This is a genomic window from Plesiomonas sp. ZOR0011 (assembly GCF_000800945.1).
Taxonomy (GTDB): Bacteria; Pseudomonadota; Gammaproteobacteria; order Enterobacterales; family CAMTGL01; genus Plesiomonas; species Plesiomonas shigelloides.
In genome coordinates, this window is sequence record NZ_JRKB01000052.1 from 1 (window position 1) to 57,671 (window position 57,671).

Here is a 57,671-nt window from a genome sequence, read left to right on the forward strand (position 1 = left end):
TGTCTTCTGTCTTCTGTCTTCTGTCTTCTGTCTTCTGTCTTCTGTCTTCTGTCTTCTGTCTTCTGTCTTCTGTCTTATCCGGTATGGCGAACCAACAACAGATTGGCTTGGTTGCGCTGAGTGGTGTGTTCCGCAGGATGATGCCAATCGGGTGCCGGCAGGCGAGCCCAGCTAAGGCCTTGTTGCAAGGCGGAAAGTTGGGTGAGGCGAAAATAAAATGCGGTGGTATTGGGTTTGATGACCGCCTGCGGTAAACGGATCGCTTCCCCCAGTTCAAATAGCCAATATTGTTGTTCGCCCAGTGCGGGTGGCGTTTGGCTCCCGGTTTGTTCGCGGCTTAACTTTTCCCGCGCCGTGAGGCGAATACTGAGTACCGGATAGACGAAAAAAGCTTTTTGCACGGTGGGATCGTTGACCGGAACGGCCACGGCGCAGTAGCGAATTTGAGCCATTTGGCGAGTGAACATTCCTTGGCGGCGGCTAGTGCTGACCGGCATGTGATACCAACGCGCGCGCCCTTCACGAAAGGCCGTGGCATAGCGCGGATCACGCTTGTGCACGGAGCTAACGATCAAGGTCAGCTCTGGATTGACCGAGCTGCTGCGCTGCGCGTGGCGGTAGCAGGTATGCTCGTGGCGAGACGCTCGCTCGGTAATCGGGGTGACGGATGCAACACTCGTGGGCTCGGTTGTGGGCGTGGCGGCAATGGGCATGATCGTTTCCTTCTGACCTCAAGCTGACAACAGTGTTCGCTGCTACCGCGGCAGAATATCCGGTTTCCGTACCGGCTTGCCGTGGCCCACCTCGGGCGGTAATCGCACCGGAGCGTGCAGCTTGGCGCGTGAAACGGTGCTGGCAGCGATGAAATTTTCGCACAGTTAAAATAAGTGTAGCCGTGGCTGCTGCTGGTGAGGGCGTAGAGCACGAAATAAACGCCGAAACAGCGATCTGTTTCGCTTTTTACTGGATAAAAAATGGGCTGCATCGGCAGCCCAGAGTGTGAGAGAGCATGTTAAAACGTAGGGAACCCTTATGGATTGACCCATTTAGCTTGTCGGAGCTTCGCTGGATGCCTGTTGACCTGCCGGTAATACGCGCGGATCAAAATCATCCACATTGATACTGCGTAGGCGCCCATGTTCGGCGCGGATCAGCAATTGTGCCTCTTCCGCGTGGATCACGCCTGCCTCCAAAGCGCGAGCTGCCAGTTTATCCAGCCCTGTGAATGGATACGCGGTATTAAAATGCTGACAAATCTTACGGAATAGCGGTTCGGCGTGCAGAATATCGCGCAGCGCTTCTTCCAACTGTCCTGCTGGGTTGCCTTTGGTCGGCGCGAGATATTGACCGCGGCCTAAGCGATCACGGGTCGGTGATGGGGTTTGCAGTAACCGCGCCAACTGGTGATCCAAGGCATCATCAGGTCGACGAGCACGCGCCCCCAGCGGCAGCAGGATCAAACGCAGCAGCCCAGCGATCGGACGTTGCGGCAGATTAGCCAGAATATCTAACAAGGCCTGCTCGGCTTGCCACAGGCAATCTTGTACCCCCCAATGCAGTAGCGGCAGATCGGCTTCCAGTCGGCCTTCGTCTTCAAAGCGCTTTAGCGCGGCTGAGGCTAAGAACAGTTGGCTCAGAATATCGCCCAAGCGCGCAGAAATACGCTCGCGCCGTTTTAGGCTGCCGCCAAACAATCCCATGCTGACATCCGATAGCAGTGCCAGATTGGCCGACAGGCGATTGATGCGCTGATAGTAACGCGCCGTATCATCGTGCACTGGGGCGGCGCTGGTGTGGCCATTGGTCAGGCCGAGCCACAGTGAGCGGGCTAAATTGGTGCACACAAACCCGATATGGCCGAACAGGGCGTTGTCGAAATGTTCAGTAGCGTACGGCTCTTCTTCCATCACTGCCTGCATTTCACGTAATACATACGGATGGCAGCGAATCGCGCCTTGGCCATAGATAATCATGCTGCGGGTGAGGATGTTGGCACCTTCTACCGTGATGGCGATCGGTGCGCCTTGATAGGCTCGAGCCAAGAAGTTGGACGGCCCCATGCAAATCCCCTTGCCGCCGACGATGTCCATGGCATCTATCAGGCAGCGCTGGCCGCGGTGAGTACAGTGATATTTGACGATCGCCGAGACCACCGCGGGCTTTTCGCCCAGATCGATAGCCGTGGTAGCTAAGGTGGCGGCGGCGTCCATCACATACACGTTACCGGCCAGCCGCGCCAACGGCTCTTCGATCCCTTCCATATGGCCAATCGGCATTTTAAATTGGCGACGAATGCGAGCATAAGCACCGGTAGCCAGCGCGGCGCTTTTGCTGCCGCCGGTGGCGTTAGAGGGCAAAGTGATCCCGCGTCCGACCGATAAGCACTCCATCAGCATGCGCCAACCTTGTCCGGCCATTACCTGACCGCCAATGATGTAATCCAACGGCACAAAGACGTTGTCACCACGTGTCGGCCCGTTTTGGAATGGCACGTTGAGAGGGAAGTGGCGGCGACCAATTTGCACGCCTGGGGTGTGGGTTGGGATCAGGGCGCAGGTGATCCCTAAGTCCTCCTCCATCCCCAATAAATGCTCGGGATCGTGCAGTTTGAACGCCAGCCCCAGCACGGTCGCAATCGGTGCGAGGGTGATGTAGCGCTTATTCCACGTCAGGTAAATACCGACAATCTCTTCGCCTTGCCACTGGCCTCGGCCAATAATGCCGGTATCAGGGATTGCACCAGCATCGGAGCCCGCTTCTGGGCTGGTCAGCGCAAAACAGGGGATCTCTTCGCCACGGGCTAAACGCGGCAGGTAATAATTTTTTTGCGCTTCAGTGCCGTAGTGTTGCAGCAGCTCACCGGGGCCGAGTGAGTTTGGCACGCCAACGGTGGAAGAGAGCACGCCAGATACGCCGGCCAATTTTTGCAGCACCCGCGCTTGTGCGTAGGCGGAAAACTCCAGCCCGCCATACTCTTTGCGGATGATCATGGCAAAAAAGCGCTGCTCTTTCAGGTATTGCCAAATCGGGGCGGGCAGGTCAGCCAATTCATGGGTGATTTCAAAATCACGCGTCATGCTGCACAGGGTTTCGACGGGGCCATCTAAGAAGGCTTGTTCTTCCGGACTTAGCTGCGGCTTTGGGTAGTTTTGCAGCAGTTGCCACTGCGGCTCGCCGCGGAACAGTTCTCCTTCCCACCAGGTGGTTCCCGCTTCAATGGCTTCTTTTTCGGTGCGAGACATGGCCGGCATGATATGGCGGAAGGTTCGTAGGATCGGGGCACTGATCCATTTTTTACGCAGGGACAGGAAGTTCAGTGGTAGCACCACAATAAGTACAGGGATCCACAGCCACAAGGTTTCAGGGGCGAGCAGTGCGCACAGCAAAGCCGAGCCAAGACAGACGCGACTGCTCAGAAGCAGAGGGATCCGGTGATAAGCCAAGGCACCGAGCAGGATCAGGCTCAGTACAATAAGAATCAGGGTCATGGTGCCGCACTCCTTAATTTAGGTCAGAGGTCTGACCTGATAACAGGAATGTTTTAGTTCAAAATCAAATTAGCAGCAAGTTGTTTACAGTGGAATTACAACAAACTGCTGCTGATTCGTTATCAGCCGTGTAACTGCCTGTATGCTTCTCGCCGTTGCAGCAATTGGTTACACTGCCAAGGATTCCGATAATAACTGACCTGAGGTTTTACCCATGTACCATGATCTGATCCGTGCGGAGCTGTGTGAAGCGTCTGAGGTGCTGAATAATTTTCTGGCCGATGAAAAGAACATTGCCAGCATTGAAGATGCTGCGCGTCTGATTGCCGATTCTTTCAAAGCCGGTGGCAAAGTCTTGTCATGTGGTAATGGCGGCTCGCACTGTGACGCAATGCATTTTGCCGAAGAGCTGACCGGTCGTTACCGTGAAAATCGCCCGGGTTATCCGGCGATTGCTATCTCTGACCCGAGCCATCTGTCTTGCGTGAGCAACGATTTTGGTTATGACTATGTATTCTCGCGCTATGTTGAAGCGGTAGGCCGTGAGGGCGATGTGCTGCTGGGCATTTCTACGTCCGGTAATTCGGGCAACATCATCAAGGCGATTGAAGCGGCGCGCGCCAAGGGCATGAAAGTGCTGACTCTGACCGGTAAAGACGGCGGCAAGATGGCCGGTAGTGCCGATGTTGAAATCCGTGTGCCACACTTTGGTTATGCGGATCGTATTCAGGAAGTGCATATTAAAGCCATCCATATCATGATCCAGCTGATTGAAAAGGAAATGGCTGGCGCGTAATAGCGTAGTTGGGTGTGCGGGGCCGGCGTGGCGGCGTAGCTGTCGTGGTGCCGGTTCACAGATATATCCAGTAGAGCGCAAAGATACCGCCGCCAAGAGTCAAGGGCAGGAAAGGAGACCGCGTATGTGCGAATTACTCGGCATGAGTGCCAATGTCCCGACGGACATCTGCTTTAGTTTTACCGGACTGGCGCGGCGCGGTGGGCAAACGGGCCCGCATAAAGACGGTTGGGGAATTACGTTCTACGAAGGGCGCGGTTTTCGCACCTTTAAAGATCCGCTCCCCAGTGCCAATTCGCGTATTGCGCAGCTGGTGCAAGACTACCCAATCAAATCTTGCGCGGTGGTCGCGCATATTCGTCAAGCTAATAGTGGTCCAGTGTCACTGGAAAATACCCATCCCTTTACGCGCGAGCTATGGGGGCGTTATTGGACCTATGCCCACAATGGCCAGCTTACTGACTTACCGGCGTTGGCTGATGGCCGTCAGCGCCCTGTCGGGCAAACTGACAGTGAACATGCCTTTTGCTGGTTACTCAATTGCCTTGAGCAACGTTATCCTGCGCCGCCGCAAGATTGGCCGGCCATGTTTGCCTACGTGGCGACCTTAGCCGCGCAGCTGCAACTGCGCGGTGTGTTCAATATGTTGTTGTCGGACGGTGAGTTTGTGATGGCTTATTGCGGCACTAAGCTGCATTGGCTGACCCGCCGAGCACCATTTGGCAAAGCCACCTTGCTGGATGAAGACGTGATGATTGATTTTCAGCAGCAGACCACGCCGCAAGATGTGGTGACGATCATCGCCACGCAGCCATTGACCCAAGATGAAGTGTGGCATCCGATGCAGCCGGGCGAGTATGGCCTGTTCCGCTATGGTGAGTGGTTAAATCGCTAACTGAATATAGGTGGTTACCGTTTGGGTGGTGATGCCTTGTCATGGGGCATAGGTCTGACCCATCTGACATCGTTTGTGATGAGGCATAGTCAGCCATCAAGCGCAGAAAAAAACGCTTATCCCAAGGGATAAGCGTTTTTCATTAGGTCAGTTTACACAGCTCTTGGGCTGCTTAGCGATTACAGATCGCCAGAGTTTTCTGCCAGGAAGCGAGCTACGCCGTCCGGAGAGGCTTCCATCGCTTTCTTGCCTTTTTCCCACTGAGCTGGGCACACATCGCCGTGCTCTTCGTGGAATTGCAGCGCATCAACCATACGCAGCATTTCATCAATGTTACGGCCCAGTGGCAGGTCGTTTACTACCTGATGACGCACAACGCCGTGCTTGTCGATCAGGAAAGAACCACGCAGAGCAACACCCGCTTCTTCCAGCTCAACACCGTAAGCGCGGCAGATGTCGTGTTTAACGTCAGCAACCAGTGGGTAACGAACTTCGCCGATACCGCCCTTGTCTACTGGGGTCTTACGCCATGCGTTGTGGGTGAATTCGGAGTCGATAGAAACACCAATCACCTCAACACCGCGTTTTTGGAACTCTTCGATGCGGTGATCAAAAGCGATCAGCTCAGAAGGGCACACAAAAGTGAAGTCCAGCGGATAGAAGAACAGAACGGCCGCTTTACCTGCGATGTGCTGCTTCAGGTTGAAATTATCAACGATTTCACCGTTACCCAGTACTGCTGCTGCAGTAAAGTCTGGGGCTTGACGTGCTACCAGAACCATAGCAACTCCCGTATTGATTCAGTTAGAGGTGATGAGAATATTCTCAGACAACGAGAATTAGTGTAGGGAAGATGGTACATTGAGGAAAGCGAAAAAAAACGATTGTTGTAATCGGATTTTACGATGAATAATAAATGGCCTTCCCTGAAACAACTGCATTATCTTGTTACCCTGCACGACGTGCGCCACTTCAACCGCGCTGCCCGAGCCTGTTACGTTAGCCAGTCTACGCTAAGCAGCGGCATTCAGAGCCTAGAAGAACGGCTGGGATGTACATTAATTGAACGAGATCACAAATCCTTTATCTTCACCCCCAGTGGCGAAGAGGTGGTTAAACGCGCCCGTGAACTGTTGGCGCGGACATTAGATTTGACCGATTTTGCCGCTAGCCAAACGGCTGAAATGGAAGGACAGTTGCGGGTCGGCTGCATTCCAACCATTGCCCCGTTCTTGTTGTGCGATTTAGTCAAACAGGTGCAACAGCGCTATCCCAAACTGGAGTTGGTATTGCGTGAAGATACCACCTCGGTGCTGATTGATGCGCTCAAAGGCGGTCAGCTGGATGTCTTGCTGTTGGCGCTGCCGGTGGATATTCATGGCTTGCACAGCCGGATCGTGGGTCGTGATAAGTTCAAAATGGTGCTGCCTAAAGCGCTGGCTAGCCAATTGCACATGCCATTGGATTTCAATCAGCTGCCGGATGGCTCGGTGTACTTGCTGGAGCGCGAGCACTGCTTGACCGAGCATGCCTTAACTGCCTGTCATCTGGCTTACAGCGATAAAATCAATCCGTTTACCGCCACCAGTTTGCATACCTTGGTACAAATGGTGGCCAATGGCTTGGGCACCACCTTTGTGCCGCAAATGGCCATTCGCCAGGGGCTGGTACAAAATCTGGATCTGGTGATCACTGATCCACCCCATGCGCCGGCTTACCGTGATATCGGTTTGGTCTGGCGACCGAGCTCCAGCCGCGTTAATACCTTCAGCAAGCTCGGCGAGATAGTCGGTGAGCTGCTAAACGAATAAAAATCCTGTTGTTTGCCTTTACGGCGCAGCAATCCTCTATGCTGGCCGTTGGGCATTTTATTGTTCGATGTGCTCGCCGCCGGTATTTACTTTCAGTCAGCCGGTTTCAGGTTTTTATAGCCTGAAATCGGTGTTGTTCACATTGGTTCGATTTTTTCTCTATAACCCCGCGTTTCGTTGGCTTTTTTTCTTTTCCTGTCCGAGTCTTTTTGTATTACGCCGTCGTGTACGCGACTGGTGTGTTAGTGTTTTGTAATAAAATAACTGAAAGGCTTTCATTTTTGGTGGTGGGATACGAGAAGCAAAAACGGAAGTCTCTCCCTTTTTAGAGCAATGACTTTATAGGGATATTCAGCATATTCATTTTTTTATCTCGCTGAGCTGAAACCATTTTTCAGCAAATTCAAACGATAACTTAAAACGCAATGTTGATTTTTTGTTATCAATTGGTCATTTTGTTGCCATAGGGACACGTCATAATCAGCAGCACTGGCTCAGTAATTCGAGCGGTGTATCAGCCTAAGTAATACCGAGTGAGTGGTTGCTAATTTACAAATGATAAGGAAAGGGTATGAGCGGACAACACAATACTTCGGCGCAGCATCCGCTGCTGACCTGTACTGAGCCTCTGATCGCAGAGCAGCAGGCCATTCTTACCCCACAGGCATTGGATTTTCTGGCTGAGCTGGTGACCCGTTTCGCCCCGCAGGTACCACAATTGCTGGCGGCCCGTGAAGCGTTCCAAGCGCAGATTGATGCCGGTGCATTGCCTGATTTTCTGCCTGAAACCGAGCACATTCGCGAAAAAGCCTGGACTATCCGTGGCGTGCCTGCCGATTTGCGCGATCGCCGCGTAGAGATCACCGGTCCTGTTGAACGCAAGATGATCATCAATGCCTTAAATGCCAACGTTAAAGTCTTCATGGCGGATTTCGAAGACTCCTTGGCTCCGGCGTGGGATAAAGTGATCCAAGGGCAAATCAACCTGCGCGATGCAGTGGATGGCACCATTGAATATCGCAGCGAAGAAGGTAAATCCTACCGACTCAATGCCCATCCGGCGGTGCTGATTTGTCGGGTGCGGGGCTTCCATCTGCAAGAAAAACATATGCGCTATCAAGGCGAGCCTATTCCCGGCAACCTGTTTGATTTTGCGCTCTACTTTTACCATAACCATCAGCGTTTGCTGGCCAAAGGCAGCGGCCCGTATTTCTACTTGCCGAAGATGCAGTCATACCACGAAGCGGCATGGTGGAGTGAGGTGTTCAGTTTCGCCGAAGATCATGTCGGCTTGGCGCGCGGCACCATCAAAGCGACGGCCTTGATCGAGACTCTGCCTGCCGTATTCCAGATGGATGAGATCCTGTATCACCTGCGAGACCACATTGTTGGGCTGAACTGTGGTCGTTGGGACTACATCTTTAGCTATATCAAAACACTGAAAAATCACCCCGATAAAGTCCTGCCAGATCGCCAAGTGGTGACCATGGACAAACCGTTCTTGAGTGCCTATTCGCGCCTGCTGATCCGTACCTGTCATCGCCGTGGCGCATTTGCCATGGGCGGTATGGCGGCCTTTATTCCAAGCAAAGATCCCGCGCGCAATGAGTGGGTGCTGAATAAAGTGCGCGCAGATAAAGAGCTGGAAGCCGGTAATGGACATGACGGCACGTGGGTAGCCCACCCTGGCTTGGCCGATGTGGCGATGGCGGTGTTCGATCGTGTACTCGATGGCCGCGCCAATCAACTGGATGTGCGACGCGAGCATGATGAGCCGGTCACTGCGGCGGATTTGCTGCAACCTTGTGAGGGCGAGCGCACCGAAGAGGGCATGCGCGCCAATATTCGAGTGGCGGTGCAGTACATCGAGGCGTGGATCTCCGGTAATGGTTGTGTGCCCATTTACGGTCTGATGGAAGATGCGGCCACCGCTGAGATTTCGCGGACCTCGATTTGGCAGTGGATTCGGCACCAAAAACGCTTAAGTAACGGCAAGTTGGTAACTAAAGCCTTGTTCAGCGCCATGTTGCGCGAAGAGCTGGCGACCTTACGTGATGAGTTAGGCGCCGAGAAATACGATACAGGTCGCTATGAGGAAGCGGCGGCCTTGATGGAGCAAATCACGGTATCGGATGAGCTGGTCAACTTCCTGACTTTGCCTGGCTACCGTTATCTGAACTGAGTAATGGATTGTAAAGATCCGATAAACGCCTGACATGAGAACGAAATAAGAGGGAGTTTGACCATGAGCATGACACGCGAACAGCAGATCGCTGCACTGGAAAAAGACTGGAAAGAAAACCCGCGCTGGCAAGGGATCCGTCGTCCTTACACTGCGGCGGAAGTGGTGAACCTGCGTGGCTCGTTTGTGCCGGAGCATTCACTGGCGCAGCGTGGAGCGGAGAAACTGTGGCGTCTGGTCAACGGCGAAGCTAAGAAAGGCTATGTCAACAGTCTGGGCGCGCTGACCGGCGGTCAGGCGGTGCAACAAGCCAAAGCGGGCATCGAGGCGGTGTACTTGTCTGGCTGGCAGGTGGCGGCGGATGCCAACTTAGCCTCATCCATGTACCCAGATCAGTCACTGTATCCGGCTAACTCCGTGCCGGCAGTGGTGCAGCGTATCAATAACTCCTTCCGCCGCGCCGATCAAATTCAGTGGGCGAACGGCATTGGCCCAGGGGATGCCGGTTATACCGATTATTTCCTGCCCATTGTCGCGGATGCGGAGGCCGGTTTCGGCGGCGTGCTGAACGCCTTTGAACTGATGAAATCGATGATCGAAGCGGGCGCCGGTGCGGTGCACTTTGAAGATCAGTTAGCGTCGGTGAAAAAATGCGGCCATATGGGCGGTAAGGTGCTGGTGCCAACCCAAGAAGCGATCCAAAAGCTGGTGGCTGCGCGTTTGGCGGCGGACACCTGCGGTGTGCCGACTCTGCTGGTGGCGCGTACCGATGCCGATGCGGCGGATCTGCTGACCTCGGATTGCGATCCGTATGACAGCGATTTTATTACCGGTGAGCGTACCAGTGAAGGCTTCTACCGTACTCGCGCCGGTATCGATCAAGCAATCAGCCGTGCTCTGGCTTATGCGCCGTATGCAGATATGGTGTGGTGTGAAACCTCTAAACCGGATCTGGAGCAAGCGCGTAAGTTTGCCGATGCGGTGCATGCTAAGTTCCCGGGTAAATTGCTGGCGTATAACTGCTCGCCATCGTTTAACTGGAAAAAGAATTTGGACGACGCCACTATCGCGCGCTTCCAACAAGCGCTGTCAGACATGGGCTATAAATACCAGTTCATCACGCTGGCGGGGATCCACAGCATGTGGTTCAACATGTTCGATCTGGCCCATGCTTACGCACAGGGCGAGGGCATGCGTCACTACGTGGAAAAAGTGCAGCAGCCGGAGTTTGCCTGTGCCGACAAGGGCTATACCTTCGTGGCGCACCAGCAAGAGGTGGGCACCGGTTACTTTGATAAGGTGACCAACGTGATCCAAGGCGGTCAGTCATCAGTGACTGCGCTGACGGGCTCAACCGAAGAAGATCAGTTCTAAGGTGAGGCCTCCTCTCTGCGGGTAATGCGGCAGTTGGGATACGGAAAAACAGGCTATACCGAAAATCAAACCTAAAACGAAAAGGAGAAGCATAGGCTTCTCCTTTTTTGTGTATTTTCTTTGTGTGCTTTCGCTGGAACAGTCGTTTGAATTGAGGCGTCGATAATCCTGCAACGCCGGACTTACTCGTCGCCGTTATTGGTACGCACCTGTGGAGTAAGATCGGCGGATAAGCCATTGAGGCTGTCGTCATCCAACTCATCTTGCTCTGGCGGATCGGTTTCCTCTTCTAGCTCCAGCAGATGAATCGCCACCGCCACGAAATCGGAATCGGTAATGATCCCCACCAGTTTGCTTTGTTCGGTAACCGGCAGACAGCCGATCCGGTGTTTAAACAGGATCTGCGCTGCGGCGCGAATACCGGCATGCAGATCGATAGTCAGCACTCGGGTTCGCATCAGCTCGCCAAGCTGGATCTCATTTTCTTGCTCAATGCGCCGATTCTCGCTTAACGACAGTAGGCAGGATGTCTGCGCCGCCAGAATGTCGCGCTGGGTGATCAGCCCGATTAATTGCATCTCGTCATCCACGATTGGGATGTGCCGGATCCTGTGCTGAGCCATCAGCACGCGGGCATCGGTGAGACTGTTATCAGCCCGCAAAGTGTACGGATTAGATGTCATGATATCGCCGATAAGCAGCATGATAGCCCTCCTCCGGATTTAACTGCGCATACCGCAACCGTAACGCAACACAGGAAAAATGCCTGCGAAGTGAATCAAATATCCTTGAACAATCTCGCCCAAGCCGAGAAAGATTGCATAAACTCGCGGTGAGTGTTTTTTAACCGTATCGCAGAGTGCTGGATAAGTACAGGCAGGGACGAAGGATGGGGTGTCAACATACACGGGCAATCAACAACGGGTGCATCAGCATGTTGGCAATGCTGATGTTAGGCATGACGCCAGCGCAGACGTTCGCACAAACAGTTACTCCAGAAGCGCCGAGCGTACGGGTGATTGGCGGGCAGGATGTTGCTTCAGTACATACCTACCCGTGGATGGGCTTGCTGCAGGTACGTAAAACCACTGCGGATCAAACCAGCCAATTGCTGTGTGGTGCCTCGTTTATCAATTCCGGTTGGGTACTGACCGCTGCCCACTGTGTGGCGGATAAAACGTGGCTGGCCGGAGCCAGCGATGTCAGCGTATTTGCCGGTCAGGTGGATAAAGACCGTTTTACGCCTGCCGATGAGCATCCTGCAGCGCAAGTATATGTGCACCGTGACTACAATCCTGATAGCCAGCTGAATGACATTGCGCTGATCCGGTTATCGGTCAGCTATACCGGTGGCACATTGGCGTTAGCCAATGAAGCGCAATCTCAGCATGCGTTGGTTACACCACAAGGTTTGCGGATTCTCGGCTGGGGCAAAACGTCGAACAGCGCGACCCAAGGCAGTACCGTCTTGCAAACGGCACTGTTAAATCCTATCGATGCGCAAGACTGCCAAACGGCATGGCCGGGATTACCCGATAGCGCGTTTTGTGCGAAAGGGGATGAGGTCAGTGCGGGTTCAGGGCAATATGTGGATAGCTGTTTTGGTGATAGTGGTGGCCCACTGATCAATACCTCTGGCCCAGCGGCGCAGATCGGGATTGTCAGCTTCGGCACGCAAAATTGCGGCACTAACGTCCCCTCGGTGTATACCCGCATCACCTCGTATTTGAGTTGGATCAGCGGAATTCAAGATGGCAGCATTACCGAGGTGTATGCACCCAGTGGCGGTAGCGGCGGTGGTACCGTTACGCCGCCAACCACCGATAATTGCCAGATTGGTGGCGGGATCGAGTGTGGTCCCGGTGAAGGTGGTGGCAGTTTCCCGCTGTGGATCGCCCTATTTTTGCCACTGATTTATGTTTTACGGCGAAGAAAGCACGCATAACAACTTGAAGACACCGGCAGGCGGCTCTAGACTAGCCGCCTGTTTATCTCTGCCCGGTGTTGGTTATGCGAGTTGCTGATTTTTCCTTTTCCCTGCCTGAAACGCTGATTGCGCGCTATCCGCAACCTGAGCGTACCTCTAGCCGCCTGCTGTCATTAGACGGTAATAGTGGCGCGTTAACCCACGGCACCTTTGCCGATGTGGTCGACAAAATTCAGCCTGGCGATCTGGTGGTCTTCAACAATACCCGGGTAATTCCGGCGCGGATGTTTGGCCGTAAAGTCTCTGGCGGTAAGCTGGAAGTGTTGGTTGAACGCGTACTGGATGACAAACGTATTCTGGCGCATGTGCGCGCCTCGAAAGCACCAAAACCAGGTACTGAGCTGCTGCTGGGCGAAGATGAAAGTGTGCGCGCTACCATGCTGGCCCGTCACGATGCGCTGTTTGAAATCGGTTTTGATGACGAGCGCAATGTATTTGCTATTTTAGATGCGATCGGTCACATGCCGCTGCCGCCGTATATCGACCGTCCAGATGAGGACAGCGATAAAGAGCGCTATCAAACCGTATACAACAAAAAGCCCGGTGCGGTGGCTGCACCGACCGCCGGTCTGCACTTCGATGAGCCGCTGCTGGAAAAACTGCGCGCCAAAGGCGTGGAGTTTGCTTTTGTCACCTTGCATGTGGGGGCGGGCACTTTCCAACCGGTGCGCGTTGATACCATTGAAGAGCACCACATGCACTCTGAGTACGCCGAAGTGCCACAAGAGGTGGTGGATGCGGTACTGGCCTGTAAAGCGCGCGGTAACCGCGTGATTGCTGTCGGCACTACCTCGGTGCGTTCACTGGAAAGTGCGGCACGCGCCGCTGGCGAGAGCGCCATCATTGCGCCGTTCCATCGTGATACCGATATCTTTATCTATCCTGGTTATCAATTCAAAGTGGTGGATGCACTGATCACCAACTTCCACCTGCCAGAATCTACCTTGATTATGTTGGTGTCTGCCTTTGCTGGTTATGAGCATGTCATGCATGCTTATCAAGAAGCTGTGGCGAACCAATATCGCTTTTTCAGTTATGGTGATGCGATGTTTATCACGCGTCAGGCATAATTGAGCAATAAGGCCGACGTGGGCGCTACTGCATACCGTCAGCGGGCGCTACGTCTGGCCGGATAATATGAACCTTTCCACAATCCTGTGGTCATTGTCACCGGACGTTATCAGACTGTTTCTCTGATGCGGGGAGAAAAAATGAAATACGAATTAATCACCACCCAAGGTAATGCCCGTCGTGGCCGCTTGGTTTTTGAACGCGGAACCGTGGAAACCCCGGCTTTCATGCCGGTGGGAACTTACGGCACAGTGAAGGGGATGACCCCTGAAGAAGTGCAGGAAACCGGTGCCCAAATTTTGCTGGGTAACACCTTCCACCTGTGGCTGCGTCCAGGTCAGGACATTATGCGTAAGCATGGCGACCTGCATGACTTTATGAAGTGGCCAGGCCCAATCCTGACTGACTCGGGTGGTTTCCAAGTATTCAGTTTGGGTGATATTCGCAAGATCACCGAGGAAGGCGTGCATTTTCGCAATCCAGTAAATGGTGACAAGATATTCCTAAGCCCTGAAAAATCAATGGAAATCCAGTATGATCTGGGTTCCGACATCGTCATGATTTTTGACGAATGTACGCCATACCCGGCGGATTGGGATTACGCCAAGCGCTCGATGGAGATGTCTTTGCGTTGGGCCGATCGTTGCCGTAAGCACTTTGACCAACTGGGCAATAAAAATGCGCTGTTTGGTATTGTGCAGGGTAGCGTGTATGAAGATCTGCGCGACATCTCCGTGAAAGGCCTGACTGAAATCGGCTTTGACGGCTATGCCGTAGGTGGTCTGGCGGTGGGCGAGCCAAAAGAGGATATGCACCGCATTCTGGAGCATACTTGTCCTCAGCTGCCGCAAGACAAACCACGCTATCTGATGGGTGTGGGTAAGCCTGAAGATCTGGTAGAAGGGGTTCGCCGCGGTATCGATATGTTCGACTGTGTGATGCCGACCCGAAATGCGCGTAACGGTCACTTGTTTGTTACGGATGGCGTGGTAAAAATCCGTAATGCCAAGTATCGTGATGACTTGTCGCCATTAGATGCCGAGTGTGATTGCTACACATGTCGCAATTATACACGCGCCTACTTGCATCATCTGGACCGTTGCAACGAAATTCTCGGTGCTCGTTTGAATACCATTCACAATTTGCGTTATTACCAGCGCTTAATGGCCGGCATCCGTCAGGCAATTGAAAACGGTAATTTCGATACGTTTGTGACTGAGTTTTATACGCGTATCGGAAAACCTGTTCCACCTTTGAACCACAAATAAATAGAGGAATATTCACCGATGAGTCTGTTCATTTCTGACGCTTATGCGGCCGCCGGTGCCCCGGCACAAGGAAGCAGCCTGCAGCTGATTTTTATGCTGGTAATTTTTGGCCTGATTTTCTATTTCATGATTTACCGCCCACAGGCAAAACGCACCAAAGAACACCGCAACCTGATGGAATCCATCAGCAAAGGTGATGAAGTGCTGACTAACGGTGGCCTGATCGGTCGTGTGACTAAAACCAGCGCAGAATCCGGTTATCTGGTGATCGCTCTGAATGACACCACCGAAGTAACCATCAAGAAAGACTTCGTGACTGCGGTACTGCCAAAAGGCACGATGAAGTCCCTGTAATTTCCATACTTCCCTAAGGGGACCGTCGTGTTAAACCGTTATCCTTTGTGGAAGTATCTGATGGTGGCCTTCGTGGTCACCATCGGTGCGTTATACGCACTTCCAAATATTTATGGCGAAGACCCGGCAATCCAAATTTCGGGTGTTCGTGGCGCGTCAACCGACATGCAAACGCTGGACAAGGTGAAAGACCTGCTGGCGGAGAAAAAACTTCCGGTTAAAGCCATTGCTCTGGAAAACGGCACCGTTCTGGTACGCTTCAAAGATACCGATGAACAGCTGGCAGCCCGTGATCTGGTGGCGGACGCGCTGGGAGACAAATTCACTGTAGCCCTGAACCTGGCACCTTCCACCCCGCGTTGGTTGGAAGATATCGGCGCTAACCCGATGAAACTGGGTCTGGACCTGCGTGGTGGTGTGCACTTCCTGATGGAAGTGGATATGGATGCCGCCATGGGCAAACTGCAGGAGCAAACTGCAGACAGCTTCCGTTCTGAACTGCGTGAAAAACGCATCCGCTATTCTTCCGTGCGTAAACTGGACTCCGGTACTGCCGTGGGCGCTGTTGAAGTGCGCTTTCGCTCCCCTGAAGAGCTGACAGCGGCACTGGACTACCTGCAACCGTTGCACCGTGATCTGACCTTCACCGCGATGGGGGATACCGCCTTTATCGCGCAGCTGAGCGAAGCGCGCCTGAAAGAAGCCCGTGAATACGCGGTACAGCAAAACATCACTATTTTGCGTAACCGTGTGAACGAGCTGGGTGTTGCCGAGCCAATTGTGCAGCGTCAAGGCGCGAGCCGGATTGTGGTGGAGCTGCCAGGTATTCAAGATACGGCGCGCGCCAAAGAGATCTTGGGTGCTACCGCGACGCTGGAATTCCGTTTGGTGAACAACCAAGCCGATCTGCAAGCGGCAGTCAGTGGCCGTGTGCCTGGTGACTCCGAGCTGCAGTACATGCGTGATGGTCGCCCGGTGCTGTTGTACAAGAAAGTGGTACTGACCGGTGACCATATCACCGATTCCAGCTCCAGCTCTGACGAGTACAACCGTCCGCAGGTGAACATTTCTCTGGACAGCGAAGGCGGCACTAAGATGGCCAACTTCACCAAGGATAACATCGGTAAACCGATGGCGACCTTGTTCAGTGAATACAAAGACAGCGGCAAGCGTGACGCTAACGGTAAAGTGATTTTGGTCAAGCATGATGAAGTCATCAACATGGCGACCATTCAGTCCCGTTTGGGCCGTAGCTTCCGTATCACCGGTATTGATAGCCAAGCCGAAGCGCATAATCTGTCGCTGCTGCTGCGTGCAGGTGCCTTGATTGCGCCAATCCAGATCGTTGAAGAACGTACCATCGGCCCATCTTTGGGTGCGCAGAACATTCAGCAAGGTCTGGATGCCTGTATGTGGGGTCTGGCCGCGGTTGTGATCTTCATGGGTATCTACTATCGCAAGTTTGGTCTGATTGCGATCAGTGCGCTGTTGGCTAACCTGGTGCTGATTGTCGGTATCATGTCTATGCTGCCGGGGGCGACGCTGACCATGCCGGGGATTGCCGGTATTGTGTTGACCGTGGGGATGGCGGTAGACGCCAACGTACTGATCTTTGAGCGGATCCGCGAAGAGATGCGTAATGGTCGTTCGGTGCAGCAGGCGATTAACGAAGGTTACAGCAATGCGTTCTCCAGTATTGCCGATGCCAACGTGACCACCCTGATCACCGCGCTGATCTTGTACGCAGTCGGTACGGGTCCAGTGAAAGGCTTTGCCATCACCTTGAGTATTGGTATTGCGACCTCAATGTTCACGGCGATCATCGGTACCCGTGCGATCGTGAACTTCCTGTACGGCGGCAAGCGCATTACTAAGCTGTCTATCTAAGGAGTACAGACGTGGTCACTGAAAAACGTAATAACCCGGATAGCCAGCCGAAGGTGCTTGATTTCATGCGTCTTGGCCCGGCGGCGTTCGTGTTCTCTTTGATCCTGATGATTGCCTCAATTGGTATCATCGTCAAAAACGGCTTTAACTGGGGTTTGGACTTCACCGGCGGTACGCTGATTGAAGTGACTTTCTCCAAGTCGGCCGATTTGGGTCAAGTGCGCGATGAACTGCAAAAAGCCGGTTTCGACAACGCCATTGTGCAGAACTTCGGTACTTCCCGTGATGTTATGGTGCGTATGCCACCGAAAGATGACATCAAAGGCGAAGAGCTGGGTCGCCGCGTACTGACTGCTATCCAGCAAGGGGTAGATGCGCAGGCGCAGGTACACCGTATCGAGTTCGTGGGTCCAAACGTGGGTAGCGAGCTGGCACAAGCCGGTGGTATGGCCATTTTGGTTTCCCTGCTCAGCATCCTGATTTACGTTGGGATCCGCTTTGAGTGGCGTCTGGCAGCGGGTGCGGTATTGTCACTGGCACACGACGTGTTGCTGACTCTGGGCGTGCTGTCGCTGTTCCACATTGAGCTGGACCTGACTATCGTGGCATCGCTGCTGTCGGTGGTGGGTTACTCACTGAACGATACCATCGTGGTATTTGACCGGATCCGGGAGAACTTCCGTAAGGTGCGTCGTGGTACGCCACGCGATATCCTGAACCTCTCCCTGACGCAAACCCTGAGCCGGACGTTGATGACCTCCGCCACTACGCTGGTGGTGGTTCTGTCACTGTTCGTGTTCGGTGGTGCGCTGATCCACGGTTTTGCGACCGTAATGCTGATCGGGATCCTGATTGGTACTTACTCTTCTATCTACGTAGCGTCCGCGCTGGCCCTGAAACTGGGCGTCAAACGCGAGCACATGCTGCAGCCAGTAGTGGAAAAAGAAGGTGCCGATATGGAGCGCATGCGCTGAGTTAACACCTCGTATTGAAAAGGCCGCATCCTTGGATGCGGCTTTTTTTATGCCTGAATCTGTGGCTCCAGCTGTAAAGCGGTGGGGGATGCGAGTGGATAGCTGCATGTCCTGCGTAGCTTATGTCTGGGTAGCCGATTCGATGGGCAGCAACAAAAAAGGCCGCTCATGAGAGCGGCCTTTTGTCGTTATGTTCGCGTATGTTAGACGATAAGTACGGGAAAACCGTACAGGCGATTAGCGCTTCAGCGCTTCGCTCAGTTCGTCACGCATGCAAGACAGCATCGCGCGAACAACACGTGGGTTACCGGCCACGGTGTTACCGGTCAGCAGGTGGTTGTGGCCACCAACGAAGTCACAAACCAGACCACCGGCTTCACGTACCATCAGCTCACCGGCAGCGGTGTCCCATGGCTTCAGACCGATTTCGAAGAAACCGTCTACACGGCCAGCAGCAACGTAAGCCAGATCCAGCGCCGCAGAGCCGGTACGACGCATATCAGCGCACTGTGCGAACAGCGCTTTCATGATATCCATGTAGGCATTGGTGTGTTGCTTAGCTTTGAATGGGAAGCCTGTGGCCAGTACGGTGCCAGTTAAGTCTTTGGCATCGCCCGCACGCAGACGGTAGCCGTTCAGCTGAGCGCCGCTACCGCGAGTGGCGGTAAACAGTTCGTTGCGGATTGGGTCATAAACCACTGCCACTTCAGTACGGCCTTTGATGCGCACTGCAATGGAAACAGAGAAATGAGGAATACGTTTGATGAAGTTGGTGGTGCCATCCAGCGGATCGATAACCCATTGAACGTCTTGATCTTCACCAAGTTGCTCGCCGCACTCTTCACCATAAATGGTGTGCTTTGGATAGGATTTCTTGATGGTATCAATGATGACTTTTTCAGCTGCTTTGTCGACGTTGGTGACAAAGTCATTCGCACCCTTCTGGGTTGCCTCAACAGATTCTGGTTGTTCGTAAGCTTTGGCAATAACGTTACCAGCCTTGCGCGCAGCACGCACGGCAATGTTCAGCATCGGATGCATAGGTCTCTTCCGGTGGATGTTGTTAAAGAACGGGAAAACGGTGGCGGAGTATAGCAAAGGCGTAAGCAAAAGGGAAAGGTTGTTTTTTATCCAGTCGGTTTTGTGGATCTGTTTATTGGCTGGTATAGCTGCGCCCCTTTGACGTGCTACTCGCGTGGCAAACTGCAAAGGGTATAGGCGAAAACCGGCGAGATGATAAATCCATGTAAAAGGTAAGGCTATTGCCTATTCAGCCATTTTGGCGCTGCTCCGGCATTCCACGCTAAAGCGAAGATCCGCGTGCTTGTTATAAACTCGCGGCGCTATCCCGCGCCGGCTAAGCGCTACAGCCTGTAATAAGTGACCGACGATCTGTAGCACGAGGAAAGCAAACGTGCCGAACCGCACAGTTTCTGTATGCCGAATCCCTGCGCAAGCAGTTTTAAATATGTTAATATAATGCCCCTTTTCAGACCGCTGGTTTCGGCCGGCGGCGGTAACCCGATCAGAGCGATTCATGTTAGAAAATGTGCGGATTGTTTTGGTAGAAACCTCCCATACCGGCAATATGGGTTCTACCGCGCGAGCAATGAAAACCATGGGCTTAACCAACTTGTATCTGGTTAACCCGAAAGTTGAGCCCGATTCCCAGGCGATCGCCTTGGCTGCGGGTGCCAGTGACGTCATTGGCCAAGCCAAAATCGTCAGCTCGCTGGATGAAGCGATTGCCGGCTGTGCGCTGGTGATCGGTACCAGTGCTCGCTCGCGCAGTCTGCAGTGGCCACTGATTGAGCCGCGTGAATGTGGTCAGCGTATTGCAACTGAGTGTGCGCAGCATCCGGTTGCCTTGGTATTTGGCCGCGAACGTGTCGGGTTGACTAACGAAGAGCTGCAACAGTGCCACTTCCACGTCACCATTCCGGCCAATCCGGAGTACAGCTCGCTCAATCTGGCGATGGCGGTACAGCTGCTGTCGTATGAGATCCGCATGAACTGGCTGGAGCAGCAGCGTGCAGCAGCGCCTGATTACTCGGGTCAAGTTACCGAATACCCGCTGATGGAAGATTTGAACCGCTTCTATCAACATCTGGAGCAAGTGCTGACAGACGTGCACTTCATCCGCAAAGCCAACCCTGGTTTGGTGATGAGCAAATTACGCCGGATGTATACCCGTGCGCGCCCTGAAGCGGCGGAGCTCAATATCCTGCGCGGTATGCTGAGCGGGATCCAGAAAGCGCTCAGTGATAAGTCACATAAATCCGACTAAAACAGTCAGGATAATACTTGACCAAAATAGTAGGAAATGGCACACTGCCAACATCTGAATATAAAGGATGAAGTGCCATGAGACTGACATCAAAAGGACGTTACGCAGTGACCGCTATGTTGGACGTGGCACTGCATTCCGAGCAAGGACCGGTATCACTGGCGGATATCTCTGAACGACAAGGGATATCGCTGTCATATCTGGAGCAGCTTTTTGCCAGACTGCGCAAACAAGGGCTGGTTAACAGCGTGCGTGGTCCGGGTGGTGGTTATCTGCTGGGTAAACCGTCTGACCAAATTGCGGTTGGTATGGTGATCTCCGCCGTGGATGAATCGGTAGATGCCACCAAGTGTTTAGGGAAAGGTGACTGTCAGGGCGGTGCCCGCTGCCTGACCCATGCGTTATGGCGTGATCTTAGCGATAGGATCAGTGGATTTTTAAATAACATTACGTTAGCCGAATTAATGGCCAATCAGGAAGTGTTGCAAGTTGCTGATCGTCAGGAACACGCACACCGTCCGGTAACCGTAGCCGCTGCCTCGCACCGTGATGCACATAGCATCAATCTGGGTGTGTGATTGGGATCCTGACCTCTGACGTAATGTGACGGAGCAATGAAATGAAATTGCCTATTTATCTTGATTATTCGGCCACCTGCCCGATGGATCCGCGTGTTGCGGAAAAAATGATGCAGTTCATGACCATGGACGGCACCTTTGGTAACCCAGCATCTCGCTCCCACCGTTTTGGTTGGCAGGCGGAAGAGGCGGTGGATATCGCCCGTAACCAGATTGCTGAGCTGGTGAATGCTGATCCGCGTGAAATCGTGTTTACCTCCGGGGCAACCGAAGCGGATAACCTGGCTATCAAAGGGGTGGCGAACTTCTACGGTAAAAAGGGTAAGCACATCATTACCTGTACCACCGAGCACAAAGCGGTGCTGGATACCTGCCGCCAGATGGAGCGTGAAGGCTTCGAAGTGACGTATTTGGATCCTGAATCCAACGGTCTGGTGGATCTGGCTAAGCTGGAAGCGGCCATGCGTCCGGATACCATTTTGGTTTCCATCATGCATGTGAACAACGAAATCGGTGTGATTCAGGATATCGCCACTATCGGTGAAATGTGCCGTAGCCGTGGCATCCTGTTCCATGTCGATGCCACTCAGAGCGTGGGCAAGCTGCCTATCGATCTGGCTGAGCTGAAAGTGGATTTGATGTCTTTCTCCGCCCACAAAGTGTACGGCCCGAAAGGTATCGGCGCGCTGTATGTTCGCCGTAAGCCACGGGTGCGTCTGGAAGCGCAAATGCACGGTGGTGGCCATGAGCGCGGCATGCGTTCTGGTACTTTGCCGGTCCACCAAATTGTGGGGATGGGCGAAGCGTACCGCATTGCTAAAGAAGAGATGGCCGAAGAGATGGCCCGTATCCGCACCCTGCGTGACCGTTTGTGGAATGGTCTGAAAGACATGGAAGCGGTGTACGTGAACGGCGATCTGGAACAGCGTATGGCCGGTAACCTGAACGTCAGCTTTGCTTTCGTGGAAGGGGAATCCCTGATCATGGCGCTGAAAGACTTGGCGGTGTCCTCCGGTTCTGCCTGTACTTCCGCCAGTTTAGAGCCGTCTTATGTATTGCGTGCGCTGGGTCTGAACGATGAGCTGGCACACAGTTCTATCCGCTTCTCCATTGGTCGTTATACCACGGAAGAAGAGGTCGATTACGCCATTGAGCTCTGCCGCTCTGCGGTAACCCGCCTGCGTGAGTTATCTCCGCTGTGGGACATGTACAAAGAAGGTATCGATCTGAATACCGTTGAGTGGGCGCATCATTAATTTCGGTTTATGAGGAGTTAGGCTATGGCATACAGTGATAAAGTTATCGACCACTATGAAAACCCGCGTAACGTTGGTGCGTTTGATAAGAATGACGCTAACGTCGGTAGCGGTATGGTCGGGGCGCCTGCCTGTGGCGACGTGATGAAGCTGCAGATCAAGGTTAACGACGCTGGCATCATCGAAGATGCTCGCTTTAAAACTTACGGTTGTGGCTCTGCCATTGCATCCAGCTCACTGGTCACCGAATGGGTGAAAGGTAAGTCTCTGGATGAAGCAGCGGCCATCAAAAACACCGATATCGCCGAAGAACTGGCGCTGCCACCGGTGAAGATTCACTGCTCGATCCTAGCGGAAGATGCGATTAAAGCCGCAATTGCCGATTATAAGAGCAAGCACGACGCCGCAGAATAATACGAAGAACGATACAAAGAGGTTGTAGAGCAAATGGCAATCACCATGACTGAAAGTGCAGAAAGCCGTGTCCGCACGTTTTTACAAAACCGCGGCAAAGGTATCGGACTGCGTCTGGGGGTAAAAACCTCCGGTTGTTCCGGTATGGCTTATGTACTGGAGTTTGTTGATGTACTGAACGACGATGACGTAGTGTTTGACAACAACGGCGTCAAGGTGATTGTCGATACCAAGAGCCTGCAATTTCTGGACGGAACTGAACTGGACTTCGTCCGTGAAGGCCTGAACGAAGGCTTCAAGTTCAACAATCCGAATGTTACCGGTGAGTGCGGTTGCGGCGAAAGTTTCAACGTCTGACCGGTCACTGACATCAGGTTGTGACCGATGAACTATTTTGACTTATTCGGGCTGCCCGTTGACTTTCAGGTTGACGGCAGCCTTTTAACCGTCCGGTACCGTGAACTGCAAAAACAGTGTCATCCGGATAATTTTGCCACGGCGTCCGAGCGTGATCGTCTGCTGGCAGTCCAGCAAGCCGCACGTATCAATGACGGCTATCAAACGCTGAAAGACCCGTTGCGACGCGCCGAATATTTGCTGGCGCAGCAAGGGCTGGATCTGGCTGGCGAGCAGCACACCATGCACGACACCGAGTTCTTGATGCAGCAAATGATGCTGCGTGAAGAGCTGGAAGAGATTGCCGAGCAAGGGGATGCGGCCGAAGACGCGCTGTCAGCCTTTGAACAGCGCGTGGCACAAATGCATGCCCAACGTATGCAGCAACTGAGCGATGCACTGGCACAACAGCAGTGGTATGTCGCGGCTGACACGGTACGCAAACTGAAGTTTCTAGCCAAACTCCGGCAGGAAGTTGAGCGACTGGAAGACAACTTGCTGGGGTAATAACGGAAAAGACAATGGCGTTATTACAAATTGCTGAACCCGGCCAGATGGCTGCTCCGCATCAGCATCGTCTGGCGGCGGGAATTGATTTGGGGACCACCAACTCACTGGTGGCCTCGGTACGCAGCGGGCAAGCACAAACGCTGCCAGATGCCGAAGGGCGTCATTTGCTGCCTTCGGTGGTTCACTACGGTGCGGGCGAACAAGGCCTGTCCGTGGGTTGGGATGCACGTGCCAATGCTGCGCGCGATCCGGCTAACACCATCATTTCGGTAAAACGCCTGATGGGGCGTTCGCTGGCCGATATCCAAGCGCGTTATCCAAGCTTACCTTACCTGTTTGAGGCTTCAGCCAATGGCCTGCCACAGATCCGCACTGTACAGGGCGAGGTCAATCCGGTGCAGGTATCGGCTGAGATCTTAAAAGCGCTGAGCGCGCGCGCCGAAGCCACACTGGGTGGCCCGTTAAGTGGCGTGGTGATCACTGTGCCGGCTTACTTTGATGATGCGCAGCGCCAAGGCACCAAAGATGCCGCCCGTTTAGCTGGTCTGCATGTCTTGCGTCTACTCAACGAACCGACTGCCGCGGCGATTGCCTATGGCCTGGACTCCGGCCAAGAAGGGGTGATCGCGGTTTATGACTTAGGCGGCGGTACCTTCGATATTTCGGTGTTGCGTTTGTCACGCGGCGTGTTTGAAGTGTTGGCGACCGGCGGTGACTCTGCGCTTGGTGGTGACGACTTTGACCATCTGCTGGCTGACTGGTTGGCCGAACAAGCGGGGATCTGCGCGCCGGACTCGCAGTTGCAACGTCAACTGCTGGACGAAGCTATCCGCGCCAAAATTGCTTTGAGCGATGCTGAGAGCGTCAGCGTGCAGATTGCTCACTGGCAGGGCCAAGTGAGCCGAGAGCAGTTTGCTAGCTTGATCCGTCCGCTGGTGAAGAAAACCTTACTGGCTTGTCGCCGCGCATTGAAAGATGCCGGTATCAGCGCCGAAGAGGTGCTGGAAGTGGTGATGGTGGGCGGCTCGACCCGTACCCCGCTGGTCCGCGAGATGGTGGGCGAGTTCTTTCATCGTCAGCCACTGACCTCGATTGACCCTGACAAAGTGGTAGCGATTGGCGCCGGTATTCAGGCCGATATTTTGGCCGGTAATAAGCCTGATGCCGAAATGCTGCTGCTGGATGTGATCCCGCTGTCGCTGGGGATCGAAACCATGGGCGGATTGGTCGAGAAAATTATTCCGCGTAACACCACGATTCCGGTGGCACGCGCGCAAGAATTTACCACCTTCAAAGATGGGCAAAGCGCCATGATGGTGCACGTGGTGCAAGGCGAGCGTGAGCTGGTGGATGATTGCCGCTCGCTGGCGCGCTTTACCCTGCGTGGCATTCCAGCCATGCCTGCCGGTGGCGCGCACATTCGCGTGACCTATCAGGTGGATGCTGATGGTTTGCTGAGCGTGACCGCGATGGAGAAGTCCACCGGTGTGCAATCCTCGATTCAGGTTAAACCGTCTTACGGCCTGACCGACGATGAAATTGTCGGCATGCTGCGCGACTCAATGGCCAACGCCGAGCAGGATATGCAAGCGCGTATGCTGGCAGAGCAGCAAGTGGAAGCTGATCGGGTAGCTGAGAGCTTGAGCGTGGCGTTGGAAAAAGACGCCGCGCTGTTGAGCGCCGCTGAGCTAGCCACGATCGAGCAGGCGCTGGGCGCCCTGCGCACCGCTCGTCAAGGCGATCGCGCTGCCGATATTGAAGCGGCCATCAAAGCCGTGGATGCTGCAACCCAAGAGTTTGCGGCACGTCGTATGGATGAATCAATCCGCCGGGCACTGACCGGCCACTCTGTGGATGAGATGTAATTATGCCTAAAATTGTCTTTTTACCGCATCAGAGCCTGTGTCCGGATGGCATGGTGGTCGACGCTGCCGAAGGCGAAACCATATTGGATGCGGCGCTGCGTAACGGCATCGAAATTGAGCACGCGTGTGAAAAGTCCTGTGCTTGCACCACGTGTCACTGCATCGTGCGCGAAGGTTTTGACTCGCTCAATGAGAGTGATGAGCTGGAAGATGACATGCTGGATAAAGCCTGGGGGCTGGAGCCGGAAAGTCGTCTGAGCTGTCAGGCGCGTGTCAGCGATGAAGATTTGGTGGTGGAGATCCCACGCTACACCGTCAACCACGCACGCGAACATCATTAATACCGTCCGGTAGTCGAAGACTGCCGGATACAGGGAGGATGGAGAAGATGAGCTTACGCTGGCAAGACAGTCGTGACATTGCTCTGGCGCTGCTGGAGCAGTTTCCGGATACCGATCCGAAAACAGTTCGCTTTACCGATCTGCATCGCTGGATCTGTGAGTTGGATGAGTTTGACGATCAACCGGATCGTTCGAACGAAAAAATTCTCGAAGCGATCATCCTGTGTTGGATGGATGAAGCAGATTAAGACCGGGGCCTAAGGGTTCCGGCGCTGTAATCACTGAACGGCTGCCGTATTTCGGCGGCCGTTTTTTTATTCTGATCGCCTGTCACGTCCCTTTACATCCCCCGTTGCAAAATCACCCGCAAAAAACTGCCGCATTGCGCCTAAGATATGTTAACAATGTGCGGTTATCCTTTTAAAAACACTCACACGAACAAGAGATCACAAGGAGTGGTTTATGTCTGAACTGATGTCCGTTTTTCTATCAACCGAGCCGGCCGATAGCCGCTGGGGGGATAAAGCGCTACTGAGCATGAGCGATTTAGGTGTGTGCATTCACCTGCAAGGCAATAGCACCGAGTGTGTACAAAAAGCGGCGCGTAAATTAGATGGCCAAGGGATCCGCCGCGTGCGTCTGGCTGGTGATGGCTGGGATCTGGAAACCTGTTGGGCATTCCATCAAGGTTTTCGCGCCAGTAAAGGTGAGCGTTTCGCCGAGCTGCCAACCTTGCCCGATGAGCAGCAACGTGAGCTGAATGCTCGTATTCGCTGCGGTGACTGGGTGCGCGATACCATTAACTTGTCGGCTGAAGAGTTAGGCCCGCAACAATTGTCGGTACGCGCTGCGGCATTTATCAAAGAGCTGGCGGGCGATAAGGTGAGCTTTAAAGTGATCACCGGCTCTGAGCTGCGTGAGCAGCAATACAACGGCATTTATACCGTGGGCCGCGGCTCCGATCGCGTGCCTGCGATGTTACAGCTGGATTTCAACCCTAGCGGTCAGGCTGATGCCCCAGTGTTGGCGTGTCTGGTGGGTAAAGGCATCACCTTTGACTCCGGTGGTTACAGCATCAAGCCGAGCGGCACCATGGACTCCATGAAATCTGACATGGGCGGTGCGGCCTTGGTCACCGGTGCGCTGGGGCTGGCGATTGCCCGTGGTTTGAACCAGCGGGTGAAACTGTATCTGTGCTGCGCCGAGAACATGGTCAGCGGTAATGCCTATAAGCTGGGCGATATCATTCGTTACCGTAACGGCAAAACTGTTGAGATCCTCAATACTGATGCCGAAGGCCGTCTGGTATTGGCCGATGGTCTGCTGGATGCCGATCAGCAAAATGCCGGTTTGATTATCGACTGCGCGACGCTGACGGGCGCAGCGAAAACTGCGCTGGGCAACGATTACCACGCACTGTTCAGCTTCGATGAAGCGCTGAGCGCGCAGATGCTGACAGCGGCGCAAGAAGAGCAAGAAGCGTTCTGGCGTTTGCCGTTGGCCGAACTGCACCGCCAGCAGTTGCCATCTAACTTTGCCGACCTGTGCAATATCGCGACCTCGCCATATACCGCGGGCGCCAGCACGGCTGCCGCGTTCCTGTCTTACTTTGTGCGTGATTATCGTCGTAACTGGCTGCACATCGACTGCGCGGCCACTTACCGCAAAGGCGCCAGCGATCTGTGGTCCGTCGGGGCGACCGGCATTGGTGTTCGCTCTCTGGCGAACTTGCTGCTCAAGCGTGCGGCAGACGCTGCGCACGCGTAATGGTGCACGCATTAACGGTTCACAGCAGTCATCCGAGTCCGCGCGCTTGCGCGGTACTCGATGAGGCGGGGCTGTTGTGCGCTTCGGTGCAAACATTCAGATAATCGAACACCTTGGAGGTGATCATGACGATCGCAGTCTATTTAACCACCAAGACGCCTGAAGCGCCTTGGTCGGCGCAGGCGCCAGTATCTTTGCATGACAATCAGGTCTGGTTGCATGTGGATCCGCAGTACTCGCTGCGCCGAATTCAAAAAGCCGCGCGTGCGTTACAGTCAATGGGTATCAATGCCGTTGAGCTGTGCGGTGAGCAATGGAGCGAAGCGGCGCAGTGGGCCTTTGCTAATGGTTTTACCACAGCCAAAGGCGGCCAACAGATCACTTGGCATCAAGGCGATCAGACGGTGCAAACCCGTTTGCAGCAGCGCATGAAAGCGGTCAGTTGGCTGCGTGAGGTGACCAATGCGGCGCCGCAAGATATGACGCCGTCAGTTCTGGCACAGAGAGCGGAAACCTTTATTCGCAGCTGTACCGAGCAGTTTATCAATACCCGCTGGATAGATGATGGCGATCTGCTCGCTCAAGGTTATGTTGGCGTGCACAGTGTCGGGCGTGGCAGCAGCAATACGCCGGTATTTTTGGAGATCGATGTTAATGCGGGCGCAGGTCCGGTCGCCGCTTGTCTAGTGGGGAAGGGTATCACCTTTGACTCCGGCGGCTACAGCATCAAGTCCAGCGAAGGCATGCTGCACATGAAATGCGACATGGGCGGCGCAGCGACTGTTACCGCCGCTTTAGGCTTGGCGTTGATGCAAGGTCTTAACCGTCACGTTAAGTTGTTCTTGTGCTGTGCGGAAAACCTGATTGCCGGTAATGCTTATAAGCTGGGTGATATTTTGCATTATCGCAATGGGGTGAGCGTCGAGGTGGTCAATACCGATGCTGAAGGGCGTCTGGTGCTGGCTGATGGCTTGATTGATGCTACGGCGACTGGCGCGCCACTGATCATTGATGCGGCGACCTTAACCGGCGCTGCGGTGACCGCGCTGGGGGATAACTACAATGCCCTGTTCGCGCTGGATCATGACTTGCTGCAACAGGCGCAAGCTGTGGCGGCTGAGGTCAGTGAGCCGGTGTGGCCATTGCCATTGGAGCTTTGGCATCAAGAGATGTGCCCGTCCGCCTATGCCGATACCGCCAACAGTCGGGCGGTGAAAGGGGGCGGCGCTGGTGGTGCGTCCAACGCGGCCGGCTTTTTGTCGCGCTTTGCTCCAGAAAACGGCAAGGGATGGTTGCATATCGATTTGGCCGCCAGCTTTGCTGATAGCAGCAATAGCCTGTGGGCTGCGGGTGCCACAGGTCAAGGGGTGGCGACCATCGCACGCTTGTTGTTAACGCGCACCTGATAGTTTTCGTAACTTACCTATTCGCGACGCCTACAACGAAGACGTGAATCTCCGGTCTGTTCATCTTTGCGATGAACAGACCGATAATCGTGGTGTGAAACGTGGGCGTCACGGATTATGGCCGACGGAACGTTCGCTTCAGCCGATACGGTTAAGTAAACGTGTGACCTGACCCCTCATAGGGGGCGTAATCACATCAATAACACCGCTCGCAGGCATTTTGTTATGTTGTTTTGGTTAACGAAATGTTTATATAATGTGCGTGTTTAACGGGGGCAATATGCGCATGGCTTACCCCGTAGGACGGAACCCAACACTGGCGGCGCATGTCGCTAACAAAACGTAAAACAGCCCTAAAATAACAACGATAGGACATATCATGGCTCTCGAACGTACATTCTCGATTATCAAACCGGATGCGGTTGCCAAAAATCTGATTGGTGCCATCTATTCCCGCTTTGAAGCGGCCGGTTTACGCATTGTGGCGGCCAAAATGCTGCATCTGAGCTCTGAGCAAGCGGCCGGTTTTTACGCGGAGCATCAGGGCAAACCATTTTATGATGATTTGGTCTCCTTTATGACTTCAGGCCCTATCATGGTGCAAGTGCTGGAAGGGGAAGACGCTATCCGCCGTCACCGTGAGATCATGGGCTCAACCAATCCCGCTCAGGCGCAAGCCGGAACACTGCGCGCGAACTATGCCGAAAGCATGAGCCGTAACGCCGTGCATGGCTCTGACGCCCCAGCATCTGCTGAGCGTGAGATTGCCTATTTCTTCGCGCCAGCGGAAGTTTTTCCACGCGCCTAATCGCCTTTGCTGTGCGCTAATGTGCGCCGCCTAGGTGAACCTATTTCCTAAGGGAGCTACGGCTCCCTTTTCTGTTTCCAGATTGTTTCTGCTCTTTGCCGTCTGTGAGTGGAAAGCCTATCTTAAAGTTTGTACAATGCCGCGCCCTTGTCTGCACAGTTTGCATATTGCGCCAGTGTATTAAGGGGCGACTTATTTCCTTTCACGCCATAACGTGTAATAACGAGGCAAGCATGTCCAACACCAAAATTAACCTTCTTGATCTGAACCGTGAAGCGATGCGCGCGTTTTTTGCCGATTTGGGCGAAAAGCCTTTCCGCGCCGATCAGGTCATGAAATGGATTTACCACTTTGGCTGCGATGATTTCGACGCCATGACCAATATCAACAAGGTGTTGCGCGGTAAACTCAAGGAAGTCGCCGAAATCCGGGCGCCGGAGATTGTTGCAGAGCAGCGCTCCAGTGACGGTACGATTAAATGGGCACTGGCGGTGGGCGATCAGCGCGTAGAAACCGTGTATATCCCAGAAGATGACCGCGCGACCTTGTGCGTTTCTTCTCAGGTCGGTTGTGCGCTGGAATGTACGTTCTGCTCCACCGCGCAGCAAGGTTTTAACCGTAACCTGCGAGTTTCCGAAATTATCGGTCAGGTATGGCGCGCCGCGAAAACCATCGGTCCGGTGGCGACGAACAGCGGTCAGCGTCCTATCACCAACGTCGTGATGATGGGGATGGGCGAGCCATTACTGAACGTCAGTAACGTGATTCCTGCGATGGAGATCATGTTAGATGATTTCGGATTTGGCCTGTCGAAACGCCGTGTTACCCTGTCTACATCTGGGGTGGTTCCGGCACTGGATAAGCTGGGCGACATGATTGATGTGGCACTGGCGATCTCTTTGCACGCGCCGACCGATGCCATCCGTGACGAAATTGTACCGATTAACCGCAAGTACAATATCGAGTCATTCTTGGCTTCTGTGCGTCGTTATCTGGAGAAATCCAATGCCAATCAGGGCCGCGTCACGGTAGAGTATGTGATGCTGGATCACATCAACGATGGCATCGAGCACGCGCATCAGTTGGCCGAGTGCCTGAAAGATACCCCGTGCAAAGTTAACCTGATCCCATGGAACCCGTTCCCGGGCGCGCCGTATGGCCGCAGCTCGAACAGCCGGATTGACCGTTTCTCCAAAACATTGATGGAATACGGCATTACCGTGATTGTGCGTAAAACCCGTGGTGACGACATCGATGCCGCCTGTGGTCAGTTGGCCGGTGAAGTGGTCGACCGGACTAAGCGCGTGTTGAAGAAACAGGCTCTCGGGGAACCTATCAGCGTTAAAACGGTCTGATTGTCAGAGATTTATTTCTGTTTGTTATAACAGCAGGGTAGCGATAGGAAAGCATGAGGCTAAAACCAGTATTACAAGCAGCGTTCATTTCTGTGTTGCTGTCGGGATGTGTCAGTAGTGTTCCCGAGCGGGCAGCCATTAACTTCGAAGATGCCGCGCAAGCACGCATCAATCTGGGGCTGGGCTATCTGCAACAGGGCGAAATGGTACTGGCACGCCAAAATCTTGAACGGGCGCAGGCCTTTGCGCCCGATGATTATCGCGTTCACATGGCAATGGCGTATTATCACCAGCGGGTCGGCGAATTTAGCAAGGCCGAAACCGATTACACCAAAGCCATGCGCTTAGCACCGAAAAACGGTGACATTCTGAATAACTACGGTGCATTTTTGTGCTCACAAGGCAAATATGCGCAGGCTGAGACACAATTCAAGGCCGCATTAACGATTCCGGACTATTATCGGACAGCAGATAGCCTCGAAAATATGGGGCTGTGTGCCATGCGAGCCGGTAAAACCCAAGAGGCTGAAGGCTACCTGATCCGGGCGCTTAAACATGAACCGGCAAAGGGATCTCGTCTCATGTTACTGGCTGACAATGAACTAAAATCAGGTAATCGTGCGCAGGCGCAGTTTATGCTTGCCACTTATGATCGCGTGTTACCACCCAGTGCTGACAGCCTGTGGATGCATATCCGTCTGGCGAAAATCAATAATCAGTACAGTGCGCTGAACCAATACGGTCAGCAACTGGCGCGCGAATATCCTCAATCTCAACGCTATCAGCAGTTTTTAGCCAATGAATACTGAAGCCCAACATACAGAAAGTCCGATGACGCCGGGACAGCGTCTGCGTCAGGCACGTGAACAACTTGGCTACTCACAGGCTCAGGTTGCCGAACGTTTGTGTTTAAAAAATTCTGTCGTGCGGGCGTTAGAGGAGGATACCCTGACCTCTGAGCTGGCACCGACCTTTATCCGTGGTTATGTCCGCTCCTATGCCCGACTGGTGAACCTGCCGGAGCAGGAGATGGTCGCGGCCATCAACGCTGTGCTGCCGGCAGAACCTGCACCACAACTCAACATGCAAAGCTTCTCCAGTAAAAAAGAGCGCCGCAGCCATGATAATCGGCTGATGCTGTTCACTTGGGTGTTGCTGTTTGTGGTCATCAGTTTGACCGGGCTGTGGTGGTGGCAAAACCATCAGGCGCAGCAAGCCGAGCTGGAGAAAATGACCAGCACCCTGCCGCCAGCTGAACAATCACAAACCATTAGCGAAACGCCGGCAGTGCCGGTGCCGGAAGATGCCACCACCAACGCCAATAACGTAAGTGGTACGGCGACCGCGCCAGCGACCGATGCCAATGGCGCACCACTGGCGGCTACCGCTGGCGTAGCTAGCGCGGCGACGCCAGCTACAGCGCAAGGCTCCACCGCACCGCTGGCCGCCAATGCGGCGCAGCCAGCCGTTGCTGAGATCAACGGGCAGCCAGTGGCGCTCAATGCCGATGGTAATCCGGTTGCCCCAGTGACAACGCCAGCCGAGGAAGCGGCGGCCGAAGTGGCAACCGCGGGTGCGTTGAATCTGGAGTTTACCGGTGATTGCTGGTTAGAAATTAAAGATGCAACTGGCCAGAAACTGACGAGCGGGTTGCAAAAACAAGGGGCGAAACTGAGCTTGTCCGGTACGCCGCCTTACCGTCTGACCATTGGGGCGCCGGGCGCCGTTAACCTGAGTTTCGAAGGGAAACCGGTTGACCTGAGCCGCTACGCCGCCAGCGGCCGGGTGGCCCGCTTTACGCTGCCCCTGACAGAGTGATAGTAAGTTATGCATAAGGAATCGCCAATTCAACGGCGTAAATCACGCCAGATTTTCGTGGGTAATGTACCGGTTGGTGGTAATGCGCCGATCTCCGTGCAGTCGATGACCAACACCCGTACCACCGATGTGGATGCGACGGTGGCACAGATCCGCGCGCTGGAGCGCGTCGGGGCGGATATCGTACGGGTTTCGGTACCGACCATGGATGCGGCGGAAGCCTTTAAACTGATCAAGCAGCAGGTGACGGTACCGCTGGTGGCCGATATCCACTTCGATTACCGCATCGCGCTGAAAGTGGCTGAGTACGGGGTTGACTGTTTGCGCATCAATCCGGGCAATATTGGCCGTGAAGATCGTATTCGTGCCGTTGTGGATTGCGCGCGCGATAACAATATCCCGATTCGGATCGGCGTGAACGCCGGCTCGCTGGAGAAGGATATCCAAGAAAAATACGGTGAGCCGACGCCGCAAGCGTTGGTGGAATCTGCGCTGCGCCATGTCGAAATCCTCGACCGTCTGAACTTCCCTGATTTCAAAGTCAGTGTTAAAGCTTCGGATGTATTCTTGGCGGTGCAAGCGTATCGTCTGCTGGCACAACAGATTGAACAGCCTTTGCATCTGGGGATCACCGAAGCCGGCGGCGCACGTAGCGGCTCGGTCAAATCGGCGATCGGTCTGGGCATGTTGCTGGCCGAAGGTATCGGTGACACGCTGCGCGTTTCTCTGGCCGCCGATCCGGTTGAAGAGATCAAAGTGGGCTTTGATATCCTCAAAGCGCTGCGTATTCGCTCGCGTGGCATCAACTTCATCGCTTGCCCGACGTGCTCACGCCAAGAGTTTGATGTGATCAGCACCGTGAATGCGCTGGAGCAACGCTTGGAAGACCTGATCACGCCAATGGATGTATCCATTATTGGTTGCGTGGTCAACGGCCCTGGTGAAGCGCTGGTGTCCGATTTGGGCGTTACCGGTGGCAGCAACAAGAGCGGTTTTTACGAGGATGGCGTGCGTCAAAAGACCCGTTTTGACAACGATAATCTGGTCGACGAGCTGGAAGCCAAAATCCGCGCCAAAGCGGCGATGATGGATGAGCGCAACCGGATCGGCATCAATCAGATTGATGAGTGATCTGAACGCCGACAGCCTGTAACAACTGTAGCGGCGGCCTTGATTGAATCGGCGCTAACAAACTATTTATAATCCGCAAGGATCCTCCGGCAGTCGGCACCGATGCGACTGCCGGAGCAGTTTCGGATTCTGCGAAGAATACAGACAAATTACAAAAGAGAAGTGACGTGGCCAAACAAATCCAAGCCATCCGCGGGATGAATGACTGTCTGCCAAATGAAACCCCGGTCTGGCAAAAAATCGAAGGTACCATCAAGCGCGTTGTCGCGAGCTATGGGTACAGTGAAATCCGTATGCCTCTGGTGGAGATGACTCCGCTGTTCTGTCGTGCGATCGGTGAAGTGACCGACGTGGTAGAAAAAGAGATGTACACCTTTGAAGATCGCAACGGCGACAGCCTGACCCTGCGACCTGAAGGCACAGCAAGCTGTGTTCGCGCCGGTATCGAGCATGGCCTGCTGTACAATCAGGAACAGCGCCTGTGGTACATCGGCCCGATGTTCCGTCACGAGCGTCCGCAAAAAGGTCGTTATCGCCAGTTCCATCAGGTTGGGGTTGAAGTGTTCGGTCTGCAAGGCCCGGATATCGATGCTGAACTGATTATGATGACCGCCCGTCTGTGGCGCGAGCTGGGGATTGCCGATCACGTACGTCTGGAGCTGAACTCGATCGGCTCTCTGGAAGCACGTGCTAACTACCGTACCGCGCTGATTGCGTTCTTAGAGCAGCATATCGATGTGCTGGACGAAGATTGCAAGCGCCGCATGTACACCAACCCACTGCGCGTGCTGGATACCAAAAATGCCGATATCCAAGCGCTGCTGAACGATGCGCCGAAGCTGGCCGATTATCTGGATGACGAGTCGCGCGATCACTTCAACGGTCTGTGTGCGCTGCTGGATGCTGCCGGTATTGCTTACACCCTGAATAACCGTCTGGTGCGTGGTCTGGATTACTACAACCGTACCGTGTTCGAGTGGGTCACTGAAAGCTTGGGCTCTCAAGGCACCGTGTGTGGCGGTGGCCGCTACGATGGTCTGGTTGAGCAGCTGGGTGGTCACGCGACCACATCGGTGGGTTTTGCCATGGGCTTGGAGCGTCTGGTTCTGCTGGTGCAAACCGTTAACCAGAGCATTGAAATTAAAAATCCGGTTGATATTTATGTGGTTTCCGCCGGAGAAGGTACACTGACTGCGGCAATGTGTCTGGCCGAAAATCTGCGTGATTTGCTGCCAGAGCTGAACATCATGACTCACTGCGGTGGCGGTAACTTTAAAAAGCAATTCAAACGCGCAGATAAAGTGGGCGCACAGTATGCGCTGGTGCTGGGCGAGAGTGAAATCGCGACCGGTCAGGTAGTACTGAAAAACCTGCATACCTCAGATCAGGAAACCCTGAGTCAGGATGCAGCGGTGGCACGATTGGCGACACTGTTTTAATTAATGAGGATGGAATCGGTGGACATCTATACCACAGAAGAGCAGCAACTTGACGCGTTTCGTCAATGGTGGAAGGACAACGGCCGCGCCGTCATTATCGGTGCGGTACTGGGGTTAGGTGGATTGTATGGCTGGCGTTACTGGCAGTCTCATCAGCACAATAACTACACCGCAATGTCGACACAATACGAGCAAGTATTGACCGGTCTGAACACTGTGGCTGACGGCAGCAAAGCAGCCGACAGCACACAAGCTCAGGCGGTGGATAAGCAGGCTCAGGCGTTTATTGATGCCCATCCAGATACCTCCTATGGTGTGTTTACCGCGCTCGAGCTGAGCAAAGCGCAGATTGAACAAGGTAATTACGCCGCGGCAGCCAAGCAGCTGGAGTGGGCGCTGGCCAATACTCAAGATGCCACGCTGACTCCAGTTATCACTCTGCGTCTGGCGCGCGTTCAGCAGCAGCTGGGGCAGTCGGATAACGCACTGGCGACTTTGGATAAAATCACCTCTGCGGCTTGGAAACCACAAGCTCTGGCACTGCGTGGCGATATCCTGCTGAGCAAACATGATCTGGCTGGCGCGAAAGCGGCCTACACCCAGGCCATGACCGACGGTGCAAACCCGACGCTGCAAGGCATGTTGCAGATGAAGCTGAACGACTTATCCAACTAAGACGGCTCTCAGCGCGCATCACGTAAGTGGGGCGCGCTGCATCTTAGTGTGGCCATACGATTAAAGAGAGGTTGGCATGGCAAAGCGCCATCATCTGCTGGCAACCAGCTTGCTGGCAGCAACATTACTGAGCGGCTGCTCTTTGTTTAGCGGCGAAGAAGATGTGGTGAAAATGTCACCACTGCCGGTAGTGGAAAACCAGTTTAAAGTAGAAAAATTGTGGGATACCTCCGTTGGCAACGGCGTCGGTGATTTCTTCTCCCGTCTGCGTCCAGCTTATATGGATGGCAAGGTTTACGCTGCGTCCCGCAACGGCGAAGTCGCCGCACTGGATGCCGAAAAAGGCAACGTGCTGTGGAAAACCAGCGTGGCGGAAAAATCCGGCTTCTTCTCTAGCAGCACTTCACCGATGTTAGCCGGTGGCGTGACTGCTGCTGATGGCACAGTGTATGTGGCCAGCGAAAAGGCCGAGCTGTATGCCCTGAATGCTGACGATGGCAGCGTGAAGTGGACGGCGCGTGTTGGCGGCGAAGTGCTGTCACGTCCTGCGGTAGAAGACAATATAGTGCTGGTGCATACCACAAATGGTATGCTACAGGCCCTGAATGCCGATGATGGCCAGATCCGTTGGACGGCTAACCTAGATACCCCAACTCTGTCGATTCGTGGCGAGTCTAGCCCAGTGACAGCGTACGGTGCCGTGCTGGTGGGCGGCGACAGTGGTCGCGTGACCGCCATCATGATGGATCAAGGTCAGCTGATTTGGCAGCAACGTATTGCCAAGCCGGGCGGGGCGACTGAGATTGATCGCCTGTCCGATGTGGATGCCACGCCGATTGTGGTGAATAATGTGGTATATGCACTGGCGTATAACGGCGAGCTGTCTGCGCTGGATCTGCGCTCCGGTCAACCACTGTGGCGTCGCTCCTTTGGCTCCGTGAATGACTTTGTCATTGATGGCAACACCCTGTATCTGGTCGACAGCACCGGTCGCATTGTGGCGGTGGATATTCGCGGTGGCACTGAGCTGTGGAGCCAAAATGCTCTGCAGTACCGTGGTGTGACTGCGCCTGTGGTGTATGAAGGTTATCTGGTGGTTGGTGATGCCGAAGGCTACCTGCACTGGATGGATCTGGGTGATGGCCGTTTTGTCGCCCAGAGCAAAGTCGACAGCAGCGGTTTGTATGCCGAGCCAGTTGTGGCCGATGACACCTTGTTGGTGCAGGCCCGTAACGGTGATGTGATTGCACTGAAAAAATAAGTGCAAGCGTAGTAATTGGTGAGGTACGGCTCCTGATCTTGGGATCAGGAGCCGTTTTCTCTATAAGAAATAAGAGGTTTTTATGGTTCCTGTCGTCGCTCTAGTAGGACGTCCGAATGTGGGTAAATCCACGCTGTTCAATCGTCTTACCCGCACGCGGGATGCGTTGGTTGCTGATTTTCCCGGCCTGACCCGAGATCGCAAATATGGACGTGCGGTTCTATCCGGCCATGAGTTCATCGTGATTGATACCGGTGGTATTGACGGTACCGAAGACGGTGTGGAAACCAAAATGGCAGAGCAATCGCTGATGGCGATTGAAGAAGCCGATGTGGTGCTGTTTTTAGTCGATGCCCGTGCAGGCATGACCACCGCCGATCAGGCGATTGCCCAGCATCTGCGGATGCGTGAAAAACCAACCCTGGTGGTCGCGAACAAAGTCGACGGTATCGATGCTGATGCGCATTGCGCCGATTTTTACGCTCTGGGTTTGGGTGAGATTTATCAAATTGCTGCGGCGCATGGCCGTGGTGTGTCGGCACTGATCGATCAGGCACTGGCTCCGCTGGTGTCTGAGATGGAAGAAGAAGAGCACGACGAGCTGGCCGATGAAGGCGATGATGGCTGGAATGAGCCAGAAGATCTGCAGTTTGATGAAAACGGCGATCTGATCGATTCTGAAGAGCTGGAAGACGAAGCGGAACAGGCTCCGGATGATCGTCCAATCAAGATTGCTTTGGTCGGTCGTCCAAACGTGGGTAAATCCACGCTGACCAACCGTATTCTGGGGGAAGATCGCGTTGTGGTTTACGATATGCCGGGTACTACCCGTGACAGTATCTATATCCCGATGGAGCGTGATGGCCAAGACTACGTGGTGATCGATACCGCTGGGGTGCGTCGTCGCGGTAAAGTGACCGAGACGGTGGAGAAGTTCTCCGTTATTAAAACCCTGCAAGCAATCGAAGATGCTAACGTCGTTCTGCTGGTGCTGGATGCGCGCATGGGCATTTCCGATCAGGATTTGTCATTGCTCGGTTTCGTGCTGAATGCCGGTCGTTCGCTGGTCGTGGTGGTGAACAAGTGGGATGGTCTGGATCAATCGGTGAAAGATCGCGTCAAAGAAGAGCTGGATCGTCGTCTGGACTTCGTGGACTTTGCCCGTATTCACTTCATCTCGGCCCTGCACGGCAGTGGCGTGGGTAACCTGTTTGAGTCGATCCAAGAAGCGTATTCGTCGGCGACCAAGCGTGTGAGCACGGCGATGCTGACCCGGATCATGCAGATGGCGACCCAAGATCACCAGCCACCAATGGTGAATGGTCGTCGTATTAAGCTCAAATATGCGCACACCGGTGGTCACAACCCACCGATCATCGTGATCCACGGTAACCAGCTCAAAGACTTGCCGGAGTCTTACAAGCGTTACCTGATGAACTACTATCGTCGTTCCTTGAAGATCATGGGGACGCCGATCCGCATTCAATTCCAAGAGACGTCGAACCCGTTTGGTCAGAAGCGTAACTTGCTGAGTGTGAGCCAGATGCACAAGCGTAAGCGTCTGCTGAAATTCATCAAAAAAGCGAAGAACTGATTTTCGTCTAGCGAAAGTTGGATCTTGCTTGTTGCACTATCACGGGAGCCTTTGGGCTCCCGTGTTGCATTTTGGGTATACTGAACTCACGATGCGGCAAAGGCGCACTGGCATCGAGTGCCGCTTTACCAGCACAGCACCCGTACAGAAAGTACCGTAATCGAAATGGAAATATCAGGAGTCAGCGATGAGTGATACGCAAAGCGATATGCCAAATGGCGGTGAAAACAGCTGTCCACACTGTGCGGGCGAGTTAGTGTGGAGCAAAGGGCATTATCACTGCCCAGAATGCGGCGAGAGTTTTATCCGGTTGGCTGATTGCCCTGAGTGCGGACAACCGCTGCAGCGTTTAGCGGCGTGTGGCGCTGAGAGTTATTTTTGTAATCACTGCAATGTGCCACGCTCACGGCAGACATTGCAGTTTTATTTTCAAGCCGCTGAATAAGCGTATACCGCAGATTACTCGCGGGTACGCTCGACGCGGCTGTGCACCACGCCGTCGCTAAGACGAATTTGCAGGCTATCTCCGGCCTGCACTTGCTGCACCGAGGTGATGAGCTGGCGCTGTTCGTCTTGCACCACTGCATAGCCACGAGCCAGCGTCGCCAGTGGGCTGACGGCCTGCAGACGCGCACCGAGTAGGCCCAAGGCCTGCCCACGCTGGCGCAGCAGGTGTTGCGTTTGCTGTGACAGGCGAGCCGTGAGCTGATCGAGCTGTTGCTGGCTGCGATCGATACGCTGGCGCGGCGTTTGGGTATGCAGCCGATGTAACAGGCTATCGGTACGCTGCTGCTGACGTTGCAACAGTCGCTCTGTGGCCTGCTGTAGGCGATGCTGTAAATCATCCAGCTGCATCTGCTGGCGCTGTAGACGCGCTTGTGGGTGTTGGCGTAGTAAACGGTGCTGTAAGCGCTCCAGATGCTGCTGCTGGCGCTGTAGCTGGCGTATCGCAGCTTGTTGTAAGCGATGCTGGCTCTGGCTTAGGCGCGTGAGCAGCGCTTGCTGGTCGCGACTGACCAATTCAGCGGCGGCGGACGGCGTTGGCGCGCGCAGGTCGGCAACAAAATCGGCAATCGTAACATCGGTTTCATGGCCGACGGCGCTGATCACCGGTAGTTGGCTGGCAAAAATTGCCCGTGCAACCGCTTCGTTGTTAAACGCCAGCAAATCTTCCAGTGCACCACCGCCGCGCCCAACAATCAGCACATCACTCTCCCGTCGGGCATTCGCTAGCGTAAGCGCTCGGATAATTTGTGCCGGCGCCTCGTTACCTTGCACCATCACCGGATAAATCACTACTGGCAGCATCGGATCGCGGCGCTGCAAGATTTGCAACATATCTTGTAAGGCGGCACCACTGGCGGAGGTGATGATCCCTACTTGCTTGGGATGCTCGGGCAGCGGCTTTTTAGCGCTTTGGGCAAATAATCCTTCAGCCGCCAGCTGCATCTTCAACTGCTCAAACTGCTGCTGTAAATCACCGGCCCCATCGGCCTGCATGCCTTCCACGACCAGCTGATAATCGCCACGTGGCTCATACAGGGTGACATTCGCCCGAACCAACACTTGCTGACCGTTTTGCGGCCGAAAGGTCACTTTGCGATTGCTGGTACGGAACATGGCGCAGCGGACTTGTGCTTGCAGGTCTTTGAGCGTGAAGTACCAATGGCCAGAAACGGGCATCGAAAGGTTGGAGATTTCCCCGCTGATCCAGATTTGTGTCAGTTGGCTTTCGAGGAGTAAACGTACCGCCTGATTGAGGCGAGAGACAGTGAAGATAGGACGGTTTTCTTGCAAAACAGCTCCGCGCAGATTACCGGCTGAAGAATGATGGTGATCAATCGATAGTACGTTACCTAGACAAAAACGCAAGCAGCAAAGCGAAAAAACGTTTGGCTAATCGTTTACGTCATGTATAATGCGACGGCAATATTTTATCGAACTTTGAACTTCCACTTTCCCTGGTGAGATATTGCAATGTTAAGAATCGCAAAAGAAGCTTTGACCTTTGACGACGTTCTGCTCGTTCCTGCCCATTCTACTGTCTTACCAAACACTGCGAACTTGAGCACTCAGCTCACTAAAACCATTCGCCTGAACATTCCGATGCTGTCTGCTGCTATGGATACCGTGACCGAAGCGGATCTGGCTATTGCGCTGGCACAGGAAGGCGGTCTGGGCTTTATTCACAAGAATATGCCTATCGAGCGTCAGGCTGAAGAAGTCCGCAAAGTGAAAAAATATGAAAGTGGGGTGGTGAGCGATCCGGTGACCGTGAAGCCGACCACCACTATTCGCGAAGTGCTGGCGCTGACCGAGAAGAACGGCTTTGCCGGTTACCCAGTCGTGACCGATGAGCTGGAGCTGGTGGGGATCATCACTGGGCGTGATGTGCGCTTTGTGACTGACTTGGATCAGCCTGTAACCAAGGTGATGACACCAAAACCACGTATGGTGACTGTGCTGGAAGGCGCGCCACGTACCGACGTACTGGCGCTGATGCACGAGCGTCGCGTGGAAAAAGTGCTGGTGGTGGATCGCAGCTTCCGCCTCAAAGGCATGATCACAGTAAAAGACTTCCAAAAAGCCGAGCGTAAGCCGAATGCTTGTAAAGACGAACTGGGCCGCCTGCGTGTAGGCGCAGCCGTAGGTGCGGGCGCGGGCAATGAAGAGCGTATCGATGCGCTGGTGGAAGCCGGTATCGATGTGCTGCTGATTGACTCCTCGCACGGTCACTCTGAAGGCGTATTGCAACGTATCCGTGAAACCCGCGCTAAATATCCTGATCTGCAAATCATCGGCGGTAACGTCGCTACCGCAGCCGGTGCATTGGCACTGGCCGAAGCCGGTTGCAGCGCCGTGAAAGTGGGCATCGGCCCAGGCTCTATCTGTACCACTCGTATCGTAACTGGCGTGGGCGTACCGCAAATTACCGCAGTATCTGATGCTGCTGCCGCGCTGGCACCGCTGGGCATTCCTGTGATTGCCGATGGTGGTATTCGTTTCTCTGGTGATATCGCTAAAGCCATTGCGGCAGGCGCTTCTTGCGTGATGGTTGGCTCGATGCTGGCCGGTACCGAAGAATCTCCAGGTGAAATCGAGCTGTATCAAGGCCGCGCATTCAAATCCTACCGCGGTATGGGTTCATTGGGTGCGATGTCAAAAGGCTCGTCTGACCGTTACTTCCAAAGCGACAACGCTGCCGACAAGCTGGTACCAGAAGGTATCGAAGGCCGTATCGCTTACAAAGGCAAACTCAAAGAGATCGTGCACCAGCAAATGGGCGGTCTGCGCTCTTGCATGGGCTTGACCGGTAGCGCCACCATCGAAGATCTGCGCACCAAGGCCGAGTTTGTGCGCATCACCGGTGCGGGCATGAAAGAAAGCCACGTACACGATGTCACCATCACTAAAGAGTCGCCGAACTACCGTATGGGCTGATTAGCCGCCTGTATGCTTGCAGCGGCGGCGTATGAATCCCGCCGCTGCAGTAACCTTTTTCGCCGTTAATTCAAAACAGAGTGACCGATGAGCAAAAATATTCACGACCACCGTATTCTGATCCTCGATTTTGGTTCTCAGTACACCCAACTGATTGCCCGCCGTATCCGTGAGATTGGCGTATATTGTGAATTGTGGGCCTGGGATGTCACTGAAGAGCAGATCCGCAGCTTTAACCCGAACGGTATTATCCTCTCTGGTGGCCCAGAAAGTACTACCGAGCAAGGCAGTCCACGTGCGCCAGAATATGTGTTCAACGCCGGTGTACCGGTACTGGGCGTGTGCTATGGCATGCAGACCATGGCGATGCAGTTAGGCGGCATGGTGCACTCTTCTGACGAGCGCGAATTTGGCTATGCTAGCGTGGAAGTGCTGGGTAACAGCCGTCTGTTTGCTGGCGCACAAGACAGCGTGAATGCCGAAGGCAAACCACTGCTGGATGTGTGGATGAGTCACGGCGATAAAGTGACAGCGATTCCTTCTGATTTCAGCACTATTGCGGTAACGGATACCTGTCCGTTTGCGGCGATGGCTAACGAAGAAAAACGTTTTTACGGTGTTCAGTTCCACCCAGAAGTGACCCATACCCATCAGGGTAAGCGCATGCTGGAGAACTTTGTACTGGAGATCTGTGGCTGTGAAGCGCTGTGGACGCCAGCTACTATCATCGATGACGCGGTGGCTCGGATCCGCGAGCAAGTGGGCGATGATGAGGTGATCTTAGGTCTGTCCGGTGGTGTGGATTCTTCCGTAACCGCTATGCTGCTGCACCGCGCGATCGGTAAGCGTCTGACTTGTGTGTTCGTCGACAACGGTCTGCTGCGTTTGAACGAAGCGGATCAAGTGATGAACATGTTCGGCGATCAGTTTGGCCTGAACATTATTCGTGTGGAAGCCGAAGAGCGCTTCTTGACCGCACTGGCCGGTATTCAAGATCCAGAGCAAAAGCGTAAGACTATCGGTCGCGTGTTCGTGGAAGTGTTCGACGAGGAAGCCGGTAAGCTCAGCAACGTGAAGTGGCTGGCGCAAGGCACTATCTACCCTGATGTGATTGAGTCCGCTGCCTCCGCGACCGGTAAGGCGCACGTGATCAAATCTCACCACAACGTAGGTGGGTTGCCAGAAGAGATGGCGCTGGGTCTGGTTGAGCCGCTCAAAGAGCTGTTCAAAGACGAAGTTCGTCGTATTGGTCTGGAGCTGGGTCTTCCGTACAACATGCTGTACCGTCATCCGTTCCCAGGTCCAGGTTTGGGGGTTCGCGTACTGGGTGAAGTGAAGAAAGAGTACTGCGATATCCTGCGCCGTGCCGATGCAATCTTTATCGAAGAGCTGCATAAAGCCAACTGGTACGACAAAGTTAGCCAAGCCTTCGTGGTCTTCCTGCCTGTGCGTTCGGTTGGGGTGATGGGCGATGGCCGCAAGTATGACTGGGTGGTCTCCCTGCGCGCGGTAGAAACCATCGACTTTATGACCGCCCATTGGGCGCACCTGCCGTATGAGCTGTTGGGCAAAGTGTCTAACCGAATCATCAACGAAATCAACGGTATTTCCCGCGTTGTTTACGATGTTTCTGGTAAGCCGCCGGCAACTATCGAGTGGGAATAATCCTTCCTCACTGACCGCTTTAGCTGTATCGGCGGTCAGCGTATATCGATTTATCTTGCTTCGTCATGTTAGCCCCGCACTGCGGGGCTTTTTTGTACTGAGAAAAGTTGGCGGGAGGTTTAATGATCTGGATGTTTTATCCGCCTGATGATGGAAGGCATGCAAGAGAGAATCATGTAAAATTCGCAGCAATAGGTGCGTTACGTGCGTCATTGGCTAGAGAATTAGTGACATTTAGCGGCATGAAATCACCATAGGTCATGTGCCGTAAAACAAATCAAATTATCGATCGGGGATGGAATGAGCTATCAAACTGAACAAGAGCAATTCTGGGCGGGTGAGTTTGGCGATAACTATATTGGACGAAATGAGTCTGAAGCATTGTTATATTCGAAGGTAGCAATGTGGTCGCAGATGCTGCGTAGTGCACACAGTGTACGTTCAGTACGCGAGCTGGGCTGTAACATCGGATTGAATTTATTGGCACTTAAGCGCATGCAGCCAAGTCTGGCATTGAGCGGCATCGAAATTAATCCTGTGGCAGCGGAGCAAGCTCGTCAGTTAGACGTAGCACAGATCACTTGCGGAACTATTTTGGATGAGATCCAAGATGAGCCTGTTGATTTGACATTTACTGCGGGAGTGTTGATCCATATTAATCCAGATCAGCTGGATAATGTTTACCGCAATCTAGTGAATAACAGCCGCCGTTATGTATTAGTTGCCGAATATTATAACCCAGCCCCTACTGCAATTATGTATCGGGGACATGCAGATCGTTTGTTTAAGCGTGATTTTGCTGGGGATTTAATTGAGAAGTATGGAATGAAGCTGGTGGATTATGGTTTCGTCTACAAACGAGATAATTGGGCTCCGCAAGATGATATCACGTGGTTCTTACTAGAAAAGTAAGTGAGTGAATAGAAAATAATTTTAATTATTAAAAATCAAATAGATATATTGATTAATGGGATGTGGCCGTATCAGATTGCTTTGTTAGCGATTTGTGCGGTCATTTTTTTAGAATCCAATTGTTTTGACTGCAGTAACATCAAGATACACTTTTGCGTGCTAAAATGACCTGTTTTTTCATCTTCAAATAACAAATGCAGGACGCGTATGAGTGAACAACAAGCACAACTCCCTTCGCCCACAATGATGACCCGTTTTTTAAACGCGGTTGAACGTGCGGGTAACAAACTGCCTGATCCAGCCATGATGTTTTTGTACGCCTTGCTGCTGGTGTGGGGCGTGTCAGCACTGCTGTCACAGGTGACCTTTGATCTGGTTAATCCTGTCAATGGCGAAACCGTACAGGTCAATAACCTGCTGACCGGTACGGCGCTAACCTCTTTCTTGGCCAATATGGTCACCACCTTTACCTCGTTTGCACCGCTGGGCATCGTACTGGTGGCCATGCTGGGGGTCGGTGTGGCTGAACAGTCAGGCTACATCAACACCGGTTTGAAAAAACTGCTGCGGGTAACACCGGGTCACATGCTGACCCCGATGCTGATTTTTGTCGCCATGCTGAGCCACACTGCGGCGGATGCGGGTTACGTGCTGGTGATCCCAATTGGTGGGATTATCTTCCACGCTGCGGGTCGTCATCCGCTGGTTGGTCTGGCCGCTGCCTTTGCCGGGGTATCGGGTGGATTTGCCGCAAACTTCATCCCGTGTGGTAACGATGCGCTGTTGCAAGGTTTTACCCAAGCTGCTGCCCGTTTGCTGGATGGCGATTACACCGTTAACACGCTGTGTAACGTGTTCTTCGGTATGGCCTCTTCCCTGATGATCACGCTGGTTGGCTGGTGGGTCACCGAGAAAGTGGTTGAGCCGCGCGTGAGCAAAATGAAGCTCAACGATACGCTGCCAGAGCCAGAAGATATGACCTCCTACAGCGAGGCGGAAAACCGTGGTTTCCGCGCTGCTAGCTGGGCGATGCTGGCCGGTCTTGGCCTGTTGGCCGCAGCGCTGTGGCCTGAGACATCACCGCTGCGCGCTGCTGATGGCTCACTGACCAGCTATGCTGCGCCGGTGATGAAGTCGATTGTGCCATTGATTTTCTTGCTGTTTATCTTCCCTGGGATTGTATATGGCCGTGTAGCGGGTACTTTCAAGACCAGCAAAGACGTGATTGATGCCATGAGCAACACCATGAGCAAGATGGGCTCATACATGGTGATGGCGTTTTTCTGTGCGCAGTTCATCAAAGCGTTTGGTGATTCCAATCTGGGTACGCTGCTGGCACTGTCAGGGGCAAATGTCCTTAAAGAGATGGCGTTGCCGGGCGAAGTGACCATCATCGGTATGGTTCTGCTGACGGCGATGGTTAACATCCTGATTGGCTCAGCATCCGCGAAATGGGCGTTGTTGTCACCAATTATGGTGCCGATGTTGATGGCGGTGGGCCTGTCTCCTGAGCTGACGCAGGCGGCGTTCCGCATTGGTGACTCTACCACCAACATTATTACGCCGCTGATGGTGTTCTTCCCGCTGGTGGTGGTGTATTGCCAGCGTTATGTGAAAGAGACCGGGGTGGGTACGCTGGTGTCTATCATGATGCCGTACTCCATTGCCTTTATGATCAGTTGGATTTTGTTCCTGCTGGCATGGTGGGCGCTGGGTCTGCCGCTGGGTCTGCAAGCCGGTTATACCTATCCGGTTGCCGGTTAAGTTGGCCAGAACTAAAAAAGCGTTTTATACGCTTTGATAGACCGCCTTTCGATAACGGGCTGCTTTGGCAGCCCGTTTTTTTATGGGGAAGTGTCGGCATCGTATTCGTCATTGGCGGATGAAATGCTTGTATGTAACCACGTAGCAGAAGCAGGCGACCGGATGGAGTGGCTTGTCTATAATTGGCGGCAAGAGATAACGCTAACCATCGGGTAAGAACGTAACGTGATACAACAGGCGGAGCACGAATTTTGGATGCGTCATGCCATGACGCTGGCTGCGAAAGCGGAAGCGGAAGGTGAAGTGCCAGTCGGCGCAGTCTTGGTGTTGGATGGCCAAGTGATAGGTGAAGGCTGGAATCGCTCCATCGGCCAACATGATCCGACGGCGCATGCGGAGATGATGGCGATCCGCCAAGGCGGCAAAGTGGTGCAAAACTATCGTCTGCTGGATGCCGTGCTGTATGTGACGTTAGAGCCCTGCGCCATGTGTTCAGGTGCGATGGTGCATGGCCGAATTCGGCAACTGGTGTTTGGGGCCAGCGATCTGAAAACCGGCACCGCGGGCTCGGTGATGAATTTGCTGCGCGAACCGCACTTTAATCATCAGTTAGAGGTGCTGGGCGGCGTATTAGCCGACGAGTGCGGGGCGCAGCTTAGTGCATTTTTCCGTCGGCGTCGCGCTGAGAAAAAAGCGTTGCGTCAGGCTGCACGTGAATTGAGCTCGCACGGCGAGGATGTTGAGTAAGAGAACAGATCCGGCTCTGGCTGCGGGATTTTAGCCGCAGCCGTTTCGGATACATAATCAATCAGGGATAGGGTGGTGCGGAGTAAAGCGGATATAGCGCGGAATTAGTGGTGAGACGGCTCGGGTACGCGTCCCCAACAAACCTGCTCTGGCATCCTTTCTGCTGTATCGTATTGCAGGTTAATCAATGTAAATAAGCGATTGCGAAACAGGATCTTGCGCTTACGGTTCACCTGCATGCGCAGGCGGCGCAGAGAGCCCCCAATCGCCGGTTTCTTACTGTTCATCAATTTACGACGTCGGATCATGGTACACCTCTTTGGACTGACTGCCTTGTCCATCTCATACGCTCAGTGTTACCAGATTATGACGCACAGGTAAATGCTCCAATGCGATCAGCCCGACAATATTGCATGCTAATTGTGTCTGATGTGCTGCCAGAGTCAGATTTCGCGGCTTTTTAACCTAAAATTATGCCTATATGCGGATATGTAACGGAAAAATGGTGAAATGCCAGTTTTAACATTAGCCGGTAGTAACGCGGGCCAAAAGCATAACCAAGATGTGAATTATTTATTACGGTTATATTGGTGAGCCGAATTGCGTACCGATACGTGAGCTTATAAATATTGCTGATATTCGAGCTTGGGTGCAGGTGAGTGACCCCTGAATCAATGGCTTAAATAGGACACAAAAGACATAAAAAAAGAGGAGCAGTCGCTCCTCTTTTTACTTTGTTTACCGTTCTTATGTGCTGTTCGCGCATCGGTGCGGCAGCACCGTTATTCTTTCACCTTCGCGGTAACTAAGCCTGCGCCGGGGGATTTAAGCTCGGTCATCGCCTCTTGACGGCTTTGCTTCATCTCGGCACGTTGCAGCGCGTTTTGCTCACGCGCTTCTTGCGCGGTATTGATCACCGCCGGCTCACCGTTATCGTTCAGCGGCGCGACTTCTTTGGCTTTAGCGGCAATCGCCAGCTGCTGCGCCTGATCATAGCCCACCAAACTTTGCATGTAGCGACGAATGTTCTCCACGTAGCGGAAGGCTTCACCGCCACGGGCAAAACCGTAGCGAGTCTGCGCGTAGTAGCGTTTTTGACTGAGCATTGGCAGACGCTGCTTCACATCCGCCCAAGAGTCAGGATTCGCACCTTGGGTTTTGGTCAGGCGACGGGCATCCATCATATGACCAAAGCCAATGTTGTACGCTGCCAGTGCAAACCATGCTCGCTCGTCTTCGGGAATGCTTTCTGGAATTTTATCCATCAAGCGCGCCAGATAATCGGAGCCACCGCGAATGCTTTGCTCAGGATCGGTGCGATCACTGACGCCCACTGAGGCGGCAGTTGGACGGGTCAACATCATTAGACCACGCACACCGGTAGGTGAGGTAGCATCCGGATCCCAATGCGACTCCTGATAGGCTACCGCCGCCAGCAAACGCCAATCCAGCTCGCCCGCATATTGCTCGAACAGCTTCTGGTATTGCGGCAGCGTTTTTTCGATTTCGGCCAAGAAAGTACGGGTATCGACATAATCAAACTCATCGATATGACCGAAGTACTTCTCTTCCAAACGCGCCAGCGTGCCGTCTTCCACAATCTCACTCATGAAATCCAGCATCGCGGCGTACAGGCTGTCGTCATCGCTTTTACGCATGTACCAGACGACCGGCTCTTCATCACTGATATCGAAGGCGACGGCCAGCTCGGGCTTGATGCGCTGCAGCGCCGCAATACTCACCGAGTCAGCCACGGTGTAATCCAGTGAGCCTTCGGCCACTTGGCGCAGCAATTCATCCGAAGAGAGATCGGTGGTGGCTTTCCAGCTTAAGTTGGTAAATTTGCCGGTTAACTTAGCCAGTGAGGCCGCATGTGCCGAGCCGGAGGCCACCATCAAGGTGCCTTTCAGATCGTTTAAGTTTTTCGGGCGCGCTTTTCCCTTCCGGTATACCAACTGCTGGGATACGGAATAGTAAGAAGGGCCAACCCGAAATTGAGACAGGCGTTCCTGATTAAACAGCAGGCCGGCGGCTGCCATATCGAGCCGTTTTTCGTTTACGGCCGGAAACAGATCCGTCAGGCTGAAGGCAGATTCAATCCGCAGTTCGACCCCGAGGTAATCGGCGAAACGTTTGGTGAGCTCATACTCTAGGCCGGATGGACCATTTGGTCCGATGTAATAAGAGAGGGCACTGTTGATGGTGCCGACGCGGAGCTCCCCGCGCTCTTTTACTTGTTCTAGTTGGCTGCGTCTGTCAAAAACCCAATTACGTCCCGGTAATAATACAGCCAATCCCACGGCCAGAAGTAACAGACAGCTGATCCATTTAAAATTCAGCGTTTTCAATAGATTATCTCTTCACAGAGTGTTACTGGTGATAACGTGTTGGTGACTTTTTGTTCAATTGGGCCAAGGCATTTTCTCCAACCGAGGCCCGTGACGCAATCTTTTTATTACAAGAGGGGGTTACTGACTGTAGGAATTTCTTACTGACAAAGTCAGGAATAATCATGACGCAAACGGTTTCGTCGGCGCGGCAATTTCTCTATAATACGGCGGCCTTTTAGCCAAACCGCCCTTAAAGAGAGCTAAACGATGATGGAAATTATGCGCGGCTCGCCAGCGCTTTCAGCTTTTCGCGTGACCAAATTACTGTCTGCCTGCCAGGATGCACAGCTGCCAGTACAGGATGTGTATGCCGAGTATGTGCATTTCGCCCATTTGAGCGCGCCCCTTTCCACCGATGAACAGGTCAAGCTGGCACGCCTGTTACGTTATGGCCCGTCATTGCCAGAGCATGAGCCAAAGGGCTATCTGCTGCTGGTAACGCCACGTCCGGGGACGGTATCGCCATGGTCCTCCAAAGCCACCGACATTGCGCATAACTGTGGCTTGACGCAGGTGCGCCGCTTAGAGCGCGGTATTGCCTACTACCTGACAGCCGATGCATTGACCGCGGAGCAGTTAGCGGCGGTAAAGGCGTTGTTGCATGATCGCATGATGGAGTGTGTGTTTACCGAGTTGCAGCAAGCTGATGTGCTGTTCAGTGAGCAGGAACCCGCTCCGGTACAGCAAATCTTTGTGCTGGAAGAAGGGCGCGCTGCACTGGAGCAAGCAAACTTGCGCCTAGGGCTGGCGTTGGCCGATGAAGAAATTGATTACCTGTTGGCTAGCTTTACTCGCCTGCAGCGTAACCCGAATGACATTGAGCTTTATATGTTCGCGCAGGCCAACTCTGAGCACTGCCGCCACAAGATTTTCAATGCCGATTGGATTATCGATGATCAGCCGCAGGCAAAATCGCTGTTCAAGATGATCAAAAACACCTTCGAGAAGACCCCTGAGTATGTCTTCTCGGCGTATAAAGATAATGCCGCCGTGATGGAAGGCTCGGTTGCGGGGCGTTTCTTTGCCGAGCCGGACACTGGTCGCTATGAATACCATCAAGAGCCGACCCACATTCTGATGAAGGTGGAAACGCACAACCACCCCACCGCGATTTCGCCATGGCCAGGTGCGGCTACTGGCTCTGGTGGGGAAATTCGTGATGAAGGCGCCACGGGGCGCGGCGCCAAACCAAAAGCCGGTTTAGTGGGCTTCTCGGTGTCTAACTTACGCATTCCGGGCTTTGAACAGCCGTGGGAAACCGATTTTGGTAAGCCCGATCGCATCGTTTCGGCGCTGGATATCATGACTGAAGGCCCACTGGGCGGCGCGGCGTTTAACAACGAATTTGGCCGCCCAGCCTTGCTGGGTTACTTCCGCACCTACGAAGAAGAGGTGAACAGCCATAACGGGCAGGAAGTGCGAGGTTATCATAAGCCGATCATGCTGGCCGGCGGCCTCGGTAATATCCGAGAAAACCATATTCAAAAAGGGGAGATTCCGATTGGCGCCAAACTGATTGTGCTGGGGGGCCCGGCAATGAATATCGGTTTGGGTGGTGGCGCGGCTTCGTCCATGACTTCGGGCCAATCGCAAGAGGATTTGGATTTTGCTTCCGTGCAGCGTGATAACCCAGAGATGGAGCGCCGCTGTCAGGAAGTGATCGACCGCTGCTGGCAGCTGGGCGACGACAACCCAATCCTGTTTATCCATGATGTGGGCGCGGGTGGCCTGTCGAATGCCATGCCAGAGCTGGTGCACGATGGTGGCCGCGGCGGTCGCTTTGACCTGCGCGCCATTGCCAGCGATGAGCCGGGCATGAGTCCGCTGGAGATCTGGTGTAACGAATCGCAAGAGCGTTATGTGCTGGCGGTAGCCCCTGATCAGCTGGCGCGCTTTGAAGCACTGTGCCAGCGTGAGCGTGCGCCGTACGCCGTCATTGGTGAGGCCTGCGCCGAGCTGCATCTGGATATGTATGACCCGCATTTTGATAATCATCCTATCGATTTACCGATGGATGTGCTGTTGGGTAGCGCGCCGAAGATGCTGCGCGATGTGAAGACCTTGCAGATGCAGGGTAAAAAACTCGATTTAGGCGGCGCCACGCTGCACGAGGCGCTGGAGCGCGTCTTGCGTCTGCCGGCAGTCGCCGAGAAGACTTTCCTGATCACCATCGGCGATCGCAGTGTGAGCGGTATGGTGGCGCGCGATCAAATGGTTGGCCCGTGGCAGATCCCTGTTGCTGACTGCGCAGTCACCGCAGCGAGCTTTGACACTTATCACGGCGAAGCTATGTCGATGGGCGAGCGGGCGCCTGTGGCGCTGTTGGACTTTGCCGCCTCGGCGCGTCTGGCGGTCGGTGAAGCGATCACCAATATCGCGGCGACGCGCATCGGTGACATCAAGCGTATCAAGCTGTCCGCCAACTGGATGGCGGCAGCCGGTCACCCGGGTGAAGATGCCGGTTTGTATGCGGCAGTGAAAGCGGTGGGCGAAGAGCTGTGTCCGGCGCTGGGTCTGACCATTCCGGTGGGTAAAGACTCGATGTCGATGAAAACCCGCTGGCAGCAAGAGGGTGAAGAACAGTCTGTGACCGCGCCGCTGTCGCTGGTGATCTCGGCCTTTAGCCGTGTGGAAGATATTCGCGCCACGCTGACGCCACAACTGCGCACTGATTTGGGCGCATCACGCCTGCTGCTGATTGACTTAGGCGAAGGGCGTAACCGCGTTGGCGGCTCGGCGCTGGCCCAAGTGTATAAGCAACTGGGCGATAAGCCGGCCGATTTGGATAATCCAGCGCGTTTGCTGGCCTTCTTCAATGCGATGCAAGAGCTGGTAGCGGCGCGTCATCTGCTGGCCTACCACGACCGTTCGGATGGTGGTCTGCTGGTTACGCTGGCGGAGATGGCCTTTGCCGGTCATTGCGGCGTGGAAGTGGATATTGGTGCGCTGGGTGATGACAACATGGCGGTGCTGTTCAGTGAAGAGCTGGGTGCAGTGCTGCAGGTGCGCGATAGCGCCATCACCGATGTGCGTAAAATCCTGATCAAGCATGGCCTGCTGGATATCACCCACGAAATTGGCGCGCCAGTGACCGACGATCTGTTCAGTATCCGCCGTGGCACCCGCGTGATTATCGAAGATACCCGCACGCGCCTGCGTGGGATCTGGGCGGAGATGACGTGGCAGATGCAGCGTCGTCGTGATAACCCAGAGTGCGCCGATCAGGAGTTTGCGGGCAAGTGTGACCCGCAAGATCCGGGGCTAAATGTCCGTTTAAGTTTCGATCCGGCAGACGACATTGCTGCGCCGTACATTGCCACAGGCGTGCGTCCGAAGTTGGCGGTGCTGCGCGAGCAGGGCGTGAACTCACATGTTGAGATGGCGGCGGCGTTCGATCGCGCTGGTTTTGATGCCATCGATGTGCACATGAGCGATATTCTGGGCGGACGCATCAACTTGCAGCAGTTCCAATCGCTGGTGGCGTGCGGCGGCTTCTCGTACGGTGACGTTTTGGGCGCTGGTGAAGGTTGGGCGAAGTCGATTTTGTTCAACGCGCAGGCGCGGGATCAATTTGAGTCGTTCTTCCGTCGTCAAGATACGCTGGCGCTCGGGGTGTGTAACGGCTGTCAGATGATGTCCAACTTGCATGAGCTGATCCCAGGTACTGAAAACTGGCCACGTTTCGTGCGTAACCGCTCGGAGCGTTTCGAAGCGCGTTTCAGTTTGGTGGAAGTGGCGGCGAGTCCTTCTCTGCTGCTGGCGGATATGGCCGGCTCACGGATGCCAATTGCGGTATCGCATGGTGAAGGGCAAGTGGAGTTCCGCGACACGGTGCAGCTCAATGGGCTGGAGCAAAGCGCGCTGGTGGCGATGCGCTTTGTGAACAACGCCGGGCAACCGACCACTACCTATCCTGCTAACCCGAACGGGTCGGTCAACGGCATTACCGCGGTGACTAACTTGGATGGTCGCGTCACTATCATGATGCCGCATCCTGAGCGGGTGTTCCGTACGGTCAGCAATTCTTGGCATCCAGATAACTGGGGTGAAGATAGCCCGTGGATGCGCATGTTCCGTAATGCGCGTCGTCAACTGGGGTAATCGGCTATCGCGGTATAGCTAATGACCGGTTTTTCACCGGTTTTGAACCGAAGGCGCTCAATAGAGCGCCTTTTTAATTGCTTGATTATTAATGGCTTTTATTTGATTGTCGCGAAATGCCGACAAGGGTGTTTATTTGTGTCGCCAAAAAGAGACATTTATCTTGTTGTTTTTAAATGGATATTTGTCTGGTGCTTTATCCTGTCGTTTTTTCGCGACAGTTTTAGCGGTTACCGCGCTCAGAAATACTTTTGCCAATGAGAAACGTGAGATTGATAGCTTCGATTTAAATTTTAATTCATTTAAAATCAATGCTTTATTTCTATTACTTAAAGGCTGGCACGCCAGCTGCATTATATTGGTCGTAAGTGCTCATCCACCTTCTTATGATAGCTTAGCTTCATAAACTTATCGGATGATGCCAATGTCATGGAGTCTAACGTCTGACCCTTGATAATGACTACGGTCTTATCTAATTACGGACGCCACGTTGAGTGAGACTCCGCCCGACGTACCACTGCGATAAACAGAGATTTATCATCCGGTACGTGCTGAGAAGCCGGATACCAGTCGCCTGATTTCGATGAACATCAGTTTTCATCACCCTGCAGGCGTAGCAAATACGGTCTGGTATCCTGACAGCCGCTCTGCCCGTTTAAGTGTAACGCAAGCAGACTGGTCCGGGACGTACCGGGGGAAACCCCGGTCACCCGTCACTTTATCTTCTTTCTGTCGCTCGCAAGCGCTCAGATCTTGCTCATCCTCGGGCAAGAATCGCGTTTGTATCTTTTCTCTGCGCCTGAGCTCAGGTAGCATTCTTCTATCTATTATTCACCATTATGACCTTTATGCGCTTTTCACCCCGTTCTTTGCGGCAATTGGTTTTGCTGGCCTTTGTGCTGGTGCTGCTGCCATTGCTGCTGTTGGCCTATCAGGCTTATCGGGGGCTCGATAACCTCAGTGAACAAGCCGAGCAGCTCAACCGCTCTACGTTGGCTGATGCGCGGCGCTCGGAGGTGATGAGTAATATCGCGCTAGAGATGGAGCGCAGCTACCGTCAGTACTGTGTGTTTGGTGATAAGACCTTTGCAAATTTGTACCAAAATCAGCGCAAGCAATACCTGCGTCAGCTGACCTTACATGCCCGCGCGTTGCCGGAAAAAATCAACTATGCGGATTTGCATACCCAGCTGCAGGCGCTGGCGGTGCCGCTGTGTAATAATGAAGGATTGACGCCAGAAGCGTTGTCGCTTTTGGAGCAGTTTGCGCGCAGCAATACCCAGATGCTGGAGACCACCCGTAACATCATCTATTCACGCGGTGAGCAGTTACAGCAGACTATTGCCGATCGGGGGCGCTATTTTGGCTGGCAGGCGTTAAGCGTGTTTGTGGTCAGTCTGGTGCTGGTGTTGCTGTTTACCCGCATGATTATCGGGCCGGTGAAAAGTATCCAGCACATGATTAATCGTCTCGGGGAAGGGCATAAGATTGTCGATATCTCCGGGCTGCGAGGGCCGCGCGAGTTAAAATCGATCGCCCAGCGCGTGGTGTGGCTCAGTGAGCGCTTGAGCTGGTTAGAATCGCAACGTCACGAGTTTTTGCGTCATATTTCGCATGAGCTAAAAACCCCGTTGGCCAGTATGCGTGAAGGTACGGATTTGCTGGCGGATGAGATTGCTGGGCCGCTCACCGAATCGCAAAAAGAGATTGTCACCATTTTGGACTCCAGCAGTCGGCACTTGCAGCAGTTGATTGAGCAGTTACTGGATTATAACCGCCAGATTGCCAATACCCCGGTGCAGATGCAGGATGTGGTGCTGCTGCCGTTACTGGAGCAGGTGATGGTGGCCAATAGCTTGCCGGCCAAAGCGAAGAACATGCGCACCCATCTGGATCTGGCCTTTAGTCACTGCATGGCGGAGCCCACCTTGCTCAGTCGGGTGCTGGATAACCTGTACTCCAATGCGGTGCACTATGGTGGGGAGTCCGGCACTATCTGGATCAGTAGCCGGCAGAACCTGAAAGAGTCGCGAATTCAAATTGATATCGCCAATACCGGCACCTCGATTCCTCTGGCGGAGCGGGAAATGATTTTTGAGCCGTTTTATCAGGGTAGCCGACAGCGCAAAGGCGCCGTCAAAGGCAGCGGGTTAGGCTTGAGTATTGCGCGTGACTGTATCCGGCGGATGCAGGGCGAACTGGATTTGGTGCAGGTGGATTATGCGCCAGTATGTTTTCGTATTGAATTACCGTTAAGTCCTGAACATGTCTCATAAAATGAAAAAATGGATGCTGGGAGTAGCACTGGCGGTGCCGGTTACGCTGCTGACAGCTTGCAGCGGACGCCCGACTCAGGCATTGGCACGGGTAATGGAGCCCGTGTTACCTTCAATTGAAAATGAAGATTTTTACCGTCGCTCGTGTGCGGCGATCTGGAATAGCAGTAACACCAATCAGATTCAGATGGCCGCCTATTGGTTGCGCGTTTCTGAGTGCGCAGATCAGATCCCGTTTAAATCACGGCGTGAATTTGCCGCCAGCTTGCCGACGACCACATGGCATGGTCAGCTGAAAAAAACGCTGGTCGAGCTGCGTGACAGCCCGAGCTTACCGCAGCGGCGGCGCGCACTGGATACCTTAAGTGGCTTACGTGAACAAGTGCCGTCCAGCGTGTTACCGCTGGTGCGTTTGTGGCGGGAGCAACAGGTCACGCTGATTAATGCGACCGATGAGCGGTTGCGCGCTCAGCGCGAGATGAAGCAATTGGAAATGGAGATGGCGGAGCTGCGTGCCGAGCGGCAAACGTTGCATCGCCGTCTGGATGATGCGGAGCAAAAGCTGCGCCGTTTGATGGATATTGAGCGTCAGCTGTCGGTACGTAAGCTGGTGCCGGTGCGGCCGGTACCCGAGCAAGATGACAGCACTAAACTGCCGCAGTTGGCCGTGCCATCGGTGGGAGATACCTCGGTGGATGAGCCATTGCCGCCAGCCTCGACACCGGAGCAGATGACGCCAGATCAGATAAAGGAGCCTCAGGCTGATGACACCGAAAAAGACAGCGAGCCTGCTGCTGGTCGATGATGATCCCAGCTTGCTGCGTCTGCTGGGGATGCGTCTCAACAGTGAAGGCTTTCAGGTAGAGACCGCCCTGAACGGGCAAGAAGCACTGCGCATTTTAGAGCGCGATAAAATCGATCTCGTGATCAGTGATTTGCGCATGGATGAAATGGATGGCATGGCGCTGTTCAGCGAAATCCAAAAGCGCATCCCCGGAATGCCGGTGATTTTACTGACCGCCCACGGCTCGATCCCCGATGCCGTGGCCGCCACGCGGCAGGGGGTGTTTAGCTTCCTGACCAAGCCGGTCGATAAAGAAGCACTGTATAAAGCCATTGATGAAGCCTTGGCGTTACATGCTCCGGCCAGCAGTGATGAGCGCTGGCGTGAGGGGGTGATCACCCGTAATGCGGGCATGTTACGTTTGCTGGAGCAGGCGAAAATGGTGGCGCAGTCCGATGTCAGCATTCTAATTAACGGCGCTAGCGGCACCGGTAAAGAAGTGTTGGCGCAGGCGATCCATAAAGCCAGTCCGCGCGCCGGCGCGCCGTTTATTGCCATTAACTGTGGCGCGTTACCGGAGCAGTTGCTGGAGTCTGAATTATT

49 protein-coding genes (1 of these 49 running past the window's edge) are annotated in these 57,671 nt (G+C 53.9%); 41 read left to right on the forward strand and 8 right to left on the reverse strand.

Going from position 1 to position 57,671, the window contains the following annotated elements; genetic code table 11:
* Nucleotides 1–74: 74 nt before the first annotated feature.
* Both L975_RS18340 and fadE read right to left on the reverse strand, forming a co-directional pair.
* The gene (locus tag L975_RS18340) at nt 75–713 is read right to left on the reverse strand and encodes a hypothetical protein (RefSeq protein WP_047708320.1); all 639 of its coding nucleotides are present in this window, start codon (nt 711–713) and stop codon (nt 75–77) included.
* Between the two features lie 333 nt (nt 714–1,046).
* Entirely contained in the window at nt 1,047–3,488 is a 2,442-nt protein-coding gene (gene fadE, locus L975_RS09330) for an acyl-CoA dehydrogenase FadE (protein WP_047708321.1), read from the reverse strand.
* A gap of 214 nt (nt 3,489–3,702) precedes the next feature.
* On the opposite strand from fadE, the gene lpcA reads away from it, so the two are divergent.
* Nucleotides 3,703–4,284, forward strand: a complete 582-nt coding sequence (gene lpcA / locus L975_RS09335) for a D-sedoheptulose 7-phosphate isomerase (RefSeq protein WP_010862453.1) — start codon at nt 3,703–3,705, stop codon at nt 4,282–4,284.
* Between the two features lie 124 nt (nt 4,285–4,408).
* Nucleotides 4,409–5,179, forward strand: coding sequence for a class II glutamine amidotransferase (locus L975_RS09340; RefSeq protein ID WP_047708323.1), 771 nt, complete (start codon nt 4,409–4,411; stop codon nt 5,177–5,179).
* 179 nt (nt 5,180–5,358) lie between these two features.
* Here L975_RS09340 and L975_RS09345 read toward each other — a convergent pair whose 3' ends face one another.
* The gene (locus tag L975_RS09345) at nt 5,359–5,961 is read right to left on the reverse strand and encodes a peroxiredoxin C (protein ID WP_010862451.1); all 603 of its coding nucleotides are present in this window, start codon (nt 5,959–5,961) and stop codon (nt 5,359–5,361) included.
* Nucleotides 5,962–6,084: 123 nt separating this feature from the next.
* On the opposite strand from L975_RS09345, the gene L975_RS09350 reads away from it, so the two are divergent.
* The 3 genes from L975_RS09350 to aceA all read left to right on the forward strand — a co-directional run bounded on the left by L975_RS09350 (nt 6,085) and on the right by aceA (nt 10,546).
* Entirely contained in the window at nt 6,085–6,990 is a 906-nt protein-coding gene (locus tag L975_RS09350; RefSeq protein ID WP_039046701.1) for a hydrogen peroxide-inducible genes activator, read from the forward strand.
* A 571-nt stretch (nt 6,991–7,561) separates the two neighbouring features.
* Nucleotides 7,562–9,172: a malate synthase A gene (gene aceB / locus L975_RS09355; protein WP_052181378.1), complete on the forward strand. Its 1,611-nt coding sequence runs from the start codon at nt 7,562–7,564 to the stop codon at nt 9,170–9,172.
* A 63-nt stretch (nt 9,173–9,235) separates the two neighbouring features.
* A complete protein-coding gene (aceA, locus tag L975_RS09360; RefSeq protein WP_010862448.1) occupies nt 9,236–10,546 on the forward strand; it encodes an isocitrate lyase in 1,311 nt (436 codons plus the stop codon).
* 182 nt (nt 10,547–10,728) lie between these two features.
* Here the strand turns inward: aceA and L975_RS09365 are convergent, their stop codons facing one another.
* Entirely contained in the window at nt 10,729–11,250 is a 522-nt protein-coding gene (locus L975_RS09365; RefSeq protein WP_072033051.1) for a CBS domain-containing protein, read from the reverse strand.
* Nucleotides 11,251–11,480: 230 nt separating this feature from the next.
* Between L975_RS09365 and L975_RS09370 the strand changes: the two genes are divergently transcribed.
* From L975_RS09370 to secF, 6 genes are all read left to right on the forward strand, one after another.
* The gene (locus tag L975_RS09370; protein WP_177326631.1) at nt 11,481–12,491 is read left to right on the forward strand and encodes a trypsin-like serine protease; all 1,011 of its coding nucleotides are present in this window, start codon (nt 11,481–11,483) and stop codon (nt 12,489–12,491) included.
* A gap of 65 nt (nt 12,492–12,556) precedes the next feature.
* Nucleotides 12,557–13,603 carry a tRNA preQ1(34) S-adenosylmethionine ribosyltransferase-isomerase QueA gene (queA, locus tag L975_RS09375; protein WP_047708327.1) on the forward strand — a complete coding sequence of 349 codons (1,047 nt, stop codon included), beginning with the start codon at nt 12,557–12,559 and terminating at the stop codon, nt 13,601–13,603.
* Between the two features lie 141 nt (nt 13,604–13,744).
* Nucleotides 13,745–14,872 (forward strand): tRNA guanosine(34) transglycosylase Tgt, encoded by a 1,128-nt coding sequence (gene tgt, locus L975_RS09380; protein WP_010862444.1) that lies wholly within the window; start codon nt 13,745–13,747, stop codon nt 14,870–14,872.
* A gap of 18 nt (nt 14,873–14,890) precedes the next feature.
* A complete protein-coding gene (gene yajC, locus L975_RS09385; protein WP_010862443.1) occupies nt 14,891–15,226 on the forward strand; it encodes a preprotein translocase subunit YajC in 336 nt (111 codons plus the stop codon).
* A gap of 27 nt (nt 15,227–15,253) precedes the next feature.
* A complete protein-coding gene (gene secD / locus L975_RS09390) occupies nt 15,254–17,113 on the forward strand; it encodes a protein translocase subunit SecD (protein WP_010862442.1) in 1,860 nt (619 codons plus the stop codon).
* 65 nt (nt 17,114–17,178) lie between these two features.
* Nucleotides 17,179–18,087 (forward strand): protein translocase subunit SecF, encoded by a 909-nt coding sequence (gene secF / locus L975_RS09395; protein ID WP_052021520.1) that lies wholly within the window; start codon nt 17,179–17,181, stop codon nt 18,085–18,087.
* A gap of 237 nt (nt 18,088–18,324) precedes the next feature.
* Here the strand turns inward: secF and suhB are convergent, their stop codons facing one another.
* On the reverse strand, nt 18,325–19,128 hold the full coding sequence (suhB, locus tag L975_RS09400) for an inositol-1-monophosphatase (RefSeq protein WP_010862440.1): 804 nt from the start codon (nt 19,126–19,128) through the stop codon (nt 18,325–18,327).
* Nucleotides 19,129–19,624: 496 nt separating this feature from the next.
* Between suhB and trmJ the strand changes: the two genes are divergently transcribed.
* From trmJ to L975_RS09510, 21 genes are all read left to right on the forward strand, one after another.
* Nucleotides 19,625–20,374: a tRNA (cytosine(32)/uridine(32)-2'-O)-methyltransferase TrmJ gene (gene trmJ / locus L975_RS09410; protein ID WP_010862439.1), complete on the forward strand. Its 750-nt coding sequence runs from the start codon at nt 19,625–19,627 to the stop codon at nt 20,372–20,374.
* 77 nt (nt 20,375–20,451) lie between these two features.
* Nucleotides 20,452–20,952 (forward strand): Fe-S cluster assembly transcriptional regulator IscR, encoded by a 501-nt coding sequence (iscR, locus tag L975_RS09415; RefSeq protein WP_010862438.1) that lies wholly within the window; start codon nt 20,452–20,454, stop codon nt 20,950–20,952.
* A gap of 41 nt (nt 20,953–20,993) precedes the next feature.
* A complete protein-coding gene (locus L975_RS09420; RefSeq protein WP_010862437.1) occupies nt 20,994–22,208 on the forward strand; it encodes an IscS subfamily cysteine desulfurase in 1,215 nt (404 codons plus the stop codon).
* Between the two features lie 24 nt (nt 22,209–22,232).
* Nucleotides 22,233–22,622: a Fe-S cluster assembly scaffold IscU gene (gene iscU, locus L975_RS09425; RefSeq protein WP_010862436.1), complete on the forward strand. Its 390-nt coding sequence runs from the start codon at nt 22,233–22,235 to the stop codon at nt 22,620–22,622.
* 33 nt (nt 22,623–22,655) lie between these two features.
* Nucleotides 22,656–22,979, forward strand: coding sequence for an iron-sulfur cluster assembly protein IscA (iscA, locus tag L975_RS09430; protein WP_010862435.1), 324 nt, complete (start codon nt 22,656–22,658; stop codon nt 22,977–22,979).
* A gap of 27 nt (nt 22,980–23,006) precedes the next feature.
* Nucleotides 23,007–23,525, forward strand: a complete 519-nt coding sequence (hscB, locus tag L975_RS09435) for a co-chaperone HscB (protein ID WP_039046705.1) — start codon at nt 23,007–23,009, stop codon at nt 23,523–23,525.
* Nucleotides 23,526–23,539: 14 nt separating this feature from the next.
* Complete coding sequence (gene hscA, locus L975_RS09440; protein ID WP_047708332.1) at nt 23,540–25,393, forward strand: Fe-S protein assembly chaperone HscA; 1,854 nt, start codon at nt 23,540–23,542, stop codon at nt 25,391–25,393.
* Nucleotides 25,394–25,395: 2 nt separating this feature from the next.
* A complete protein-coding gene (fdx, locus tag L975_RS09445) occupies nt 25,396–25,734 on the forward strand; it encodes an ISC system 2Fe-2S type ferredoxin (RefSeq protein WP_039046707.1) in 339 nt (112 codons plus the stop codon).
* Between the two features lie 47 nt (nt 25,735–25,781).
* Nucleotides 25,782–25,982 carry a Fe-S cluster assembly protein IscX gene (gene iscX / locus L975_RS09450; protein WP_047708334.1) on the forward strand — a complete coding sequence of 67 codons (201 nt, stop codon included), beginning with the start codon at nt 25,782–25,784 and terminating at the stop codon, nt 25,980–25,982.
* 214 nt (nt 25,983–26,196) lie between these two features.
* The gene (gene pepB, locus L975_RS09455) at nt 26,197–27,501 is read left to right on the forward strand and encodes an aminopeptidase PepB (protein ID WP_230400800.1); all 1,305 of its coding nucleotides are present in this window, start codon (nt 26,197–26,199) and stop codon (nt 27,499–27,501) included.
* Between the two features lie 125 nt (nt 27,502–27,626).
* Entirely contained in the window at nt 27,627–28,907 is a 1,281-nt protein-coding gene (gene pepB, locus L975_RS09460) for an aminopeptidase PepB (RefSeq protein WP_047708335.1), read from the forward strand.
* A gap of 379 nt (nt 28,908–29,286) precedes the next feature.
* Nucleotides 29,287–29,715 (forward strand): nucleoside-diphosphate kinase, encoded by a 429-nt coding sequence (ndk, locus tag L975_RS09465; protein ID WP_039046709.1) that lies wholly within the window; start codon nt 29,287–29,289, stop codon nt 29,713–29,715.
* 233 nt (nt 29,716–29,948) lie between these two features.
* Nucleotides 29,949–31,070, forward strand: coding sequence for a bifunctional tRNA (adenosine(37)-C2)-methyltransferase TrmG/ribosomal RNA large subunit methyltransferase RlmN (locus L975_RS09470; RefSeq protein WP_010862427.1), 1,122 nt, complete (start codon nt 29,949–29,951; stop codon nt 31,068–31,070).
* 53 nt (nt 31,071–31,123) lie between these two features.
* Entirely contained in the window at nt 31,124–31,879 is a 756-nt protein-coding gene (gene pilW, locus L975_RS09475; RefSeq protein WP_047708337.1) for a type IV pilus biogenesis/stability protein PilW, read from the forward strand.
* Nucleotides 31,869–32,888: a cytoskeleton protein RodZ gene (rodZ, locus tag L975_RS09480; RefSeq protein ID WP_039046711.1), complete on the forward strand. Its 1,020-nt coding sequence runs from the start codon at nt 31,869–31,871 to the stop codon at nt 32,886–32,888. The genes pilW and rodZ overlap by 11 nt, the downstream gene beginning before the upstream one ends.
* 9 nt (nt 32,889–32,897) lie before the next feature.
* Nucleotides 32,898–34,019: a flavodoxin-dependent (E)-4-hydroxy-3-methylbut-2-enyl-diphosphate synthase gene (ispG, locus tag L975_RS09485; RefSeq protein WP_010862423.1), complete on the forward strand. Its 1,122-nt coding sequence runs from the start codon at nt 32,898–32,900 to the stop codon at nt 34,017–34,019.
* A 167-nt stretch (nt 34,020–34,186) separates the two neighbouring features.
* Nucleotides 34,187–35,458: a histidine--tRNA ligase gene (gene hisS, locus L975_RS09490; RefSeq protein ID WP_010862422.1), complete on the forward strand. Its 1,272-nt coding sequence runs from the start codon at nt 34,187–34,189 to the stop codon at nt 35,456–35,458.
* Between the two features lie 18 nt (nt 35,459–35,476).
* On the forward strand, nt 35,477–36,133 hold the full coding sequence (locus L975_RS09495; RefSeq protein WP_036769113.1) for a YfgM family protein: 657 nt from the start codon (nt 35,477–35,479) through the stop codon (nt 36,131–36,133).
* 76 nt (nt 36,134–36,209) lie between these two features.
* Nucleotides 36,210–37,394: an outer membrane protein assembly factor BamB gene (gene bamB, locus L975_RS09500; protein WP_010862420.1), complete on the forward strand. Its 1,185-nt coding sequence runs from the start codon at nt 36,210–36,212 to the stop codon at nt 37,392–37,394.
* Nucleotides 37,395–37,476: 82 nt separating this feature from the next.
* Nucleotides 37,477–38,988 carry a ribosome biogenesis GTPase Der gene (gene der / locus L975_RS09505; protein ID WP_010862419.1) on the forward strand — a complete coding sequence of 504 codons (1,512 nt, stop codon included), beginning with the start codon at nt 37,477–37,479 and terminating at the stop codon, nt 38,986–38,988.
* 187 nt (nt 38,989–39,175) lie between these two features.
* Nucleotides 39,176–39,433, forward strand: coding sequence for a zinc ribbon domain-containing protein (locus L975_RS09510; RefSeq protein ID WP_010862418.1), 258 nt, complete (start codon nt 39,176–39,178; stop codon nt 39,431–39,433).
* Between the two features lie 14 nt (nt 39,434–39,447).
* On the opposite strand, the gene xseA is transcribed toward L975_RS09510, so the two are convergent.
* Nucleotides 39,448–40,785: an exodeoxyribonuclease VII large subunit gene (xseA, locus tag L975_RS09515; RefSeq protein WP_047708339.1), complete on the reverse strand. Its 1,338-nt coding sequence runs from the start codon at nt 40,783–40,785 to the stop codon at nt 39,448–39,450.
* 180 nt (nt 40,786–40,965) lie between these two features.
* Between xseA and guaB the strand changes: the two genes are divergently transcribed.
* The 5 genes from guaB to tadA all read left to right on the forward strand — a co-directional run bounded on the left by guaB (nt 40,966) and on the right by tadA (nt 47,517).
* On the forward strand, nt 40,966–42,429 hold the full coding sequence (gene guaB, locus L975_RS09520; RefSeq protein WP_010862416.1) for an IMP dehydrogenase: 1,464 nt from the start codon (nt 40,966–40,968) through the stop codon (nt 42,427–42,429).
* Between the two features lie 87 nt (nt 42,430–42,516).
* A complete protein-coding gene (guaA, locus tag L975_RS09525; protein WP_010862415.1) occupies nt 42,517–44,094 on the forward strand; it encodes a glutamine-hydrolyzing GMP synthase in 1,578 nt (525 codons plus the stop codon).
* Nucleotides 44,095–44,394: 300 nt separating this feature from the next.
* Nucleotides 44,395–45,006 (forward strand): pseudaminic acid biosynthesis-associated methylase, encoded by a 612-nt coding sequence (locus tag L975_RS09530; RefSeq protein WP_047708341.1) that lies wholly within the window; start codon nt 44,395–44,397, stop codon nt 45,004–45,006.
* A gap of 207 nt (nt 45,007–45,213) precedes the next feature.
* Nucleotides 45,214–46,770 carry an AbgT family transporter gene (locus tag L975_RS09535; RefSeq protein ID WP_036768610.1) on the forward strand — a complete coding sequence of 519 codons (1,557 nt, stop codon included), beginning with the start codon at nt 45,214–45,216 and terminating at the stop codon, nt 46,768–46,770.
* A 225-nt stretch (nt 46,771–46,995) separates the two neighbouring features.
* Nucleotides 46,996–47,517 carry a tRNA adenosine(34) deaminase TadA gene (gene tadA, locus L975_RS09540; RefSeq protein ID WP_255359271.1) on the forward strand — a complete coding sequence of 174 codons (522 nt, stop codon included), beginning with the start codon at nt 46,996–46,998 and terminating at the stop codon, nt 47,515–47,517.
* 104 nt (nt 47,518–47,621) lie between these two features.
* On the opposite strand, the gene L975_RS09545 is transcribed toward tadA, so the two are convergent.
* Entirely contained in the window at nt 47,622–47,825 is a 204-nt protein-coding gene (locus tag L975_RS09545) for a hypothetical protein (RefSeq protein ID WP_047708344.1), read from the reverse strand.
* Between the two features lie 474 nt (nt 47,826–48,299).
* Nucleotides 48,300–49,865, reverse strand: coding sequence for a membrane-bound lytic murein transglycosylase MltF (mltF, locus tag L975_RS09550; protein ID WP_010862407.1), 1,566 nt, complete (start codon nt 49,863–49,865; stop codon nt 48,300–48,302).
* Between the two features lie 249 nt (nt 49,866–50,114).
* Here mltF and purL point away from each other — a divergent pair, with 249 nt between their 5' ends.
* The 4 genes from purL to glrR form a co-directional block, all read left to right on the forward strand.
* Nucleotides 50,115–54,008, forward strand: a complete 3,894-nt coding sequence (purL, locus tag L975_RS09555; RefSeq protein ID WP_177326632.1) for a phosphoribosylformylglycinamidine synthase — start codon at nt 50,115–50,117, stop codon at nt 54,006–54,008.
* An 848-nt stretch (nt 54,009–54,856) separates the two neighbouring features.
* Nucleotides 54,857–56,284, forward strand: coding sequence for a sensor histidine kinase (locus tag L975_RS09565; protein WP_369795329.1), 1,428 nt, complete (start codon nt 54,857–54,859; stop codon nt 56,282–56,284).
* 13 nt (nt 56,285–56,297) lie between these two features.
* Nucleotides 56,298–57,089 (forward strand): hypothetical protein, encoded by a 792-nt coding sequence (locus tag L975_RS09570; protein WP_177326633.1) that lies wholly within the window; start codon nt 56,298–56,300, stop codon nt 57,087–57,089.
* Nucleotides 57,049–57,671: the 5' portion of a two-component system response regulator GlrR gene (gene glrR, locus L975_RS09575; RefSeq protein ID WP_010862402.1), read on the forward strand. 721 nt of this gene lie beyond the right edge of the window; the window shows 623 of its 1,344 coding nt (coding positions 1–623); its start codon is at nt 57,049–57,051; its stop codon lies off the right edge, out of view. The genes L975_RS09570 and glrR overlap by 41 nt, the downstream gene beginning before the upstream one ends.

Excerpts from the sequence above, each read along its gene's own strand:
- aceA (WP_010862448.1), top strand. The coding sequence starts at position 9,236 with ATGAGCATGACACGCGAACAGCAGATCGCTGCACTGGAAAAAGACTGG.
- L975_RS09545 (WP_047708344.1), bottom strand. The coding sequence starts at position 47,825 with ATGATCCGACGTCGTAAATTGATGAACAGTAAGAAACCGGCGATTGGG.
- hscA (WP_047708332.1), top strand. The coding sequence starts at position 23,540 with ATGGCGTTATTACAAATTGCTGAACCCGGCCAGATGGCTGCTCCGCAT.
- rodZ (WP_039046711.1), top strand. The coding sequence starts at position 31,869 with ATGAATACTGAAGCCCAACATACAGAAAGTCCGATGACGCCGGGACAG.
- iscX (WP_047708334.1), top strand. The coding sequence starts at position 25,782 with ATGAGCTTACGCTGGCAAGACAGTCGTGACATTGCTCTGGCGCTGCTG.
- aceB (WP_052181378.1), top strand. The coding sequence starts at position 7,562 with ATGAGCGGACAACACAATACTTCGGCGCAGCATCCGCTGCTGACCTGT.
- fdx (WP_039046707.1), top strand. The coding sequence starts at position 25,396 with ATGCCTAAAATTGTCTTTTTACCGCATCAGAGCCTGTGTCCGGATGGC.
- lpcA (WP_010862453.1), top strand. The coding sequence starts at position 3,703 with ATGTACCATGATCTGATCCGTGCGGAGCTGTGTGAAGCGTCTGAGGTG.
- fadE (WP_047708321.1), bottom strand. The coding sequence starts at position 3,488 with ATGACCCTGATTCTTATTGTACTGAGCCTGATCCTGCTCGGTGCCTTG.
- yajC (WP_010862443.1), top strand. The coding sequence starts at position 14,891 with ATGAGTCTGTTCATTTCTGACGCTTATGCGGCCGCCGGTGCCCCGGCA.
- L975_RS09350 (WP_039046701.1), top strand. The coding sequence starts at position 6,085 with ATGAATAATAAATGGCCTTCCCTGAAACAACTGCATTATCTTGTTACC.
- L975_RS18340 (WP_047708320.1), bottom strand. The coding sequence starts at position 713 with ATGCCCATTGCCGCCACGCCCACAACCGAGCCCACGAGTGTTGCATCC.
- purL (WP_177326632.1), top strand. The coding sequence starts at position 50,115 with ATGATGGAAATTATGCGCGGCTCGCCAGCGCTTTCAGCTTTTCGCGTG.
- iscR (WP_010862438.1), top strand. The coding sequence starts at position 20,452 with ATGAGACTGACATCAAAAGGACGTTACGCAGTGACCGCTATGTTGGAC.
- trmJ (WP_010862439.1), top strand. The coding sequence starts at position 19,625 with ATGTTAGAAAATGTGCGGATTGTTTTGGTAGAAACCTCCCATACCGGC.
- L975_RS09565 (WP_369795329.1), top strand. The coding sequence starts at position 54,857 with ATGCGCTTTTCACCCCGTTCTTTGCGGCAATTGGTTTTGCTGGCCTTT.
- suhB (WP_010862440.1), bottom strand. The coding sequence starts at position 19,128 with ATGCATCCGATGCTGAACATTGCCGTGCGTGCTGCGCGCAAGGCTGGT.
- pepB (WP_230400800.1), top strand. The coding sequence starts at position 26,197 with ATGTCTGAACTGATGTCCGTTTTTCTATCAACCGAGCCGGCCGATAGC.
- der (WP_010862419.1), top strand. The coding sequence starts at position 37,477 with ATGGTTCCTGTCGTCGCTCTAGTAGGACGTCCGAATGTGGGTAAATCC.
- L975_RS09370 (WP_177326631.1), top strand. The coding sequence starts at position 11,481 with ATGTTGGCAATGCTGATGTTAGGCATGACGCCAGCGCAGACGTTCGCA.
- L975_RS09365 (WP_072033051.1), bottom strand. The coding sequence starts at position 11,250 with ATGCTGCTTATCGGCGATATCATGACATCTAATCCGTACACTTTGCGG.
- L975_RS09570 (WP_177326633.1), top strand. The coding sequence starts at position 56,298 with ATGCTGGGAGTAGCACTGGCGGTGCCGGTTACGCTGCTGACAGCTTGC.
- pepB (WP_047708335.1), top strand. The coding sequence starts at position 27,627 with ATGACGATCGCAGTCTATTTAACCACCAAGACGCCTGAAGCGCCTTGG.
- L975_RS09345 (WP_010862451.1), bottom strand. The coding sequence starts at position 5,961 with ATGGTTCTGGTAGCACGTCAAGCCCCAGACTTTACTGCAGCAGCAGTA.
- tgt (WP_010862444.1), top strand. The coding sequence starts at position 13,745 with ATGAAATACGAATTAATCACCACCCAAGGTAATGCCCGTCGTGGCCGC.
- ispG (WP_010862423.1), top strand. The coding sequence starts at position 32,898 with ATGCATAAGGAATCGCCAATTCAACGGCGTAAATCACGCCAGATTTTC.
- hscB (WP_039046705.1), top strand. The coding sequence starts at position 23,007 with ATGAACTATTTTGACTTATTCGGGCTGCCCGTTGACTTTCAGGTTGAC.
- guaB (WP_010862416.1), top strand. The coding sequence starts at position 40,966 with ATGTTAAGAATCGCAAAAGAAGCTTTGACCTTTGACGACGTTCTGCTC.
- L975_RS09340 (WP_047708323.1), top strand. The coding sequence starts at position 4,409 with ATGTGCGAATTACTCGGCATGAGTGCCAATGTCCCGACGGACATCTGC.
- queA (WP_047708327.1), top strand. The coding sequence starts at position 12,557 with ATGCGAGTTGCTGATTTTTCCTTTTCCCTGCCTGAAACGCTGATTGCG.
- L975_RS09530 (WP_047708341.1), top strand. The coding sequence starts at position 44,395 with ATGAGCTATCAAACTGAACAAGAGCAATTCTGGGCGGGTGAGTTTGGC.
- L975_RS09420 (WP_010862437.1), top strand. The coding sequence starts at position 20,994 with ATGAAATTGCCTATTTATCTTGATTATTCGGCCACCTGCCCGATGGAT.
- L975_RS09470 (WP_010862427.1), top strand. The coding sequence starts at position 29,949 with ATGTCCAACACCAAAATTAACCTTCTTGATCTGAACCGTGAAGCGATG.
- secF (WP_052021520.1), top strand. The coding sequence starts at position 17,179 with ATGCGTCTTGGCCCGGCGGCGTTCGTGTTCTCTTTGATCCTGATGATT.
- ndk (WP_039046709.1), top strand. The coding sequence starts at position 29,287 with ATGGCTCTCGAACGTACATTCTCGATTATCAAACCGGATGCGGTTGCC.
- guaA (WP_010862415.1), top strand. The coding sequence starts at position 42,517 with ATGAGCAAAAATATTCACGACCACCGTATTCTGATCCTCGATTTTGGT.
- pilW (WP_047708337.1), top strand. The coding sequence starts at position 31,124 with ATGAGGCTAAAACCAGTATTACAAGCAGCGTTCATTTCTGTGTTGCTG.
- iscU (WP_010862436.1), top strand. The coding sequence starts at position 22,233 with ATGGCATACAGTGATAAAGTTATCGACCACTATGAAAACCCGCGTAAC.
- bamB (WP_010862420.1), top strand. The coding sequence starts at position 36,210 with ATGGCAAAGCGCCATCATCTGCTGGCAACCAGCTTGCTGGCAGCAACA.
- L975_RS09510 (WP_010862418.1), top strand. The coding sequence starts at position 39,176 with ATGAGTGATACGCAAAGCGATATGCCAAATGGCGGTGAAAACAGCTGT.
- L975_RS09535 (WP_036768610.1), top strand. The coding sequence starts at position 45,214 with ATGAGTGAACAACAAGCACAACTCCCTTCGCCCACAATGATGACCCGT.
- iscA (WP_010862435.1), top strand. The coding sequence starts at position 22,656 with ATGGCAATCACCATGACTGAAAGTGCAGAAAGCCGTGTCCGCACGTTT.